The sequence below is a fragment of the Streptomyces sp. NPDC014676 genome (genome assembly GCF_043084105.1).
GTDB lineage: Bacteria > Actinomycetota > Actinomycetes > Streptomycetales > Streptomycetaceae > Streptomyces.
Map to the genome: position 1 here is coordinate 513,496 of NZ_JBIBZI010000004.1, position 57,189 is coordinate 570,684.

Below are 57,189 nucleotides of genomic sequence, written 5' to 3' on the forward strand. Positions count from 1 at the left end.
TGCCCTCGGCGAGCTGCCCGGCCACCGCGCGGCTGAGCTCCTCGGGGGAGAGCCGGCGGTGCGGAATGGCGGAGGCGTCCAGATAGGCCTGGATGCGGTCGTCGTCGAACCGGGGGCCGAGGCGGGAGGCCCGCATCGTGTCGCGGCCCGTGCGGGTGTGGGTCCGGGCGCGCGCCGGCCCTCGCTGGGCCAGCAGCGCGGCCCCGAGGGCACCGCCCGCGTCACCGGCCGCCGGCTGGACCCACAGTTCGTCGAAGATCCCGGCTTCGGCGAGCTTGCCGTTGGCGACGCAGTTGAGCGCCACCCCGCCCGCCAGGCACAGCCGGCTCTCCCGGGTGAGCCGGCGGGCCGTCCGCGCCAGCTTCAGCATGATTTCCTCGGTCACGGCCTGCACCGACGCGGCGAGGTCGAACTCCCGCTGGGTGAGCGGGCTTTCCGGCTCCCGGCGCGGACCGCCGAACAGTTCCTCGAAGCCGCGGCCCGTCATGACCTGCCCGTACTGGAACGCGAATCGACGCAGGTCGAGACGGAAGGAGCCGTCGTCCTTGATGTCGACCAGCCGCTCCCGGATCAGCGAGGCGTGGACGGGCCGCCCGTAGGGGGCGAGCCCCATGAGCTTGTACTCGCCGGAGTCGACCTTGAACCCGCAGAAATAGGTGAACGCCGAGTAGAGCATGCCGAGGGAGTGCGGGAAGGACAGCTCGGCGACCGGGACGACCTCCCCGGCCACGCCGTGCCAGATCGACGTGGTCGTCCACTCGCCCACCCCGTCGACGCACAGGACGGCCGCGGTCTCGTAGGGACTGGGCAGATAGGCGGACGCGGCGTGCGACTCGTGGTGCCCGAAGGCCCTGATCTCGGGGACGGGACCGGCGGACAGCGCGCCCAGCCGGTCCCGGACGGTGTCCGGCGCGCGCCGCTTCCAGCTCAGCCAGTCGGGCATCACGTCCCGGAACGAACTCCAGGAGCGCGGCGCCGTGCCGAGGTAAGTGGCGAGTACGCGACGGAACTTGAGGTCGGATCGCTCGTAGTACGCGACGGCGTCGAGGTCGCCGAGGGAGAGACCGGCCTCGTCCAGGCAGTAGCGGACGGCGAGTTCGGGGAAGGACGGGTCGTGGCGGCGTCGGCTGAACCGCTCCTCCTGAGCGGCGGCGACGATCCCGCCGCCGTCGACCACGGCAGCCGCGCTGTCGTGGTAGTACGCGGACAGACCCAGGACGGTGGTGACGGGGGCATCAGATGCCATGGACCGAGCTCCTCGGTGTCAGTGGGACGCGGGCGCGAGGCGCGCGAGGCGCGGGGTACGGCGTACGGTGCGCAGCGCGGCGTAGAGGCCGGCGGCCCGGCCGGTGGGCGGGTTGAGGGAGCGCTGGCCGACCCGGACGCGTTCCCACACCTCGGCCTCTCCACCGGGCCCGGGCCGTGCGGTCAGCTCGTTGAGATGGCTGTCGATCGCGTCGGCCGCCCACGCCGAATGACCGGTGGCCACGTTGTCGATCGTGTTGTGGAGATCGACGAACTGGGTGCTGAAACCGTGGTGCCGCAACGCCACCCGGGCATCGCGGTAACTCCCGCCGACCCCGGACAGCTCCATCGCGAGATTGAGCCCGAGGATTTCCGGCATGAACTCCTCCGGGAACCGGGAAACGCTCAGCCAGAACACCGGCATGGCGAAGGCCTCGTCGCGCAGTTGGGGCCAGGCGATGAACTCGGGCGAGGCGGTGGGCGGCAGATCGATCCCCATCTGGCGCAGCAACGCACGGTAGATACGGGGGTGGTTGAGCTCCAGCTCCCCGTTCCCCAGCTCGTCCCAGTAGGTACGGAACAGGAAGTGGCCGGTTCGGGACGCGGCGAGCCGGTAGTCCGTGAACCCCTGAAGCCAGCCACCGTCGATCATGATGAGCGGCGCCAACTGCAGCGTCGAGTCGATGAGTTCGGCACGGCTGGGCAGGGTCACCCGCTCCTTGTCGAAGCCCTCGGCATGCTGGTCGTGGGCCCGGGCCAGCCAGGGGCGCAGCCCGTTCTCCCGGTCCCAGCGCTCGGGCAGGGCCCCCTTCGCCGGCCGGTTGAGGGCATACCGGGAACGGGCCAGCCAGCGGGTCGCGTAGGCGTGCGCGAACGCGCGCAGACCGGGCGAGTCGGCACGGCTGAGGAGCAGGGGGTAGGCCTCGCGTGCAGCACGCGGGGTGAGGGCGGGGCGGCGGGCGGCTCCGGAGCCGCGCGGCGCGGGCCCCGGAGCCGCTACGGCCGCCCGAGCCGCCGCCCGCGCCGCTCCGTCCCGTCCGGGCCAGTCCGCCTGGGCCCGGTGCAGCCCGGCCTGACGGCTCACGGTGCCGGAAGTGTCCCCTGAGCCCACGGTGTCCGGTGCGTCGGGGTGCAGCACGGACCCCGGTTCGGGAAGCCGCCGGATCCACCGCCGCAGCAGGGCGAGTTCCTCCTCGGTGAAGATACGGAACATGGGCCCCTTGGGGCCGATGAGCCGGCCCAGCAGCGGACTGGACTCCGGCTTCCCGGGGCGGACGAGCCTGCTGCGGGCCAGCGCCGCGAGGAAGGGCGCGGGACCGGCGTCGACATCGTCGAACCACTCCGACAGCGGGCGTCCCTCCAGCCGGAAACCGGAGTGGTAGACCGCCGCCTGCCGGGCCCGGGTGTGGATCAGCCTCCAGACCCCGTAGTCGGGGTGCAGGGACAGCGCGGTCTCCTGACGCAGCCGCTCGCTCCAGTCCCGCACCTCGCCCAGCGCCCAGCGGAACCCCTCGATCAGCCCACCGGCCACCCCACCCGATCCCGCCACGACACGGTTCCCGGCCCCGACCGGCCGCGCCGGCAGGGCATCAGGCCCGGTGGCCGCCGCCAACTGCGCTCGTACGGCGGCCCAGGACAGTTCGTCTCCCGGTGCCCCGCCGGCGGTCCGGGCCGCGCCCAGGTCGAGCGTCCCGTACGTCTCGTCCCCCGCGTTCATGGCCCGCAGCGCGGCGGCGAGGGGCGGCAGCACACCGAGGTGGCGCAGGCACAGGTCGGCGCCGAGCAGCTGGCAGCGGTAGGTGTCGGGCAGCCGGCTCATCGTCAGCAGCAGGGCGGGCAGCCGGAAGCTGAATCCGTCGACGGACTCGCTGCCCGCGAGCAGCACACCGGGCAGCTCCTCCGCGACACCGTGGCGTCGCAGCAGCTCACGGAAGTCGCTGCCGCGGTCGGCCAGTGGCAGCCCGACGCCGACGTCCGCGGCGTACAGGGTCAGGGTCCGCAGGACGGGTTCCGTCTCCGAGTTGCCGGGGCCCGACAGCCATTGCAGCCAGGCCCCGGCACTCAGCGCGAACGGCGCGCAGTTGCGCAGCACCCGGCGGACGGTCTCGTCGCGGGCCTCCCCCTCACCAGGGATCACCGCGGCGAAGGCGTCGGTCTCCGCGGCGCCCCACCGGGCGGCTTCCGCGCACAGCGCGAGCAGTTCCCGTTCCGCGGTTTCGGGGTCGGAGGGGGCGTGGACATCGGTGGACGGAAGGTCCCGGCCGTCCTCCGGGGAGAGCGGATCGGGAGCGCCCGGAGACAGGGCGCGCAGGTACAGCGTGCGATAGCGGGAGGACATGACGCAGCGGCACCTTCTCTCAGAACATCGGGTAGATGGTGTTGTCCTTGCGGCGCCGGCGGCGGTTCCTGCGCTGCTTGAACAGGGCGGCGAGCTTGCGGAACACAGTGATCACCTCACAGGGGGAACGGGGGAGACCCCGAGGGAAGAGCGGGCGGAGCTCGCGCTCAGGCGAGGGCGAACTCGGCGCGCAGAATGTCGGCCACGACGCGCGAACCGTCGTCCGTGTGGTGCGTCTGGTCCACGAACAGCCACGCGTCCCGCTCCGGCGAAGCCCCCAGCGCCTCGTTGACGTCGAGGAAGGACACGCCGTGCTGCTTGCAGACGGCGGCGAGCCGCTGGGCGTAGGCGGCGTGCACGGACGGGTCGAGGATCTGCTGGAACAGGTTCCACATCTGCGCGCGCTGGCTGTAGTTCTCCTCGATGAGCAGCCGCTCCTGCTCGGTGAGGCGCTTGCCGCTCCACGCGGCCGTGGCCTGGAGGGCGAACAGCACCCGGGCCCCGGTGGGGGCGGCGAGTTCGACGAGCCGGGCGAGGGCGCGCCCGGTCGTGCGGGCGGCGATGTCGATCCGCTGCTCGGGATCGGCCAGCGACCGGTCCTCCTGCCGGGCTTCCCCGCCCAGCCGCCGGGCCGCCTGGGCCAGCCGCCCCTGTGCCCACCCGGGCTGCTTGCCGCCCTGCCCGAGCGCGGGCACGCCGAGCTGCCGGAAGAACTCGCCGGAGAAGAAGAACTGCCCGTATCCGCTGTCCGCGGCGGGCAGCCCGCCGACCACGAAGTCGTTGAGGCCTGAGTAGACGACGATGTCCCGTACGGCGGGCAGTTCACCCCGGTGCATCAGGAAGAGCAGGGTCTCCTGCGTGGAGTTGAAGGCGGGCGCGGCGAGGTTGAGCCAGGGCCGGGCCGCCGGCGCCTGGGAGAGCAGGGACGGAATGGTGTGCGCGTCGTCCGTCGCCCCGAGCCCGAAGGCGGGCGAGGCCCCCAGCATCAGGCTCACCGGACCGTCGGGCAGCTCGCCCTTGAGTGAGAACGCCCCCCGCGCCGAGACCGAGTGCCGGAAGCCTCCGGCGTCGGTGTTGATCACGGGGGAGCGGAAGCCGGGCCGGTTGAAGAACATGACGTACGGCGTCCAGCAGATGTCGCCGGTGGCGAACTCCTCGTAGTGGCGCATGTGCGGAGTCAGTCGTTTCTGCTGTTCCACTGGTTCCCCTCCGAGCAGACGGTGAGCCGTGACCGGCGGCCGGGCCCGGATCGCAGTCCGGCCCGGCCGCCCGGGGCTCAGCGACCGTGCTCGGGCCCGCTAGAGAGGTGCTCGAAGGTCGTCGGAGAAGTGGGGACGGTCACCGGGGGCGCGGCGGGAGGGCGCAGGGCGGGGACGCGGACGACGAGGACGAACCAGCCGTCGACGCTCTCGGTGCGCAGACTGCCGCCGACCTGTCCGGCGCGTGCCGCCATGTGATCGAGCCCGCTGCCCCCGTGCTGCGACTCGGACGCGACATGCGGCCCGCCGGTGGCGGCCGGCCCGCTCACCCCGTCGTTGGCCACGGTGAGTTCGAGTTGCCGCAGTTGTCCGTCGCACGTCGTCGCCAGGGTGATCCGGCACCGGGTGGCCCGGCTGTGCCGCAGCATGTTGGTGACCGCCTCACGCAGCACCATTGCGAGCACATTGCCGACCTGCGGTTCGATGTGCCGGAAGTCGCCCTCGGTCGTCATCTCGATGCCCGCCGAGTCGAGTATGCGCATGCTGAGTTCGACCTCGTCGAGCAGCCGCAGGGAACGCCTGCCGTGCACCACGGTGCGTACGTCGGCGAGGGCGGCGCGGGTGATCGCCAGTGATTCGGACAGTTCCTGGTGTGCCTGGGCGTCGTCCTTGCCGATCAGCCGGTTCGCCAGCTCGGTCTTCAGGATGATGGCGGACAGACTGTAGCTGAACAGGTCGTGCAGGTCCTGGGTGAACCGCACGCGTTCCCGGGACACCGCCACCCAGGCGGACTCCTCGCGCTTCCGGTGCAGTTCGGTGACGAGGTCGACCAGTCGGCTCAGCGCGGTGGTGATCAGACCGATGGAGGCGCAGGACAGCACCATGAAGGCGGCGGTGAAGAGGTCGTCCCCGGTGACCAGCGCGGTGACGAGGACCGTCACATTGATCGCGCCGAACAGGGCGTACGACAACTTGCGCCGCAGCAGCACCGTGCAGGCCCCGGCGAGAAAGCCGGCCAGGGCGCCGGACTGGTGGTCGAGGAACAGCACCGGGCTGAGGGAGAGCAGGGACTGGAGGGCCAGCGTCCAGGGGAAGCGCCGGTTGACGACCTGGAGGCGGCCGCGGGCCGAGGGCGAACAGTGCGCCATCTGCAGGGCGTAACAGCAGCTCACGACGGCGGAGGAGAGGGTGAGCTGCTGCGGAGTGTGCGAGACCTTGATCAGGTTTGCCACGCCGATGACGGCGAATCCGGCGAGGATGACCGACATGAGGGTCATGGCGTACTTCGGCGGCATCAACGCTGTGCACCAGCGCCCCGCTCCCTGGAAGGCGAGGGTCTGGATGACGCCGATGTGGCGGAGATCCCTCCGGGACGTGTCGGCAGGCCTACCGAGAGTGACGTCGCTAACACGTGAGGGGCCTCGCATTTCTGGTGTGAGGAGTGCGGTATGGACACGCCACTCACCTTTGCCCAGTCAGAGACATGACAAACGGAATTGGGTGCGGCTCTTGGCTTTTGCAAGGGTTTCGTAGCCGGTGATCGGCCCGACTGGAATGTGTTGTCCACTGGTTGGTCATCCTGATGGTGAGTGAGGTTCGACTGGAGGATCTGCTGCCGTAGCCGGCCGCGGTACAGGGCGGCAGCGGGAGGCCAGGGGTGATCCGCTGCGGATCGCGTCCGGCGCCCCAGCCGGGCCTCGGCCGCGACGATCCCGGCCTCACTCGCCGACGCGAACCCGAGCCGGCCTGTGTCGTCTTACGTTCACCCGAATGAGGTTCGGACACAACCAACCGTGATCCAGAGTGTGTTGCGTGAAGTTCGAGCCCTTGGTACGTGCCTGTGATCGACGGGGCCGGATGGGATGTCATGAGTGAGGAGCAGCGTTTATGCCACGTCAGCATGAACCTCCGGCCGACGAGGCGACGCCGGCCGTGGCCGTCCGCCGTGCGGTTTCCGTGCCCGCGCCGGGCAATGATCCCGGCGCGGATCTGAGACCGCGCAGCCCTGATCCCGTTCCTGCCTCTGCCTCTGCCTCCGCTGCCGAGCCGGCCGCCTCCGCTGCCGAGGAGGGGCAGCAGGAGCAGGAGCGGGAACAACAGCGGCAGCGGCAGGCCGCGGAGCCCGATGGAGCGGAAACCGAGGCCGCGGCCGGTGTGGTCGCGGCCGGGAACGGCGACGGCGCGAAAGCGGACGGGAACGCGAAAGCGGACGCGGACGAGACGGCACCGGGACGCCTGCGCGGGCCCATGGTGGCCGCGGCCGCCATCGTGGGGGCGGTGCTGATCTGCGTACCCCTGCTGGTGCTCGGCCTCACCCGTGAAGAGGACCGTACGGTCGAGACGGCTCCCGTCGGCGGAACGACGCTCGACCCCGGTACGTCCGACGACATCCCGGCCGCCGACTACCAGGCCGCGTCCCCGGCCTCCTCGGCGTCGCCGAGCGGAGCCACGTCCGCGTCCGGCTCCCCGGCCGAGCCCGAGCCCGAGCCCAAGTCCAAGGCCGAGCCTTCGCCGTCCCGTCCGGCCGGGGTGAAGGCCGCACCCTCGTCCGGCACCGGGAAGAAGGCCGACGGCGAGGCCGGGAAACCGAAGGCGGAGAATTCCCCCGCGATCACCGCCCGACAACTGGCCAACGCCCTCTCCACCCGCGTCAACGCGCAGCTGAAGAACGTCGCGACCGGCAAGTGCGCCGATCTGCCCTACTTCGAGAAGGGGTCGGTCGACGGCCCGGTGAGCCAGTACAACTGCCGGCCCACCACCCAGGACAACCAGCTCTGGGACCTGGAGGTGGCCGACGCGGACGGCGGGCCCGGCGGAGCGAGCCTCTTCGTCATCAGGAACCGCAAGGACGGGCTGTGCATGGACCTGCCCGACTACGGCAGTGTCGCGGCCGGGACCAAGGTCACCGAGTACCACTGCAGGCCGGCCGCGGACAACCAGCTCTGGTGGCTGGACCCGCGGTCGGGGGGTTACCGGATCCGCAACGCCGCGAGCGATCTGTGCATGAGCGTGGCCGGCGGCAGTGCCGCCGGGAACGACGCCAGGCTCCAGGTGGCGCGGTGCGGCTCGGGGACGGGCGAGCAGCGCTGGTCCGTCGTCTCCGTGGTCAAGCCCTCCTGAACGACATCACCGCCCGGCCTACGGCGGGAGTCCATGGCATGAACGGCTAGCATCGCGAACGCAGTCGTCGGCCGGGATGGTGAGGTGAGGACGTGGGGACGCCGAGGATCGCCGTCGCCGTGGTGACCATGGGGAACCGGCCCGCCGAGGTGGACGCGTTGCTGGAGTCCGTGGCGAAGCAGGACCTCCCGCCCGCGCGGATCGTCGTCGTGGGCAACGGCTGCCCGCTGCCCGAGTTCGCCCGGCGGCTGTCGCTCCCCGGCGAGGTCACCGTCGTGGAGCTGGAGGAGAACCTCGGCTGCCCCGGCGGGCGGAACGCGGCGATCGCGCGGCTGCGGGAGTTCGGGGACGTGGACGTCGTCGTCGAGCTGGACGACGACGGGCTGCTCATGGACGCCGATGTGCTGCGCCGCGTGGGGGAGTTGTACGCCGCCGACGAGCGGCTCGGGATCGTCGGCTTCCGGATCGCCGACGAGCTGGGGGAGACCCAGCAACGGCATGTGCCACGGGTCGGGAAGTCGGATCCGACGCGTGGCGGGTACGTCACCGGGTTCCTCGGCGGCGGGCACGCGCTGCGGATGGCGATGCTGGACGAGATCGGCGACTGGCCCGCCGCGTTCTTCTTCGCGCACGAGGAGACCGACCTCGCCTGGCGGGCCGTCGACGCCGGGTGGCGGATCCTCTACGCGCCCGAACTGCTGCTCCAGCACCCGAAGACCTCCCCCGCCCGGCACGCCATCTATTACCGGGTGAACGCCCGCAACCGGGTGTGGCTGGCCCGGCGGCGGCTTCCGCTCGTGCTCGTCCCCGTCCACCTCGGGGTGTGGATGCTGCTCACCCTGGCGCGGAACCGGTCGGCCAGCGGGCTGCGGGCCTGGTTCGGCGGGTTCGTGGAAGGGCTGCGGGAGCCGGCCGGGGAGCGGCGGGCCATGAGCTGGCGGACGGTGTGGCGGCTCACCCGGCTCGGACGGCCACCGGTCATCTGAACCGACGGGCACCACAACCAGGGGACCGCACCGGTTATTTGGCGTCCGCGTAGCACTCCACCACCGCCGTCGTGAACGGGAACCGCACCGGTGTCTCGCCGAAGGTCAGCCGGCCGGCCAGGTCCGCGGCCTCCCGGATCGCCGCCGCCACCGTCTCCGCCTCCTCCTCGGGGCAGTGCACGATCACCTCGTCGTGCTGGAAGAAGACCAGCTCGGCCGCCATGCCGTTCAAGGTCTGCCGCAGCGCGGCGAGCAGCAGCAGGGCCCAGTCGGCGGCGCTGCCCTGGACGACGAAGTTGCGGGCGAAGCGGCCCCGGGCGCGGGCGTCGGTCGAGGAGTGGCCCGGAACCCACGGGCGAGTGGCGGACTCCTGGTCCTCCTCGGCGACCGGGATGCCCGCCTCCTCCGCCGCGTCGTCCGTCGTCCGGGCGGCCGGCGGACAGGTGCGGCCCAGCCAGGTCCGTACGAGCCGGCCCTCCTCGCCCGCGCGGGCGGCCTCGTCGACGTAGGCCACCGCCCTGGGGAAGCGGCGGCGGAGCGCGGCGAGGTTCTTCAGGCCGTCGCCGGAGGTCTGGCCGTAGACCGCGCCGAGGACGGCGAGCTTGGCCTGGGCGCGGTCGCCGGAGAAGGCGCGGTCGGAGACCGACTGGTACAGGTCGCTCTCCCGTCCGGCCACCTCCATCAGTCCGGGGTCGCGGGAGATCGCCGCCAGTACGCGCGGCTCCATCTGGTCGGCGTCGGCGACGACGAGCCGCCAGCCGGGGTCGGCGACGGCCGCGCGGCGGATCACCTTGGGGATCTGCAGGGCGCCCCCGCCGTGGGTGACCCAGCGGCCGGTCACCGTCCCGCCCGCGAGGAACCCGGGCCGGAAGCGGCCGTCGCGCACCCAGTCCTGGAGCCAGGACCAGCCGTGGGCGACCCAGATCCGGTACAGCTTCTTGTACTCGATCAGGGGTTTGACGGCCGGGTGGTCGACGGACTCGATCTCCCAGCGGCGGGTCGAGGTGATCTTGATGCCGGCCCGCGAGAACGCCTTCACCACGTCGGCGGGGAGGTCCGGCCGGACCCGGTGGCCGAAGGCGGCGGACACCTCGTCGGCGAGCTCGGCGAGCCGGCGTGGCTCGCCGCCGCCCGCGTACCGCTCGCCGAGCAGGTCGTGCAGCACCGCGCGGTGCACGTCCGCCCGCCAGGGCAGTCCCGCGCGGTTCATCTCGGCGGCCACCAGCGTCCCCGCCGACTCGGCGGCCGTCAGCAGCCGCATCCGGTCCGGGTGCGCGGTCGCACCGGTCCGCCGCTGCTGCTCGGCGTAGACCGCGAGGAGGTCCGTCAGCGGCAGCCGGCCGCCCTGGAGTTCGAAGAGGGAGGACTGGGCGCCCGGTTCGGCATGGCGCTGCGGAGGGTCGGGCGGTACGGGGCCGCCGCGCAGCCGGGCCAGCGCCGCCGCCGCCGAACGGGGTTCCCCGTACCGCCCCTCGTGGCCGAGCAGGAGGGTCTCGGCGGCCTCGATGTCGTAGGCCCGCTCCACTCGCACCCCCGTGGCGAGCAGGCGCGGGTAGACCTCGGCGGTGGACCGCCACACCCACCGCGCGACACCGGGACGGCTCCGTACGGCCTCGGCGGGGTCCGCCTCCCGCAGCACCGGACCGGCGGGCAGCCCGTCCGGACCGAGGGGAGCGACGTCCACGCCACCGTCCTCGGCCGGAGCGAGTGCCCACCGGTCGGCCATGCCACGAGTGTGGCAGGGGGGTCTGACAAGGACCCTGTCGTGCGGGTTCAGCCCTCTTCCTGCTCGCCGCCCGTGTGCTGGATCTGGATCTGTGAGAGCGCCTCGGTGATCCACTCCTCGGTCCTCGCCTTGGTGACGCCGAGGCCGCTGAGGAGGCCCTCGCCGTTCTCGTGCTCCAGCAGGGCGAGCAGGATGTGCTCGGTGCCGATGTAGTTGTGGCCGAGGCGGAGGGCCTCGCGGAAGGTGAGTTCCAGGACCTTCTTGGCCGCCGGGCCGTACGGCACCATCTCGGGGGCGTCCTCGGCGGCCGGCGGGAGCGCCGCGCGGGCGGCCTCGGCGACCGCCTGCACGGTGACGCCCTGCTCGTTGATCGCCTTGACCGCCAGGCCCTGCGGTTCGGCCAGCAGGCCGAGGACCAGGTGCTCGGGCAGTCCTTCGGCGTTGCGCGCGGCCCGGGCCTCGTTGTGCGCGGCCATGACCGTGTTGCGGGCGCGGGGCGTGTAGCGGTTGAAGCCCTGGCTGGGGTCGAGGTCGTTGCCCTCCTTCGGCACGAAGCGTTTCTGGGCCGCCTGCCGGGTGACGCCCATGCTCTTGCCGATGTCCGTCCAGGAGGCGCCCGAACGCCGGGCCTGGTCCACGAAGTGGCCGATCAGGTGGTCGGCCACGTCGCCGAGGTGCTCTCCGGCGAGCACCGCGTCCTGGAGCTGTTCCAGGGGCTCCTCGTGAACCTTCTTGATGGCCGCGATGAGGTCGTCGAGACGCACGGATGACTTGATGGTCGGGTTCGTCGTCATGTGTCAACCGTAAGTTGACAGTCGGAGGGTGTCAACCCGAAGTTGACACTTCCGGGTGAATTCCCGGGACATGGCACGATCGGTCCGTGAGTACGTCCAGCACCGTCGACCGGGCCTTCCGGGCCGCCCTCTACGACACCGGCGACACCGCCCTCGACGCCGGCGCGTCCCTGCTCGCCGCCGATCCGGCGGCCGACACCGAACTCGCCCGGCGCGGCGAGGAGTTCGTGGCGACCGCCTGGCGGCGCGGCTGGCAGCCCGCCGACGTCGTACGGATCGTCCGGCGCGAGCTGGACGACGTCCACGTACGGCTCGTCTCCGCGCTGATCCGCACGCAGGCACCGCGCGACGACCGGCCGCGCGGGCCCCGCTGGAAGGCCCAGTTGGATGAGCTCGGAGTGGACGACGCCCCGCGCGGCGACCGTTTCTCGTACGCCGTGGCCGTCCTGGAGCTGTACCGCCTGCTGCTACGCCTGCCCGCCCTCGAACCCCTCGACGAGACGGCCGCCCCGGACCCGTCGGACCGGCGGCCGGAGTCCCGCGTGCTCGGCCGCATCCGCGCGCTGCTGGCCAAGGCGGAGGCGACGGGGTTCCCGGACGAGGCGGAGGCGCTCAGCGCCAAGGCGCAGGAGCTGATGGCGCGGCACAGCGTCGACGAGGCGCTGCTCGCCGCGCGGGAGCCCTCGGACCGGGCACCGGGTGCCTGCCGGATCGGGGTGGAGCCGCCGTACGAGCAGGCCAAGGCGGTGCTGCTGGACGCGGTCGCCGGCGCGAACCACTGCCGGGCCGTGTGGAACGAACCGCTCGGTTTCTCCACCGTGGTCGGCTTCGCCCCCGACCTGGAGGCGGTGGAACTCCTCTACACCTCATTGCTCGTCCAGGCCACCACGGCGATGACCAGGGCGGAGGCCGCGCAGCGCGCGGGCGGACGCAAGCGGACCAAGACCTTCCGGCAGTCCTTCCTCGCCGCCTACGCGCACCGCGTGGGGACACGTCTCGCGGCCGTCGCCGAGACCCAGGTGAGCGACGACCTGCTTCCGGTGCTCGCCTCCCGCGCGGTGGCGGTCACCGAGCGGACGGACCGCCTGTTCCCGGAGACGACGACGACCCGGCTGCGCGGGGTGAGCGACGCGGCGGGCTGGGAGGAGGGCGCCCGCGCGGCGGACGACGCACAGGTCAGGGCGCGCCCGCACCTCCCCTGAGCGCCGGGCGGGTCCGGCGGGGTGCGCCGCGGTCCGGCGGCGCCCCCGAAGGGGGGCGGGACCGTACCGAGGTGCGGCCACCGCCGCGACGGAGGCGCGGACGGCCGGCGGCGCGTCGCCGTGCTTCCGGCGGAGCGCTCAGTCCCCCGCCTGCTGGTAGGCGCTCACGGAGATCCTGTGGCCGGCCTGCCCGTCGGACGCGACCGGGCCGTACGTCCAGCGGAAGGCCCGGGTGCCGGAGAGGCCGACCCGCAGGCTCTCCGCGTCGAAGGCGCCGTCGCCGGGAGTGCCGCGTTCGTAGGTGAGGGTGAAGGACGCGGACTCGCCCTTGGCCAGGGTCAGCTTCTGGGCCGTGGCGCCCTCGGCCGGCGGTACCTCGACGGTGGGGGAACCACCGGCACCGGCCAGCCGCACCTCGGGGAAGCCGTCCAGGGTGCAGGTGGCGCTCTGGTTGGTGAAGCCGACGGGAACCTCACCGGTGTCCCCGGCGGCCGGCGCGATGCTCGCGGGCCCGACCTCCATGCTCACCGTGTCGACCGAGCAGGCGGCGCTCTCCCGCTTGCCGTCACCGCCCCCGTCGCCGCCCCCGGTGTCGCAGGCGGCCAGCAGGAGGAGAGCGGTGAGGGCGGCGGGGACGGCGAGCGGCGTGGTGCGCATGAGTGATCCTCTGGGGTTCGTGGAGGTGCCCACCGGTCATCATCACGCACCCACCACCGGTCCGCCCCGCGGACACCCCCTAGGAACCCAGCCCCTCCGTCGGCAGCCCCGTCGGGAGGGAGTCGCCCTCGGCCCTGGTGTACGTCTCGGTGCCGAGGGCGCCTTCCCAGGTGACCTTCAGAGAGTCCTCGCCGACGGAGTCGACGGTCCCGTTCGTCCGGTCCCCGGTGCCCTCGCCGCACTTCAGGCGGATCGAACGGGTCCCGGCCCGCTCCCGCGCGGTACCGCTGCACACGGTGCCGCCCGTGGCGAAGAGGGCGGCCTCCTCACCGTGGACCATCAGGACCACCGCCTTGCCGTCGGCCGTGGTGAGCCAGTTTCCCTCCAGCCCGCCCGCCGGTGCCGTGCTCGTGCCGGAGCCCCCGGTGCCGCCACCGGAGTCCGCGGTCGCCGTGGCGGACGGGGTGGAACCGGTCGCGGAGTCGTCCGGGTCGTCGGAGCCGTTCCCGCCGCACGCGGTCAGCGCGAGCGCACCGGCCAGCCCCACGGCCGCGACCGCGACCCGTGCGCGCCGGGAGCGCGGCCCGCGCGATGACGGCGATGCGGGCGAGTACGTCACCGAAGCCTCCGAAGTCACTGCGAACCCCCTGGCTGTGGCCGGCCCCGTCGGCCGGACGACCGCCGCCAGCTAACAGGACCCGCCCGGCACCCCACCAGCCTCCGTGACACACCTCGCACAGCATGCACACGACGGACGGGCGCACCGGCGTGCGGAGAAAGCGCGGAGCACACAAGGGAACACGAGGGAACAGAAAGGCCCCCGCGTGCGTCTCCTAGAAAGCGGGGTCCGGTAAAGCGTCCGCCGAAGCGGGCATGGCACGACCGTCGAGGCGGTAACCGCAGGAGCACCCCGCGTGCACGTGCATCTGCTCATGCATCAGCACATGAACAAAGCTATGATCCCGGTCAGTTGACCACTGCATCAATGGCCACACCAGCCAGTGCACCAGCGGGGAGCGACCTGTGGACCACGACGTGTACGACGGTGACGTGTACGACGGTGCCGACGCGCCCGGCGTGTACAACGGCATGGCGGCCACCGGGCTGGACGGTGTGGCCTGGCAGAAGAGCCGGCACAGCAACTCGCAGGGTTCCTGCGTGGAGTTCGCCCGGCTGCCCGGCGGAGAGGTGGCCGTGCGCAACTCCCGCTTCCCCGACGGACCCGCGCTCGTCTACACCCGCGCGGAGATCGAGGCCATGCTGCTGGGCGTGAAGGACGGCGAGTTCGACCACCTGGTCGCCGGCTGACCGGCCCGCCGGGGCGGACGACGTACCCCCGGTCCGCTCCGGAAGAGGCCGGAGTGGACCGGAGTGGCACAGGAGGCGCCAACGCGCGTAGAACCGCGGCGCCCACAAGCGCCGCGGTCCGTCAGGCGCCGGGACGGGAGCGGCCGGAGGGGCGCGGCAGCCGGAACAGCGCCCAGACCACCTTGCCGCCGAGCGCGCCGGCCATCGGGTGCCAGCCCCAGCCGTCGCTGAAGGACTCGACCAGGAACAGCCCCCGGCCCGACTCGGCGGAGAAGTCGTCCGACGCGCGGGCCACGGGGCTGTCGTCGCTGGGGTCGCGCACCGCGCACACCAGCCGCTCGGTCCACCGCATCAGATGCAGCCGTACCGGCGGCTCCGGCGCCGCCGGCCGCGGGGTGCCGGCCGGCAGGCCGTGCCGCAGGGCGTTGGTGACCAGCTCGGAGGCGACCAGGCACACGTCGTCGAAGCGGTCGCCCAGGTCCCACTGGTCGAGGGTCTCGCGGGTGAACCGCCGGGCCTCACGGACCGCTTCGTAGCGGGCGGGGAGGGCGCAGGAGGAGGCGTCGGACGCGGCCGCGGGGTTCAGCGGCGGAAGGCCCTGCCGTAACGGCTCGAGCATGGTCGATCCATTCGTCCCCATGCGAGGCACTCCCGGGAATTCGCGGTCGTAGCGAGGCTGCGGTGGTGCGGAGACCATGGTTTCGGATGCGTACAGCAGATGCAAGGGCAGATGCACGTGCAGGTGACCGAAATCCTCCCTGCCGTACTGGTTTGTTGGCCAATTTTTCCGTCATCCTCCTGTCGTCTTCCGGCTGTTCCCTTGTCTCCTCGTTGCTCCTTCCTTCTCCTCCCGTGTCCGTTCCGTGTTCCTTCCCGACCGGTGGCCTCGGCCGGATTCCGTTTCCGTAACCGCGCGAGTACTGCTCGAAGTGTTTTAGTGGCAGACTGCGGGCCCTGGAGACGTTGGGGAGGCTGGCGAACGTGAGCGCGGGAGAGCCGGGATCGGTGGTGCGGCGCATGCTGCTCGGATCACAACTGCGGCGACTGCGTGAGGCGCGGGGGATCACGCGCGAGGCGGCGGGCTATTCGATCCGCGCCTCCGAATCGAAGATCAGCCGGATGGAGTTGGGCCGGGTGAGCTTCAAGACCAGGGATGTCGAGGACCTGCTGACGCTGTACGGCATCACGGACGAGCAGGAGCGCCTGTCGCTGGTCTCCCTCGCCAAGGAGGCCAATGTGGCGGGCTGGTGGCACAGTTACTCGGACGTGCTGCCGAGCTGGTTCCCCACGTACGTGGGTCTGGAGGGCGCCGCCTCGCTGATCCGGGCGTACGAGGTGCAGTTCGTGCACGGCCTGCTGCAGACCGAGGAGTACGCCCGCGCGGTGGTGCGCCGCGGCATGAAGGGGGCGAGCGACGAGGACGTCGAGCGACGGGTGACGCTGCGCCTGGAGCGGCAGAAGTACCTGGTCGCGGAGAACGCCCCCGAGTTCCACGTCGTCCTCGACGAGGCCGCCCTGCGCCGGCCGTACGGCGACCGCGCGGTGATGCGAGGCCAGCTCCAGCACCTCATCGACGTCTCCGAGCGGCCCAACGTCCGGCTGCAGGTCATGCCGTTCAGCCTCGGCGGGCACTCCGGCGAGTCGGGCGCGTTCACCATCCTCAGCTTCCCCGAGTCCGACCTGTCGGACGTCGTGTACCTGGAGCAGCTCACCAGCGCGCTGTACCTCGACAAGCCCGAGGACGTGGCCCAGTACGAGAAGGCGCTCAAGGAGCTCCAGCACGACGCCCCGGGTCCGGCGGAGAGCAGGGACGTCCTGCGGGGACTGCTGCACATGTCCTGAGGTCACCCTCAACTCACATGAAACACAAGTACGATGACGTTCGATCAGGCCTCGCGGTCGATCAGTGCTCCACTGATGCAACGACGCGGCAAGGGATTGAGGGATCACATGTCGTCGTACTTCACCGACCTGGCTCAGCAGTACATCGACGGTGAGTGGCGCCCGGGCACCGGTTCCTGGGACATCATCGACTTCAATCCGTACGACGACGAGAAGCTCGCGTCGATCACGATAGCCACGGTCGACGAGGTCGATCAGGCGTACCGGGCGGCCGCCCGCGCGCAGAAGCAGTGGGCGGCGACCAATCCGTACGCCCGCCGCGCGGTGTTCGAGAAGGCGCTCGGGCTGGTCGAGGAGCGCGAGGAGGAGATCTCCGAGGCGATCGTCGCCGAACTCGGCGGCACCCGCCTGAAGGCCGCCTTCGAGCTGCACCTCGCCAAGGAGTTCCTGCGCGAGGCGGTTCATCTGGCGCTGGCCCCCGAGGGCCGGATCATCCCCTCGCCGGTCGACGGCAAGGAGAACCGCGTCTACCGCGTGCCCGTCGGCGTCGTGGGCGTGATCAGCCCGTTCAACTTCCCCTTCCTGCTCTCCCTGAAGTCGGTCGCCCCCGCGCTCGCGCTCGGCAACGGCGTGGTGCTCAAGCCGCACCAGAACACGCCGGTCGTCGGCGGCTCCCTGGTCGCCAAGATCTTCGAGGACGCGGGCCTGCCCGGCGGTCTGCTCAACGTCGTCATCACCGACATCGCGGAGATCGGCGACGCCTTCCTGGAGCACCCGGTCCCGAAGGTCATCTCCTTCACCGGCTCGGACGCGGTCGGCCGCCACGTGGCCACCGTCTGCGCCTCCCTCTTCAAGCGCTCGGTCCTCGAACTCGGCGGCAACAGCGCGCTGGTGGTCCTCGACGACGCCGACCTCGACTACGCCGTGGACGCGGCCGTCTTCAGCCGGTACGTCCACCAGGGCCAGGTCTGCATGGCCGCCAACCGTGTGCTGGTGGACCGTTCGGTGGCCGACGAGTTCACCGAGAAGTTCGTCGCCAAGGTCGGCTCCCTCAAGGCCGGCGACCCGCGCGACCCGGAGACGGTCATCGGCCCGCTGATCAACTCCCGCCAGGCGGACGCCGTGTCGGGGGTGGTCGAGCAGGCGCTCGCCGAGGGCGCCACCGCCCTGGTGCGCGGCAACCGCACCGACAACCTGGTCGAGCCGTCCGTCCTCACCGGCCTGCCCGCGGACTCGGCCCTGCTGCGGCAGGAGGTGTTCGGGCCCGTCGCCTTCCTCGTCCCGTTCGACGGCGAGGAGGAGGCCGTACGCATCGTCAACGACACCCCGTACGGACTGAGCGGCGCCGTGCACACCGGTGACATCGAGCGGGGGGTGAATTTCGCCAAGCGGATCGACACCGGCATGTTCCACGTGAACGACGGCACCGTGCACGACGAGCCGATCGTCCCCTTCGGCGGCGAGAAGCACTCGGGCGTCGGCCGGCTGAACGGCGACACCATGCTGGACGCCTTCACCACGGTGAAGTGGATCTCGGTGCAGCACGGCCGGAGCGGCTTCCCGTTCTGAGCGGGCGGGGCGGCCCCCGGGGCAGGCCCCCGGGGGTCCTAGGCTGGGCGCATGTCAGTGATCCGTCTCCTGGTGCTCGGCGCGGTGCGCCAGCACGGGCGGGCCCACGGGTACCAGGTGCGCAACGACCTGGAGTACTGGGGCGCGCACGAGTGGTCCAGCGCCAAGCCCGGCTCGATCTACCACGCGCTGAAGCAGATGGCGAAGCAGGGCCTGCTGCACGCGCACGAGATCGCGCCGTCCACGGCCGGCGGCCCGCCGCGCACGGAGTACGAGATCACCGAGCAGGGAACCGAGGAGTTCTTCCGGCTGCTGCGGGAGGCCCTGACCTCCTACGACCAGAAGCCGGACGTGCTGTCGGCGGGGCTCGGGCTCATGGTCGACCTGAAGCGCGAGGAGGCGCTCGCGCTCCTCGAACAGCGGATGCGTTCCATCGGGGAATGGCGCACGGCCGTCACCGAGTACTACACGCCCGAGGACGGTCCCGGCCGGCTCGGCCACATCGGGGAGATCATGGACTTCTGGGTCCACTCGGCCGACTTCGGTGCCGAATGGACCCGGGGGCTCATCGAGCGCATCAGGGGCGGCGCCTACACCTTCGCCGGTGAGGGCGAGCCGTTCGTCGGCGTCCTGGCCGAGGGGGAGGAGAACCCGTACGGGACGGGGGAGCGGCATCCCGGGGACGACCGTTAATCAAGTTTGACCAGAAGGAGGCGCGGGTATACCGTCCGGGCTGGTAGTCAAGTTTGACTAGCGAGGGAGTTTCTGTGTCCGACGCGGCGATCACCGTCGAGGAAGCACACAAGACATACAGGGGCGGCGGCAGTGGCCCCGCACTGGACGGGCTCGACCTGACGGTCGCGCGCGGCACGGTGCACGGGGTGCTCGGTCCGAACGGCGCGGGCAAGACCACCCTGGTGAGGATCCTGGCCACCCTGCTGCGGCCCGACGCGGGCCGGATCGAGGTGGCGGGACACGACGTCGTGCGCGAGGCGTACGCCGTACGGCTGCGCATCGGCCTGCTCGGCCAGCACGCGGCACTCGACGAGGAACTCGGCGGCCGGCAGAACCTGGAGCTGTTCGGCCGGCTGCACCACCTGGGTGCGCGACGCGCACGCGCGCGTGCCGGTGAACTGCTGGAGCGCTTCGATCTCTCCGGCACCGGACACAAGGCGGTCAAGCAGTACAGCGGCGGCATGCGCCGCCGGCTGGACCTCGCCGCCTCCCTGATCACCGAACCGGAGGTGCTCTTCCTGGACGAACCGACCACGGGCCTCGACCCGCGCGGCCGCGCGGAGGTGTGGGACTCCGTCCGCTCCCTGGTCGGCGGCGGTACGACGGTCCTGCTCACCACCCAGTACCTGGAGGAGGCCGACCAGCTCGCCGACCGCATCTCCCTGGTGGACGCCGGCCGGGTCGTCGCCGACGGCACGGCGGACGAGCTCAAGGCGGCCATCGGCGGCGACCGCATCGACGTCGTCCTGCGCGACGCCGGGCAGCTGGGCACGGCCGTCGCCCTGCTGCCCGTACCGAAGGACACGGTCACCGTGGACCCCGACCGGCGGCTGCTCAGCGCTCCCGTCACCGACCGCATGGCGGCCCTGGCCGGGGTCGTCCGCGCGCTGGAGGAGGCAGGCGTCGAGGCCGAGGACATCGCCCTGCGCAGGCCCACGCTCGACGAGGTGTTCCTGCGGCTGACCGGGCACGACGACCGAGTGAAGGAGGCCGCGTGACCACCACGACGTACGCCCTGACCGACTCCTGGACCATGACCCGCCGCGAACTCGCCCGCTGGGGGCGGCAACCGGTCGCGGTGGTGGTGAACCTGGTCTTCCCGGTGATGCTGCTGCTGATGTTCGGCTACCTGGTCGGCGGCGGCCGGGGCGTGAGCGGCGAGTACCTCGACTTCCTGGTGCCCGGCATGCTCGCGCTCACCATGGCCTTCGGCCTGGAGGGCACGATGGTCGCCGTCACCCAGGACCTCGACAAGGGCGTCATCGACCGCTTCCGCTCCATGCCCATGGCCAACGGCGCGGTCCTGGTGGGCCGTTCCGCCGCCGACATGCTCCAGTCGGTGCTCGGCCTGGCGATGCTCCTCGCCGTCGCCGCCGCGCTCGGCTGGCGCGCCCAGGGCGGCCCGGCGGGCTTCCTGGGCGCCGTGGGGCTGCTCCTGCTGTTCCGGTTCGCCATGCTGTGGATCGGCATCCACCTGGCGCTGGTCGCCGGGAAACCGGAACTGGTGCAGGCCGTGCAGATCCTGGTCTGGCCGGTCGGCTTCCTGTCCAACGCCTTCGCCACCCCCGCGTCCATGCCCGGCTGGCTGGGCACGGTCGTCCAGTGGAACCCCCTGTCCCACACCGCCACGGCCGTACGCGACCTGTTCGCAAGCCCCGGCGGCGAACCGGGCCACGTAGGGGCCGCCGTCGTCTGGCCGCTGGCGCTGCTGGCGGTGTTCTTCCCGCTGGCGGTGCGCCGGTTCTCGCGGCTCAGCCGCTAGGCGGTGTCCGACACATGCCCGCGGCGTCGCGGCGTCCGGCACGCACTCCCCCCGAGGGGGACCCCCGGCCGCGTTGCCGGAACACCCACGTGGCCCTCCCCCACTCCCGGCTTCGCTCGAGCGGGGGGACCCCCATCGAGGACGCTCCAGCGCCTTGCGATCGCACGCACCGGACGCCGCTCCTTCCCCCGCGCTCATGTGTCGGACACCGCCTAGTGGTGGAAGCCGGTGGCCGCGTTCCTGTCACGGGTGAGGGGACGCGGCTGCCGGCGCAGCTCCGGCAGCAGCCGGGCCAGGTCCTCGGCGAACACGTCCGCGAGATCCTCCGAGAAGCCGTTGCGGCACACCACGCGCAGGACGGAGAGGTCCTGGCGGTTCGCCGGGAAGGTGTACGCGGGCACCAGCCAGCCGTGCTCCCGCATCCGCCGGGACACGTCGAAGACGTCGTACGCCGTCACGTCGTCGGCGGTCGTGAACGCGAACACCGGGAGCTGGTCGCCCCGTGTGAGCAGCCGGAAGCCGCCGAGCGCCCCGATCCGTTCCGCGAGCCCCCGCGCGACGTCCCGCGTGGCCTGCTGCACCGCGCGGTAGCCCTCCCGGCCGAGCCGCAGGAACGTGTAGTACTGCGCCACGACCTGCGCGCCCGGCCGGGAGAAGTTCAGCGCGAAGGTCGGCATGTCGCCGCCCAGGTAGTTCACCCTGAAGACCAGCTCCTCGGGCAGCGCCTCCGCGTCCCGCCACAGCGCCCAGCCGACACCCGGGTACACCAGCCCGTACTTGTGCCCCGAGGTGTTGATGGACGCCACGCGCGGGAGACGGAAGTCCCACACCAGGTCCTCGTCGAGGAACGGTGCGACCATCGCACCGGACGCCCCGTCGACGTGCACGGGGATGTCGAGACCGGTGCGCTCCTGGAGCTCGTCCAGCGCGGCGCACAGGCCGGCGACCGGCTCGTACGACCCGTCGAAGGTGGAGCCCAGGACGCCGACGACCCCGATGGTGTTCTCGTCGCACAGCCCGGCGGCGGCCTCCGGGTCGAGGTGGAACCGCTCGCCCTCCATGGGCACCTGACGGGGCTCCACCTCCCAGAAGGTGCAGAACTTGTCCCAGCAGACCTGCACGTTGACGCCCATGACGAGGTTCGGCCGGGCACCCCGCGCGGGGCCTCGTTCGCTCCAGCGGCGCTTCAGCGCCATCCCGGCGAGCATGCACGCCTCGCTCGAACCGGTCGTCGAACAGCCCACGGCCGCCGCCGGATCGGGCGCGTGCCACAGGTCGGCGAGCATCGCCACACAGCGCCGCTCCAGCTCGGCGGTGCGCGGGTACTCGTCCTTGTCGATCATGTTCTTGTCCCGGCACTCCGCCATCAGACGGCCGGCCTCCGGCTCCATCCAGGTGGTGACGAAGGTGGCCAGGTTCAGCCGCGCGTTGCCGTCCAGCATCAGCTCGTCGTGCACGAGCTGGTACGCCGTCGAGGGCGCCATGGGCGTGTCGGGCAGCCGGTGCTTGGGCGGCGCCTCGGTCATGTCCCCGACCGGATTGGCCGGTCCCAGGAAGGGATTGACGGACACGGGGCGCTCGTCGTGCTGCGGGCCTCTGTGGAGCGGCACGGGGTCTCCTTGGTCTCGGGGGCGACGGGGGCGGGAGAGAAGGGGGGAAGGTCATCGCACGGCTGTCCCGTCCTCCCGCAGCTGCATCAGCGGGCGGCCCGTCACCAGCAGCCAGGCCGGCAGCGACGCGACGCACAGGAGGGCGAGGATCCCGGGGGAGGGGACCAGGACGGCGGCGACGAACAGGCTCACCCAGCCCTGCCGGGTGATGGCCAGCAGGATCCCCAGCACCCCCGCCGACACGCCCACCGCCGGCTGTACCCCGGGCACCAGGGCGTGCGCGCACAGCCCGAGCGCGGTGCCGACGAACACCGCGGGGAAGATCCGCCCGCCCCGGAAGCCGCAGGACGCGGCGACGAGCAGCGCGGCCAGCTTCACCGCCGTCATGGTGGCGAACCCGCCCGCCGACCAGCCGTCGGGATCGCGCGCCAGCTCCCCGATCTCGTCGAGCCCCTTGAACAGGGTCAGATGCCCGCCCAGTGCGGCCAGGGCGCCCAGCACCACGCCACCGGCCGGGAGCATCAGCATCGGGTGCCGCAGCCGCGCGAAGGCCCCGTGGACGTACGGGAAGGCGTACACGGCGCACATGCCGAGCACCGCGCCCGCCGGGGCCACCACGAGGGACGCCAGCAGGTCGCCCCAGCCGGGCCGCCCGAACGGCGGCAGACGGAGATCGAAACTCGGCCGCGACACCAGCGAGGTGGTGAGCGCACCGGCCCCGGCGGCGGCCAGCGGCGCGAAGAGGCTGTCCCACAGCCGTCCCTTGATCCGCTGCCCGGCCAGCGCCTCGGAGATGACCAGCGCGGCGGCGACCGGCGTGCCGAACAGCGCGCCGATCGTCCCGGCCTCCGCCAGCGCCACCCAGCCCCGCTCCGGGGCCCTGGGGAAGGCCCTGGTGCCCAGCAGGACCGCCAGCGAGACGTTCACGGCGATGATCGGGTTCTCGGGCCCCAGACTGGGCCCGCCGGCCAGCACGAACGCGGTCGCCAGCAGCAGCCCCGGCAGCGCCGCGGGCGGCAGTACGGGCGCGTCGAGACCGGTGGTCGCCGGATCGGGGCCCGCGTGGCCCGGTACCTTCCACACGACCAGTCCGACCGCGATCCCGGTGGCGACGAGCACCGCGAACATCCACGGCACGGAGTACCCGCCGACACCGAGGGCGTCCGGCAGGTCCTGCCAGAGCACGTCCTGCAGCCCCTCGGCCGCCGTGCTCACCCCCACCAGGATCAGGCTCGTCGCCACGCCCACGACCAGCGCGGGGACGACGGCCGGCAGCAGGGCGCGTGCCGGGGCGGCGGGGGGTGCCTGCTGCGAGCTGTCCTGGGCCACGCGCACACGATAAAGGGACAAGACGGGCAAATCGGTAACCGGCTTGCACCTCACGTGGCGTGAGGACCCAGGCTGGAGCGCGTACCGAGAAGGGAGCGGAAGTGAGCTACTCCGTGGGACAGGTGTCCGGCTTCGCCGGTGTCACCGTGCGCACCCTGCACCACTACGACGACATCGGCCTGCTCGTGCCCAGCGAGCGCAGCCACGCGGGGCACCGGCGCTACGGCGACGCCGACCTCGACCGGTTGCAGCAGATCCTGTTCTACCGCGAGCTCGGCTTCCCGCTCGACGAGGTCGCCGTCCTGCTCGACGACCCGGACGCGGACCCGCGCGCACACCTGCGCCGGCAGCACGAACTGCTGACCGCCCGGATCGAGAAGCTGAGGAAGATGGCGGCGGCCGTGGAAAACGCCATGGAGGCACGCAAGATGGGGATCAATCTCACGCCCGAGGAGAAGTTCGAGGTGTTCGGGGACAAGGACCCCGAGCAGTACGCCGAGGAGGCCGAGGAACGCTGGGGCGGCACCGAGGCGTACGCCGAGTCGCAGCGCCGCGTCGCCCGGTACACCAAGGAGGACTGGAAGCGCGTCCAGGCCGAGGTCGACGACTGGCAGGAGCGGTACACCGCCCTGGTGGCCGCCGGAGGGCAGCCGTCCGGGGAGGCGGCCATGGACCTGGCCGAGGAGCACCGCCGGCACGTCAGCAAGTGGTACTTCGAGGTGCCGTACGAGATGCACCGGTGCTTCGGGGAGATGTACGTCTCCGACGAGCGGTTCAAGGCCTACTACGACTCCATGCGGCCCGGCCTCGCCGAGCACCTCAAGGAGGCGATCCTCGCCAACGCCGCGCGGCACACCGCCTGAGCGTCGTGGTCCGGCTCACATCCGGGCCACGACCTGCGGGTTGTTTCCCGCACCACGGCTCACGGCTTTCTCCGGGACGGGTCACAGGGCATCCTGGGTACCCCCGCGGAACCTGGGTCCCGACGGCTGCGTTCATAATTTGGGCAGCCAGCCCAGCCCTTACCCCCCAGCTGCAGGAGCCACATCCCCGTGACCACGCTTGCGCTCGGCCCTGAGTGGCTGAGCCCGGACTACCTGATCGAGACCTTCAGCCTTCCCGGCATCCTGCTGATCGTCTTCGCGGAGTCCGGACTCTTCGCGTTCCTGCCCGGTGACTCCCTGCTGTTCACGGCGGGTCTCTTCGTGGCCGAGGGCAACTACATCAGCCAGCCGCTGTGGCTGGTGTGCACGCTGATCGTGATGGCCGCCGTCCTCGGCGACCAAGTCGGTTACATGATCGGCAAGTTCTTCGGACCCAAGCTGTTCAGCCGGCCGAACTCCAAGCTCTTCAAACAGGAGAACCTGGAGAAAGCGCACGAGTTCATGGAGAAGTACGGCCCCAAGGCGATCGTCCTGGCCCGCTTCGTCCCGATCGTGCGCACGTTCGCCCCCATCGTGGCGGGCGCCGGCCGCATGAAGTACCGCACGTTCCTCACGTACAACCTCATCGGCGGTGTCGCCTGGGGCTGCGGTGTCACCCTCGCGGGCTACTGGCTCGGGCAGATCGAGTTCATCAAGACCAACGTCGAGCCGATCCTCGTCCTGATCGTCCTCGTCTCCGTGGTGCCGATCATCATCGAGTACCTGCGCGAGCGCGGGAAGAAGAAGCGCGCCGCCGCCGAGACCCCGGCCGCCGCCCCGCAGTACCCCCAGAACCCCCAGCACCCGGTCATGGACGACGCCACGACCCAGCTGCGCCGCATCACCCCGCCCACCCCGCAGCAGCCCCGGCAGCAGCACTACGGCAACCAGGGCTATCCGCAGCAGCCGCAGCAGCCGTACGGCGATCAGGGGTACCCGCAGCAGCAGCCGCAGCAGCCGTACGGCGACGAGTACTACAACCAGCAGCAGCCTTACAACCGCGGCTACTGAACCGTCCTAAGGGGCGCGGGGAACTGCGCGAAAAGCCCCCACCGGCCCGCGGCCGCCAACGCACACGAGGCCCCGAGCCGGATGGCGCCGAGACCAAAACGGCGCCCGCGCTAAAACCCCCGCGTCCGCTTCGCCGCCCGGCGCTTCTCCGCGGACCCGATCCGCAGGAAGATCCGCGAGATCTCCGACCCGAGGTTCACCCCGATCGCGATGGCCATGGCCAGGGCCACGGCCTTCGTGAGGGACGTCAGCCCCGATTCGACCTCGTTCTGGGCGATGCCCAGCAGGCCGAAGTACGTGGCGGAACCGGGCAGCAGCGGTCCGATCGCCGCCGTGGTGTACGGCAGCGCGGACGCGAACCGGTACCGGGCCAGCAACTGCCCGAACAGGCCCACGAGACCCGCCGCCGCGGTCGTGGAGACCACCGGCGAGATGTCGCCCGTGTAGTGCATCGCGCCGTACACCACCCAGGCGACCCCGCCGTTCAGGGTCGCCATCAGCACGGTGGACCGTTCCTGCTGGAGCAGCACCGCGAAGGCCAGGGACAGCACCATCGACGCGGCGATCTGCCACAGCGGGTCGTCGGAGACGCCGAGCGCCGCGTCCGGGTTCAGCCTGGCGCCCAGCTGCACGCCGAAGTACAGCACCGTCAGCACCCCGGCCACGATGCCCACGAAGAAGTACAGGACCTCCAGCAGACGCGCGGACGCCGTGATGTAGAAGCCGGTCAGGCCGTCCTGCACGCCGGCCACCAGCGCCCGCCCGGGCAGCAGCGCGAACAGCCCACCGGTGATCACCGCGGACGCCTTCACGTCCGCGTGCGCCAGCGTCAGCGCCACCCCGATCGCGGCCGGCGGCATCGCGGCCACCGTGAACTGGTAGAACTCCGGCAGCCCGCGCCCCGCGCACAGCCAGGCCAGCCGGTCGCCGAGCATCGCGCCGACCGCGGCCGACACGAACACCAGGAAGCCGCCGCCGACGAGCACCGACGCCGCACCCGCGAGCAGTCCGCTCGCCACGGTCAGCGCCCAGCCGGGGTACGGGTGCCGGTTGCGGCGGATCTCCGCCAGCCGGCGGTAGGCCTCCTCCAGGGAGACGTGCGTCTCGTCGTCGCTGAGGTCGTCCACCAGCTGGTAGACGGCCGCCAGCCGGGTGTAGTCGGGGCTGCGGCGCCGCACCGTGCGCGACGCGGTCACCGGGTCGTCGACCAGGGAGGGCTGGTGGGAGATCGACAGCAGGGTGAACGTGACGTTGGGCTCGCAGCGGTCCAGGCCGTAGGAGCGGCACACGGCGAACATCGCCGCCTCCACGTCCTCGGCTCCCTCGCCGCCCGCCAGCAGCAGCTCGCCGATGCGCAGGGTCAGGTCGAGCACGCGCGGCACGGCCGGCCCGGTCTCGTCGTGCCGCTGCACCGGCTCCGGAGCCGGCCGCTCGGTCACCGGCATGCGCAGCATGGTGCGCATCCGGTCCTGCCACGGCACGTCCTTGGCCAGGCTGACCAGCGGGATCCCGCTCGCCGGGGTGAACGCGGCCGTCTGCTTCGCGCTGTAGGTGCTCGGCGTGCTGAACGCCGACCCCTCCGTCCCGTCCGAGGGCGGCGGGGGCACGTCCAGCCCGTCGGGAACGGCGAACTCGGAGGTCGTCTCGGACTCCGTACCGGTCGCCGGTACGGCCAGCCCTCGGGGAACGGCGAACTCGGACGTCGTCGACGATTCGGCCTCGGCCGGCGCCGCGACACCGGCGGGAGGCGTGAACGCGCTCCTCGCCTCGTCCGACTGCGGCTTGCGGTCCTCCGCGTCCGTCACCTGCTCCGCTCTCCCTTTACGACACCGTCCGTGAGACCGTCCGTAAGCCTGCCCCGTACAGCCTCAGTATGCGCACGCACGGCAAAACGGGCCGCACGCGTGCGTGCGGCCCGTTCCTGCGTCGCGCAGGCGGGAGGGCTCAGTGGCCGCCCGTCTCCTTGAAACGCTTGTAGGACCGCTCGATCTCCGCCTCGGCGTCCACCCGGCCGACCCAGTTGGCGCCCTCGACCGACTTGCCCGGCTCCAGGTCCTTGTAGACCTCGAAGAAGTGCTGGATCTCCAGGCGGTCGAACTCGGACACGTGGTGGATGTCCCGCAGGTGCTCCACGCGCGGGTCCGTCGACGGGACGCAGAGCAGCTTGTCGTCGCCGCCGGCCTCGTCCGTCATCCGGAACATGCCGATCGCGCGGCAGCGGATCAGGCAGCCCGGGAACGTCGGCTCGTCCAGGATGACCAGCGCGTCCAGCGGGTCGCCGTCCTCGCCGAGGGTGTTCTCGACGAAGCCGTAGTCGGTCGGGTAGGCGGTCGAGGTGAAGAGCCGACGGTCCAGGCGGATCCGACCCGTCTCGTGGTCCACCTCGTACTTGTTCCGCGAACCCTTCGGGATCTCGATCGTGACGTCGAACTCCACCGGACGCTCCTCCATGATCAGCACATAGTTCTGGTGATTAAGTGTCCCTCACGCAGGTGTGTGATCGCGAAAGGGGCTGGTGGTCGTGCCAGAGCTGAGGCCTTGGCGGGCCGCGGGACCGCATGTCGCGCGGATCGCGGACGCCGTACGGCCGCGTCTCGCCCGGGCCGCGGAGACCGTACGACCACGGCTGGCGCGCCTCGCCGCGGCCGTCGGGCCACGGTTCGCGCGGCCGGGCCGGCCGGAATCACCGCGGGTCCCGCGGCCGAAGACCTGGCAGTTCACCGCGACCGCCGCCACCGCCGGTCTGGCGCTGGCCGCGGGTGTGGCGACCGCCGCCGGTCCCTGGGACTCCTCGGGTCAGCGTACGGCCGAACGGGACCGGGCCGTGGCCCTGGAAGCCGCGCGTGGCACAGATCACGGCGGCACCCGCGCCCACGCCGGCACGCCGCCCCGCGGCCCCCAGGCCGTCCCGCCGGCCGTCTCCGTGCTCACCGGCCTCGGTGGCACCGCCACCACCGTGAGGTCGGCGCCCGGCGGCAAGGCCCTCGGCGCCGTCCTGGACCCGCTGCTGAAGAACCCGGCGCTCGGCCGCCACTCCGCCGCCGTGGTCGACGTGGCCACCGGTGAACGGCTCTACGGCACCGGCTCCGAAGACGCGCTCACTCCCGCCTCGACCACCAAGATCGCCACTGCCGTCGCCGCGCTCTCCGCGATGGGTGCCGACCACCGCCTCACCACCCGCGCGGTGTACGAACCCGACACCGGGGAGGTCGTCCTGGTCGGCGGCGGCGACCCCACGCTCACCGCGCGGAAGGACGCCGGGGGACTCGCGAGCCTGCGCGACCTCGCCGAGCGCACCGCCGCCGCCCTGGCCAGGCGCGGGGTGCGCGAGGTGACGCTGTCGTACGACACGACCCTCTACAAGGGCACCACGATCCACCCGATCGGGGTCAACCCGAACCTCGCGGCCGTCACCCCCCTGATGGCCGACGAGGCCCGCACCGACGGCTCCACCAGCGGACCGGCCCCGCGGGCCGCGGACCCGGCGGCCGACGCCGCGCGGACGTTCGGCGACCTGCTGAAGGAGCACGGCGTCAAGGCCACCCCTCCCGGCCCGTCGAAGGCGACCACCCGCGCCTCCACGCTCGCCACGGTCTCCTCGCCCCCGCTGGCCGCCCTCGTCGAGCGGATGCTGACCAACAGCGACAACGACCTCGCCGAGGCCCTCGCCCGCCACACCGCCCTGGCCACCGGCGGGAGCGCCGACTTCGCGGGCGCCGGCGCGGCGGTCACTACCCGTCTGAAGCACCTCGGGCTCCCTCTGAAGGGCGCGGACGTCAAGGACGGCAGCGGCCTCGACCGGCGCGACAAACTCACCGCCGGCCTCCTCACCGCCCTGCTCGTCAAGGCCGGCGACCCGGCCCACCCCGAGCTGCGCCCCGCCCTCACCGGCCTGCCCGTCGCCGGCTTCACCGGCACCCTCGCCGGCCGCTACACCGACGGCGCGGCCGGCGTCGTACGCGCCAAGACCGGCACGCTCACCGGCGTGAACACCCTGGCGGGCACGGTCGTCGACAAGGACGGCCGCCTCCTGGCCTTCGCCTTCCTGGCGAACAACACCACCGCCCCCACGGCAGCCCAGTCCGCCCTCGACGAGGCGGCCACAGCCCTGGCGGCATGCGGCTGCCGCTGATCCCAAAGGGGCGCGGGGAGCACAGGGGCGCGGGGAGCACAGGAGCGCGGGGAACTGCGCGAACGGGGGTCTGGGGGCGAAGCCCCCAGGGACGGGACGGGAAGGGGCGGCGGGGGCGAGAAACCAGGAGGCACGACGAACGCCCGCCCCCGGTTATCGCGGGCCACGGGCCCGATGACCCCCACACCCGGTCACCGCGGGCCCCGGCGCCGACGACCGCCCGCCCGGGCCCCCTCACCTCACCGTCCTGCCCGAAACCGGGCCACTCACGTACCGTTGACGCATGACGAGCATCGGTGGTGCTGCCTCTTCCGGGATGGTCGACTGGAACCTCGCGGTCGCGACCGCGACCCGCCTCATGCGGCCGGGCCCCGACGTGAGCCGCGACGAGGCCAGGGCCGTCGTCGCGGAACTGCGCCGGCACGCGAAAGCCTCGGAGGAACACGTCCGGGGCTTCACTCGTCTGGGCACCGAGGAGACCCACGACACTCCCCTCCTCGTCGTCGACCGCCCCGGCTGGGTCCGGGCCAACGTCGCCGGCTTCCGCGAACTGCTCAAACCCCTCCTCGACAAGATGCAGGAACGGCGCGGCACCAGCCCCGGCAACGCGGTCCTCGGCGCCGTCGGCGGCAAGGTCACCGGCGTGGAGCTGGGCATGCTGCTGTCCTTCCTCGCCTCCCGCGTCCTCGGCCAGTACGAGACCTTCGCCCCCGCCACCCGCGACCTCCCGGCCGGTGCGAACGGCGCCGGACGGCTGCTCCTCGTCGCCCCCAACATCGTCCACGTCGAACGCGAACTCGACGTCGAACCGCACGACTTCCGCCTGTGGGTGACCCTCCACGAGGAGACCCACCGCACCCAGTTCACCGCGGTGCCCTGGCTGCGCGACCACCTGGAGGGCGAGATCCAGTCGTTCCTGGGGGAGACCGACGTCGACCCCATGACCGTCCTGGAACGCGTCCGCGAGGCCGCCCAGTCGCTCGCCGGAGGCCGTCCCGAGGGCGAGGAGGGCGACGAGGGGCGCTCCCTCGTCGAGCTCGTGCAGACCCCCGCCCAGCGTGAGATCCTCGGCCGGCTCACCGCCGTGATGTCCCTGCTGGAGGGCCACGCCGACTTCGTGATGGACGGTGTCGGACCCGCCGTCGTGCCGAGCGTCGCCGAGATCCGCGAGAAGTTCCAGCAGCGCCGCGCCAAAGGCGCCTCCCGCCTGGACGTGGCCCTGCGCAAGCTGCTCGGCCTGGACGCCAAGCTCCGTCAGTACCGCGACGGCGAACGCTTCGTGCGCGCCGTCGTCGAGGAGGTCGGCATGGACGGCTTCAACCGGGTGTGGACCTCGCCCAACACGCTCCCCACCAAGGCGGAGATCGCCAAACCGGCGGACTGGATCACACGGGTGCACCGCAAACCGGAAGCCTGACCCCCGCGCACCGTCATGCACCGCACCCGGCCGACGGCAGACGGACGCCCCTTCAATCACCCGTCCGAGGGACCGTGAGTCCCGAGTAGGCGTGCAATGCTCGGGGAACGGCCCGGTTCTGTCACCATCTACACACTCTGAGTGACCGAACCTCGGGTTCACCCCCCGACAACTTCATGAAGGGAACCGGACATGGGTCCCCATCCTGCGGTCGCGGCGATACGCCTGGCGGTCCGCCGCGTCCTGACCGACATCCTCGACGACCACGGCCGAGCCCCCGGCCGCGCACCGCACGAGCGGCCGCCCTCCCCGCTCGTGCTCGTGGCCTGCTCCGGCGGCGCCGACTCCATGGCGCTCGCCTCCGCCCTCGCCTTCGAAGCACCCCGCCTCGGCGTCCGCGCCGGCGGTGTCACCGTCGACCACGGCCTCCAGGCCGGCTCCGACCTGCGCGCCGCCGAAGTCGCCTCCCGCCTGCGCGAACTCGGTCTCGACCCCGTCGAGTCCACCGCCGTCACCGTCGGCCGGGGCGGCGGACCCGAGGCCGCCGCCCGGGACGCCCGCTACGCCGCCCTGGACGCCGCCGCCGAACGGCACGGCGCCGCCGCCGTCCTGCTCGGCCACACCCGCGACGACCAGGCCGAGACCGTCCTGCTCGGCCTCGCCCGCGGTTCCGGCATCCGCTCCCTGTCCGGAATGGCCGCGGTCTCGGGGGCCGACGGCCGTTACCGGCGCCCCTTCCTCCAGCTCGACCGGCAGACCGCCCGCAAGGCCTGCATGGTCCAGTCCCTGCCCGTCTGGGACGACCCGCACAACGCCGACCCCGCCTACACCCGCTCCCGGCTCCGCCACGAGGGCCTGCCCGCCCTGGAGAAGGCCCTCGGCAAGGGCGTCGTCGAGGCCCTCGCCCGTACGGCCCAGCTCTCCCGCGACGACGCCGACGCCCTCGACGCCTGGGCCGGCCGGGTGGCGGCCGGCGTCCGCGACGCCGACGGCCGACTGGAGTGCGCCGCGCTGCACGACCTGCCGCCCGCCGTACGCCGCCGTGTGCTGCGCCGCGCCGCCATCGAGGCCGGCGCGCCGGCCGGTTCGCTGTTCGCCCGACACATCGAGGAAGTCGACCGGCTGATCACCGGCTGGCGCGGTCAGGGGGCCATCAATCTCCCCGGCCGGGTCGTGGCCCGCCGGCAGGGTGGCAGACTGGTGATTCGGCAGGGCTGATTCCGGACCCCACCGACCCGTACGAGTCGCGGGACGGACCGGACCGGCCGGTGGGACGACCGAAAGTGATGCGGGTGGACGCGAAAGACATGGGTGCCGACCTCGAGAAGGTACTCATCACCAAGGAAGAGATCGACGCCAAGCTGGCGGAGCTGGCCGCGAAGATCGACGCGGAGTACGCGGGCAAGGACCTGTTGATCGTCGGCGTGCTCAAGGGCGCGGTGATGGTGATGGCCGACCTCGCGCGGGCGCTGTCCACCCCCGTCACGATGGACTGGATGGCCGTGTCCTCGTACGGGGCGGGCACCCAGTCCTCCGGTGTGGTGCGGATCCTCAAGGACCTCGACACCGACATCAAGGGCCGGCACGTCCTGATCGTCGAGGACATCATCGACTCCGGACTGACCCTGTCCTGGCTGATCTCCAACCTCGGCTCGCGCGAGCCCGCCTCCCTCAAGGTGTGCACGCTGCTGCGCAAGCCCGATGCCGCCAAGGTCGCCATCGACGTGGAGTGGGTCGGCTTCGACATTCCCAACGAGTTCGTCGTCGGTTACGGCCTCGACTACGCCGAGAAGTACCGCAACCTCCCGTTCGTCGGTACGCTCGCGCCTCACGTCTACGGCGGCTGAACCCCGGGGCCGGGCCCGCCGTACGTGATCGGGAACCCCGGCGGGCTCCGCGGCGTTGGAGCATGCGTGGACGCGATTGCCGGCTGTCCCCCGCAGCTTCGGGGGACAAAGCTGGGGTACCGTCCGAAGAACAGCCTTTATCAAACTCACTATGGCAGGAGGGACGGGGCGGCACCGCTCCGTATGGATGGACGTGAAGCGATACTTCCGTGGGCCGGTCATGTGGATCGTGCTGGCCGTCCTCGCCGTGGTCGTGTTGATGCAGGTCGTCGGCTCGTCCGGCGGCTATAAGACAGTGGACACCGGCGAGGTCGTCCAGGCGATCAATGAGAACAAGGTCGAGTCGGCCAAGCTGACCACCGGCGACGAGCAGATCATCAAGGTCCAGCTCAAGGACGGCGTCGAGGTCAAGGACAGCTCGAAGATCCAGGCGAGCTACATCGGTGACCAGGGCGTCACCATCGCCAGCACGCTGCAGGACAAGTTCCAGAACAAGCAGATCCCGGACGGCTACACGGTCTCGCCGTCCAAGCAGAACGCGTTCGTGAGCATTCTGCTGTCCCTGCTGCCCTTCGTCCTCATCGTGGTCGTCTTCCTGTTCCTGATGAACCAGATGCAGGGCGGCGGCTCCCGCGTCATGCAGTTCGGCAAGTCCAAGGCGAAGCTCATCACCAAGGACACCCCGAAGACGACGTTCGCCGACGTCGCGGGATCGGACGAGGCGGTGGAGGAGCTCCACGAGATCAAGGAGTTCCTGCAGGAGCCGGCGAAGTTCCAGGCCGTCGGGGCGAAGATCCCCAAGGGCGTCCTGCTCTACGGCCCGCCCGGTACGGGCAAGACCCTGCTCGCGCGTGCCGTCGCGGGCGAGGCCGGTGTGCCGTTCTACTCGATCTCCGGTTCCGACTTCGTCGAGATGTTCGTCGGTGTCGGTGCCTCCCGGGTCCGTGACCTGTTCGAGCAGGCCAAGGCGAACGCTCCCGCGATCGTCTTCGTCGACGAGATCGACGCGGTCGGCCGTCACCGCGGCGCCGGCCTCGGCGGTGGTCACGACGAGCGCGAGCAGACCCTGAACCAGCTCCTCGTCGAGATGGACGGCTTCGACGTCAAGGGCGGCGTGATCCTCATCGCCGCGACGAACCGGCCCGACATCCTCGACCCGGCGCTGCTGCGGCCCGGCCGCTTCGACCGCCAGATCGCGGTCGACCGCCCGGACATGCAGGGCCGCCTCGAGATCCTCAAGGTGCACCAGAAGGGCAAGCCGGTCGCCCCGGACGTCGACCTGTCGGCCGTCGCCCGCCGCACCCCCGGCATGACCGGTGCCGACCTGGCCAACGTGCTCAACGAGGCCGCGCTGCTGACCGCGCGCAGCGATCAGAAGCTGATCGACAACAAGATGCTGGACGAGGCGATCGACCGTGTGGTCGCGGGCCCGCAGAAGCGGACCCGGATCATGTCGGACAAGGAGAAGAAGATCACCGCGTACCACGAGGGCGGACACGCCCTGGTGGCGGCGGCCTCCCCGAACTCCGACCCCGTCCACAAGATCACGATCCTTTCCAGGGGCCGTGCCCTCGGTTACACGATGGTGCTCCCGGACGAGGACAAGTACTCGACCACGCGCAACGAGATGCTGGACCAGCTCGCCTACATGCTGGGCGGCCGCGCGGCCGAGGAGCTCGTCTTCCACGACCCGACCACCGGTGCCGCCAACGACATCGAGAAGGCCACCGGTGTGGCCCGTGCGATGGTCACGCAGTACGGCATGACCGAGCGGCTCGGCGCCATCAAGTTCGGCGGCGACAACACCGAGCCGTTCCTCGGACGTGAGATGGCCCACCAGCGCGACTACTCGGAAGAGGTCGCCGCGCTGGTCGACGAAGAGGTCAAGAAGCTCATCGAGACCGCGCACAACGAGGCGTGGGAGATCCTCGTCGAGAACCGTGACGTCCTCGACAACCTGGTCCTGGCCCTCCTGGAGCGGGAGACGCTGGGCAAGGAGGAGATCGCCGAGATCTTCGCGCCGATCGTCAAGCGCCCGCCCAGGCCCGCCTGGACCGGCTCCTCCCGCCGTACGCCGTCCACCCGCCCGCCGGTCCTCTCCCCCAAGGAGCTGGCCCTGACGAACGGGGCGAACGGCGCGACGCCGGCCATCACCACCGCCAAGAGCACCGCGGCGGACCCCGTCCCGGCGCCGGAGCGGACCCCGGAGGAACGCCCCGAGAGCTGATCCCGAGGCTCCCGGTGGCCCCACCGGGCCCGGAATGGATGCCGCGCCCCCCTGGTTCTAGCCTGGGGGGCGCGGCACTTTGTGTACCCGCAGTTGAGACGCGTGCCCCTCACGCGTGAAGGCACAGGAACGAGGCACCCACATGACCGACCCCGTGACGCTGGACGGCATGACCCCCATCGGAGAGTTCGATGAGAAGCGGGCCGAGAACGCCGTACGCGAGCTCCTGATCGCGGTCGGTGAGGACCCGGACCGGGAAGGCCTGCTGGAGACTCCGGCGCGGGTGGCGCGGGCGTACCGGGAGATATTCGCGGGGCTGTGGCAGAAGCCCGAGGACGTGCTGACGACGACGTTCGACCTCGGTCACGACGAGATGGTGCTGGTCAAGGACATCGAGGTGTACTCGACCTGTGAGCACCATCTGGTGCCGTTCCGGGGCGTGGCGCACGTCGGGTACATCCCGGCCACCAGCGGGAAGATCACGGGACTGTCCAAGCTGGCGCGGTTGGTGGACGTCTATGCCCGCCGCCCGCAGGTGCAGGAACGACTCACCACGCAGATCGCGGACTCCCTGATGGAGATCCTGGAGCCGCGGGGGGTGATCGTGGTCGTGGAGTGCGAGCACATGTGCATGTCGATGCGGGGCATCCGCAAGCCCGGTGCGAAGACCCTCACCTCGGCCGTGCGCGGTCAGTTGCGGGACGCGGCGACGCGCAACGAGGCGATGAGTCTGATCATGGCGCGCTGACGCGCCGCGCGTCATGCGCCGACACAGGTGTGCCTGAGGGCGCGGGCCGGCGCGGGCGGGTCTGAGACTCCGTGTTGTCGCGGGTGGGCTTGAGGTTCCGGGCCGGCGCGGGTGCGTCCGGGGCTCCGGGCCGGCGTGGGCGCGTCTCAGGCCGCCGGTGCCGTGCCCGGGCCGTTCGTGTCGTCGTCCTCCGGGAGCTTGCAGACGCGCTCCAGGAAGATGGCCGCCGCTATGACGCCGATGCCCGCCAGGACCGAGAAGCCGGCGTAGATGGCCTGGTCACGGCGGGCGGGGATGTCCAGGGACTCCAGCAGGAAGACGCCCGTGCCGCCGTACATGCCGGCGACGAGCGCGGCCACCAGGGCGCTGGCCTGCCCGAACACGACCGCGCGGGCGGCCATCAGGGGGTCGACGCCCTTGGCGTCGGCCTGCCGCTCGCGCTGGGCCTTGAGGCGGGCGCGGAGGGACAGCGCGGTGGCCGCGAGGACCACCGCGATCAGGGCGAGGACGATGGGCGCGGCCACGGGCACGCTCGGAAGGGTGCCCAGGGAGTTCCAGAGGCGGGCGCCGGCCCAGGACAGGATCCCGGCCACGACGAAGACGCCTGCCAGCACCCTGATGCGCAGCTCTTTCACGGTGTCCCTTCGCGTTCCCCCGGACGGTGCCCCGGAATGTGGTCGTCTCGACCTTAACGGCTACTCGGGCAGCCGGAGTTCCAGGTCCGCGCGGGGTGTGACTCCTTCACGGGTGACCGCGCCGAGGAGATCGGCCACCGGGCCGCGGCCGGGCAGCTCCGCCTCGGGGTCGACGTCGTGCCAGGGGGCGAGCACGAAGGCGCGCTCGTGGGCGCGCGGGTGCGGGAGCGTGAGCCGCGGGTCGTCGGAGTGGAGATCCGCGTAGGAGACGATGTCCACGTCCAGGGTGCGCGGGCCCCAGCGCTCGTCCCGGACCCGGTGGAAGGCCTCCTCGACCGCGTGTGCCCGCTCCAGCAGGGAGGACGGGGGCAGGGTGGTCTTCAGCACCACGACCGCGTTGAAGTACGAGGGCTGGCTGCCGGGCTCGACGCCCCACGGCTCCGTCTCGTACACGGGGGAGACGGCCTTGACCCGGATGCCCGGGGTGTCCTCCAGTGCGTCGACGGCCCCCTGGAGGGTCTCCAGGCGGTTGCCCAGGTTGGCGCCGAGGGAGACCACGGCCCGCTTGGGGTTCTGCAGGGTGGTGTCGGCGGCGTCGACCCGCTCGACCACGGAGGCGGGGACGGGCTGGACGGTCGGGTCGGTGTGGCCCTGGGTGGACGGCCTGGTCATACGCGGCTCCGGGTGATGGTGACGGTCACGTCGTCGAAGGGCACGGTGATCGGCGCGTCCGGCTTGTGGACGCACACCTCGACCTCCCGCACCGCGTCGTGCTTCAGACAGACCTGGGCGATGTGCTCGGCGAGCGTCTCGATGAGGTTGAGCGGTTCGCCCTGGACGACCGCCACGACCTCCTCGGCCACGATGCCGTAGTGCACGGTCTTCGTCAGGTCGTCGTCGGCCGCGGCCGGCCGGGTGTCCAGGCCGAGGACGAGGTCCACGATGAAGGTCTGGCCCTCCTCGCGTTCCTTGGGGAACACACCGTGGTGCCCGCGGGCCTTCAGGCCGCGCAGCGCGACACGATCCACGCGAATCACTCCTGCAGTCGTCGGTCCGGCCGGTCGGTGCCTGTGCGGACGGCACACCGGCCCGCACTCGAATCTACCCGCGGGCACCGACAGCGCCGGTGGCCCGGGGGTGCGGGGGCGGGCCGGCGGCCGGGGATTTCACCGCCCGTTTCCCCTGGGGAAAGCGGGGGCTCACGGGGTGGTGGCCGTTCCTGCCCGCCCTGTCGTGATTCCCACCACTTCCGGTGGGGGGACGACGGGCCATGAGGTCCGTCTGTCCGTCTGTCCGTCTGTCCGTCTACCCGTTCAGGCCGGAGTGTCGTCGTCCTCGTCGTCCTCTTCCTCGGCGAGGACCGGGGAGGCGTGGTGGGACCAGAGCTTCCAGCCGGACGGGGTGCGCCGGAACACGTTGGTGGCGACGACGAGCTGGCCGACCAGGGGGCCGAGCTCCTCACCGGCCTCGGGGGCGGGGCCGCCGCTGAGGATGTTCTCGGTGCACGTCACCAGGGCGGTGTCGCCGGTGACGGAGACATGCGTGTCGGTGAGGAAGAACTGGATGTAGTCGGTGTTCGCCATGATCAGGGCGTACGACCTGAGCACCTCGCCGCGTCCGGTGAGCACGGGCCAGCCGGGGTGCACGCAGGAGACCACTCCGGTGTCCGCGGGGTCGTGGTACGACTCGTCGACGCCGAGGTCGCCGGGGGTCAGCCAGAGCGACGCGACCTCTTCGAAGTCGCCCCTTTCGAGCGCCTCGTAGAAGGCGGTGTTGGCGGCCTCGACGTGTTCGACGTCGGTGTGGGGTGCGCTCACCGGGCTCCTTCTGCGCCGTGCGCGCCGGGTTCGGGGGGTGTGGTGTACGCCGTGCGCGCCCGCGCTATGGCGCGGGTGACCCGTACGGCGTCCGCGGTGGCGCGTACCTCGTGCACGCGGACCGCCCAGGCGCCGGCCTGCGCGGCGAGGGCGGAGACGGCGGCGGTGGCCGCGTCGCGCTCCCGCGCGGGCGGTGCCGCGCCGTCCGGACCGGCCAGGACACGGCCGAGGAACCGCTTGCGGGAGGCGGCGACGAGCACCGGGTGGCCGAGGGCCAGGACGCGGTCGAGGCGGGCGAGGAGGGCCAGGTCGTGGTCGGCGCCCTTGGAGAAGCCGAGACCGGGGTCGACGATCACACGGTCGGCGGCGATCCCGCCTTCCAGAACGGCCTCCACGCGCGCGTGGAGTTCCTCGGCGACCTCCGTGACCACGTCGGCGTACACACCCTCGATGTTGCCGCCCTCCAGGAAGCCGCGCCAGTGCATGACGACGAAGGGGGCGCCGGCGGCGGCGACGACGGGGATCATGGCCGGATCGGCGAGTCCGCCGCTGACGTCGTTGACCAGGGCGGCGCCGGCCGCGAGGGACTGTTCGGCGACGGAGGCGCGCATGGTGTCGACGGAGACGGTGACGCCCTCGGCGGCGAGGCCGCGGACCACGGGTATGACGCGCCTGAGCTCCTCGGCCTCGTCGACGCGGGTGGCGCCGGGCCGGGTGGACTCGCCGCCGACGTCGACCAGGTCGGCGCCCTGGGCCACCAGGTCGAGGCCGTGCTTGACGGCGGTCGTCGTGTCGAACCAGCGGCCGCCGTCGGAGAAGGAGTCGGGGGTGACGTTCACGACTCCCATGACCGCGCAGCGGTCCCAGTGAGGAAGGCCCGCGACCTGGCGGCGTCCGCTGTGGTTGCTCATATGTTCAGCGTAGGCCCGTGAGGGGCCGGGGTACGCCTCGGGCCGGGCGGGGCGTCCGGGGCCCGCGGGGTGCCGTGGAGGCTGTTCGGCGCCCCGGCGACGGTGTACGGACGGCTGTCCGGCGCCCCGGCGACGGCGTACGGACGGCTGTCCGGCGAGGCGGTCGGGATGCGCGGAGTTCACCGGGCGGAGTTCGGCGGGCGGTTCACGGGGCAATAAACGATCTTGATAATTGGGCAATACGTCTATTCACGTGTCATGCGCGTTCCCTGATGCCCTGTGAAATCCTCGGCGTGGCTTTGTTTTTACGGGGCGGAGCACCATCATTCGCCTACGCGCGGTAAGTTTCTGGCCATGCCACGTGGACGTCACCGTCATTCCCCGCCTCTGCACAGGATGCTGCCCCCGTCGGCGATCGCAGGCGTGTCCGTCGTCTGCGCCCTGGGGTCCTGGGTGTTCACGCAACCGATGGTGCTTCGTGTCCTGGCCGCGGCCGCCGCGGTCACGGCGATCGCCGGCGCCGTCGTCATGCGGAACTGGGACGCTCAGGCGGGCAAACGCGTCGCCGAGCTCACGCGCGCGCGTGCGAGCGATGAATGGCGTTTCGAGGAGCGGGTCGCCGAACTGGAGTCCGACCTCGAGGAGTCGCGCGAGCTGCGGGCGAAACTGGAGCAGCGGTTGCGCGCCAAGCGCGCGGAACTCGCCGGGCTGCGCAACGAGCACGCGGCTCTGCTGCGGCGGTACGCCGCGTCGGAGGTCGACCGGGCGAGCGTCCTGGAGGAACGCCGGGTGCTCGAGATAGAGGCCGCGGTTCCGGCCCGCGCGCTGCCGGCGGGGCCGTCGGCGGCACCCGGTGACGCGGAGGTGCCGGAGCAGGCGGAGTCCGGGACGGTGGAGCGGGACGAGGCCGTCACCGAGGAGACGCCGGCGGCTCCGTCCGTCTTCTCGCCGGAGGGATCGAAGCTGTTCCTGCGCGCCGGCGCGGCACTGGCGCGGCTCGCCGCGGACGCGGACGCCGTGGAGGACGGCGCCGGCACGGACGTACGGACCGACGAGACGTCCGGGCAGGCCGACGACGACGCCCGGACCGGTGACACGCCGGAGGACGACGGTTCCCCGAAGGGTGACGACGCCAGCGAGGGTCCCGAGGACGACGGTTCCCCGAAGGGTGACGACGCCTCCGGGGGCCCCGAGGACGACGGCCCCGAGCCCACGAAGCGGTCCGAGCGGGACCAGGAGCAGGAGGACGAGGCCGAGACCGAGGGCCGGTCCGGGGCGGTCGACGAGCACGAGCGTACGACCGTCGACTCCCCCGCACCGGCCGCTCCTCCGGCCCAGTCCGTGCGGCAGCCCTCCGGGCACTTCACCGTGCCGACGGCGGTGGCGGTCGTGCCGCCGACCGCACCGGTACGGCGGCCGGTGTCCGAGGGCGGCTTCGACTTCTTCGGGACGAAGAAGGACACGGACGACGCCGCCCTGGACACCGTGCAGAACGAGGACCTCGCCGACGTCGTCGGCCAGGAGGCGCTCGCGCTGCACAAGGCGGAGGCCGAGGCGCGGTTCAAGCCCGCCGACGAGGAGGCGCGCGGCACCGGCCAGGTCATCGACCTGACGGCACACGACGAGACGGAGCACATCGACGTCGAGGGCCTGCGCAGCGCGGTCTCCTGACCCGCCGCACCGGCCGGACGGGCCCCGCGGACGAGGAGGGGAGCGATCCTCCGGGCAGAACGGCGCATACGCGGTGCGCCGCCTGGAGAATCGCTCCCCTCGGTGTTCGGTGACGGGATCCGCCCACGGCATCCGGTGTACGCGGGGCCCGTCCGGCGTTCCGGTGCGCCCGGGCGGGCGATGCGGCACCCACGCGTAGGGCGGCCGCTCCCGTCCTCCGCGCGCCGCTCGTCCCAGCGGTTCCGGCAAGCCCGCTCCGCCCCTGTGCGTCGCCGGTCCCGGCAGCCCCGGCAGGCGTTTCGCCGCCGGTGCGGGTTCAGGCCATCCAGCGGTCCGGGCGGGCGTCCCTGCGGCCGGTGCGGGAGCGTTCCGCCTGGGAGCGCAGGAGGGCCGCCGCCTCCGTGGCGTCCCTCAGGCGGGCCGTCACCGACTTGTTCGCGCCGGTGTCCACGTGGACGTCCGCGACCCCCCGGGCCCGCCGCCAGGGGCCCTGGGCCAGCCGCACGCTCTGCACCTTGGCGTGCGGCACCAGGGACAGGCTGCGGCGCAGCAGCCCGTGGCGGGTGGCGAACACCGCGTCGGTGACGGCGAGTCCGTAACCCCGCCACCACAACGGAACGCACCACCGCGCGCGGCGCGGCGGCCGGGAGAGCGCCTCGCGCGGGGGCACGCTCACCCCGGGCAGCACCCGCGCGACGACCGACTCGGCGAGCTCGCGCGGAGCGACCGGCAGCAGCAGGGAGTTGGACGAACCCGCCACGTCCAGTTCCACCCGCACCCAGCCCCGTCGTCGCCACAGCAGCGGCTCGACCAGCCGTACGGTCTGCACGCGCCCCGGCGGCACCGTCTCGTGCGCCCGGTCCAGCAGCCCGTGGTCGATGCGCAGCCCGTCGGGCGACTCGCCCAGCGTCCAGTCGTACTCGGCGACGAACCGGCCCACACTGCTCGCGCCCGCGGCGCCGAACAGCGGCACGGCCGCGGCGAGCACCGTCCACAGGCTGTGGGTGGCCGTCCACAGCAGCGGCACCACGACGGCGGCGACGAGGAGCCAGCCCCAGGTCGCCCCGGTCAGCAGCAGGGAGACGGCGAGGACGCCCGGCGGCACCCGCAGCATCTCCCGGGACGGTGCCTCGCCCACCTCGTGCGCGGTCTCCGGCGCGAAACCCGCCGCCCGCGCGAGGAGTTCCGCGCGTAGCGCACGCGCCTCGCCGGCGCCCAGGAAGGCGAGTTCGTCCTTCTTGTCGGTGCCTATGACGTCGAGTCTGAGCTTCGCCACGCCCGCCACCCGCGCGAGCAGCGGCTGGGTGACGTCGATGGCCTGGATCCGTTCGAGGCGGATGTGCGCGGTGCGCCGGAACAGCAGCCCGGTGCGGATGCGCAGCTCGCTCTCGGTCACCGCGAAGTGGGTGAACCACCAGGTCAGAAAGCCGTAGAGGGCGGCGGCCGGGATGAGTGCGGCGAGACCGATCAGCAGGTGCGTCGTCGTCAGCCGGGTCAGCTGGCGCTGCGCCTGGTCGGGGTCGTGCAGCGCCCACCCGATCAGCACCGCGACGGGCGCCCACGCCCGCCTGAGCGGGGTGACGGGGTGCAGCCGCCTCTCGGTCACGGGCGGCCGGTCGCGTACGTCCCCGTGGACGCCGGGGGCCGTCACAGCCCCGCCGATCGGGCCTCGCCGAGCTCGGTGAGCCGGTCGCGCAGCCGCTCCGCCTCGGCCGGGTCGAGGCCGGGGATGGTGGCGTCGGTCGCCGCGGCGGCCGTGTGGAGCTGCACGCTGGCCAGCCCGAAGTGCCGTTCGACGGGCCCGGAGGTGACCTCGACCAGTTGCATCCGCCCGTACGGCACGACCGTCTCCTCGCGCCACAGCACGCCCCGGCTGATCAGCAGGTCGTCGGCGCGCTCCGCGTACCGCCAGGAACGCCAGTTCCGCTCCAGCAGCACCCAGCCCCAGATCAGCAGGGCCAGCGGCAGCAGCGCGAAGGCGGCCCAGCCGGGCCCGGCCAGCATCCCCGGCACCAGCCCGGTGGCCAGGGTCAGCAGCCCCAGCCACACCACCAGCAGCAGCCGCCGCATCCGCAGCAGTCCCGGGGGCAGCGCGATCCACGCCGGCTCCCCGCCGTCCGAGGCCGCCGGCCCGCCCGTTCCCGCTGTCCCCGTGTCGTGCGGGCTCCCCGTCTCCATGGGCCCAGCGTACGTAGGGGAGACTGTGTTCATGACTCCTACGACGGAGACCATGGTCGGTATCGGCGGCGCGGCGGAGAGCACCGACATGGTGCTCAACATCGGGCCCCAGCACCCGTCCACGCACGGCGTGCTGCGGCTGAAGCTCGTCCTGGACGGCGAGCGCATCGTCCGCGCGGAGCCCGTGATCGGCTATATGCACCGGGGCGCGGAGAAGCTGTTCGAGGCCCGCGACTACCGCCAGATCATCATGCTGGCCAACCGCCACGACTGGCTGTCGGCGTTCTCCAACGAGCTGGGCGTGGTCCTCGGCGTGGAGCGGATGCTCGGCATGGAGGTTCCCGAGCGCGCGGTGTGGCTGCGCACGCTGCTCGCGGAGCTGAACCGGGTGCTCAACCACCTGATGTTCCTCGGCTCCTATCCGCTGGAGCTGGGCGGCATCACCCCGATCTTCTACGCCTTCCGGGAGCGCGAGGAGCTCCAGCACGTCATGGAGGAGGTCTCCGGCGGGCGCATGCACTACATGTTCAACCGCGTGGGCGGCCTCAAGGAGGACCTCCCCGCCGGATGGACCACGCGTGCGCGCGGCGCCGTCGCCGACGTCCGCTCCCGCATGGACCGCTTCGACGACCTGGTGCTCGGCAACGAGATCTTCCGCGGCCGCACGCGCGGCGTCGGCGTGCTGTCGCCCCGGGCGGTGCACGCGTACGGGGTGAGCGGGCCGATCGCCCGCGCGTCCGGCGTCGACTTCGACCTGCGCCGCGACGAGCCGTACCTCGCCTACGGCGAACTGGGTGACGTCCTGAAGGTGGTGACCCGTGAGGAGGGGGACTGCCTCGCCCGCTTCGAGTGCCTCCTGGAGCAGACCCACAACGCCCTCGACCTCGCCGACGCCTGCCTCGACCGGCTCGCCGAGCTGCCCCCCGGCCCGGTCAACCAGCGGCTCCCGAAGGTGCTCAAGGCGCCCGAGGGGCACACGTACGCGTGGACCGAGAACCCGCTCGGCATCAACGGCTACTACCTGGTCAGCAAGGGCGAGAAGACCCCGTACCGGCTGAAGCTGCGCTCGGCGTCGTACAACAACATCCAGGCGCTCGCCGAGCTGCTGCCGGGGACGCTGGTCGCGGACATGGTGGCGATCCTCGGGTCACTGTTCTTCGTCGTCGGAGACATCGACAAGTAGGTCCCCTGAGGCGAACAGGTCCCCCGCGATCCCCACCGGCTGCACCAGCCACCCGAAGTCGCCGAGTCCGCCCGGCGCGGTGAGTTCGGCGGCCTCGCCGGCGCCCGCGAGGGCGCGTACGTACCCGGCCGGGTCGGTGGACGCCAGCGTGAGCGGGGGGCGTGCGCCGCTGACGCCCAGGGCGCGCAGGGCGTCCCGCTGGGTCAGCAGGCGCGTGCCGGGGAGCGCGCGGGCCGCGGCGCACGCGTCCAGGGCGACGTGCGTGGTGAGGTCGCACGTCCCGTCCGGCACGGGCGTCGTCTCCCGCCCCTCCCGGAACGCGGTGAGCGTCCCGAACGGCGGTCGCGCGGTGGCCGTGTGCGCGTAGTCCACGGCGACGGCGAGCCCCTGCGCGAGCGTGCCGACGGCCGACGCCCAGGCCCGGTCCCGCGGCAGCCCGATCTCCGCGCGGAGTCCCTCTTCGGCCCCCAGTGGCCACCACCGCGCCAGCCACTCGGCCGCCGCACCCGCGACCGGCTCCCCGAGCCGCTCCGTCCCGTCCTCCCGCACCAGCACCAGCCGCGGTACGCCCGACGGGTCCACCTCGGCGACGTCCACGGGCACGTTGTCCAGCCACTCGTTGGCGAAGAGCAGTCCCGTGATCCCCTCCGGGGGCTCGGCCCGCCACTCGATCCGGTGATCCAGCCCGGCCGGCCGCCCGGCGAGCTCGACGGCGTACGCGCGCACGCGCGGCGCCACGCCGGCGGGCAGCGCGGCGAGGACACCGCTGACCAGTTCGCCCCGCCCGGCCGCCATGTCCACGAAGTCGAGCACCGCCGGCCGCCCCAGCGCCTCGTCGACCCGGCACAGCAGCCGCGCCACCGCGCGGGCGAACAGCGGTGAGGCGTGCACGGACGTACGGAAGTGCCCGGCCGGGCCCGCGCCGGGCCCGCGGTAGAAGCCGCCAGGACCGTACAGGGCGTCCTGGGCCGCCTCCCGCCAGCCCCGCGGGCCCCGCCGGCCGCCCTCCGCCTCACCTGCCGTCGCCGTCGTCACCGGCCCAGGTTAAGCGCGCCGACATGCCCGGCCTCCACCTTGCGGAGTACGCGTGCCGACCGGGGATCGGCCCTCCGGTTGACCCCTGCACGCATTTCGCTTCCCTACGCTGGGTTACGTGCAGCGCCTCTATGACTTCCTCCGCAGACACCCGACGTGGGTCGACGGCTTCTGGGCCGTGGTCCTGTTCGGGATTTCGGTGATCGGCGGAGCGACCGTGGAGGAGTCCCGGGGGACGGACCTGCCCGCCCTCACGGTGCCGGTCGTGCTGCTGCTGTCGCTGGTCGTCGCGCTGCGCCGCCGGATGCCCGAGCGGATGCTGGTCCTCGCCCTCGCCGTGGGCCTGGGGCAGCTGATCGCGGACGTGGCGACGATGCCCGCCGACTTCGCCCTGCTGATGATCGTCTACACGGTCGCGGCGGTCGGGGCGCGCTGGTCCTCCCGTCTCGCGCTCTCCGCGGCCCTGGTCGCGGCCCCGCTGGCGCAGCTGCGCTGGCCCAACCACGAGGCGGGCACGGCGGAGAACATCGCCATAACGATCTTCCAGGCGGTGCCGTTCGCCCTCGCCTGGGTGCTCGGCGACTCCATCCGCACCCGCCGTGCGTACTTCGCGCAACTGGAGGAGCGGGCCGCCCGGCTGGAGAAGGAGCGCGAGGCACAGGCCAAGGTCGCGGTCGCCGCCGAACGCGCCCGGATCGCCCGCGAGCTGCACGACGTCGTCGCGCACAACGTGTCGGTGATGGTGGTGCAGGCCGACGGCGCCGCCTACGTCCTCGACGCCGCCCCCGACCAGGCCAAGAAGGCCCTGGAGACGATCTCCTCCACCGGCCGCCAGGCCCTCGCCGAGATGCGCCGCCTGCTGGGCGTGCTGCGCACCGGCGAGCACCAGGAGGCCGGGGAGTACGTGCCGCAGCCCGACGTGCGGCAGATAGAGGACCTCGTCGAGCAGTGCCGGGGGTCGGGACTGCCGGTGGACTTCAAGGTCGAGGGCACTCCGCGCCCGCTGCCCAGCGGCGTCGAGCTCACCGCGTACCGCATCGTGCAGGAGGCGCTCACCAACACCCGCAAGCACGGGGGCTCCGACGTGGGCGCCAGCGTGCGCCTGGTGTACTTCGACGACGGTCTCGGCCTCCTCGTGGAGGACGACGGCAAGGGCGCCCCGCACGAGCTGTACGAGGAGGGCGGCTTCGACGGGCAGGGGCACGGCTTGATCGGCATGCGCGAGCGGGTCGGCATGGTCGGCGGCACCCTGGACGCGGGCCCGCGCCCCGGCGGAGGATTCCGCATCAGTGCGCTGCTGCCGCTCAAACCCGCGCATTGACGCCCGCGCACGCCCCCGTTGACACCTGTCACACCCCCCCGCGACGACTTGACGACCGAATGGAAGAGGCCCCGATGACGATCCGCGTGATGCTCGTCGACGACCAGGTGCTGCTGCGCACCGGATTCCGGATGGTGCTCGCCGCCCAGCCGGACATGGACGTCGTGGCGGAGGCGGGCAACGGGGTCGAGGCCCTGGAGGTGCTGCGGTCCACCGCCGTCGACGTGGTGCTGATGGACGTCCGCATGCCCAAGCTCGACGGCGTGGAGACGACCCGCCGGATCTGCGCGGACACCGACCCGCCGAAGGTGCTGATCCTCACCACCTTCGACCTCGACGAGTACGCCTTCTCCGGACTGAAGGCGGGCGCGTCCGGCTTCATGCTCAAGGACGTGCCGCCGGGCGAACTGCTCGCCGCCATCCGCGCGGTGCACAGCGGCGACGCCGTGGTCGCCCCGTCCACCACCCGCCGGCTCCTGGACCGGTTCGCGCCGATGCTGCCCAGCACGGACCGGCAGCCCGAGCACAAGCAGCTAGAGCGTCTCACCGAGCGCGAGCGGGAGGTCATGGTGCTGGTCGCGCAGGGCCTGTCCAACGGCGAGATCGCGGCCCGGCTTGTGCTCTCCGAGGCCACCGTGAAGACCCACGTGGGCCGCATCCTGACCAAGCTGGGCCTGCGCGACCGCGTACAGGTCGTCGTCCTCGCCTACGAGACGGGTCTGGTACGGGCCGGCGGACACGGCTGAACGGACGGCCGCGGACCCGGCTGCGGCAGGCGGGCGTGGGCGTCCACCACATCCGCTTCGGCCGACGGGCCCGGTACCCGCCGTCAGCGCAGGATCCCCTCCAGGAAATCGCTGCCGAGCCGGGCCACCACCGTCACGTCCAGCTGGTGCAGCACGTACCGCCCACGGCGGCGGGTGGTGATCAGGCCGGCCTTCTTCAGCACGCCCAGGTGCCGGGATATCTCCGGCGCCGTCATGCCGTGCACCTGGACCAGCTCGCCGGTGGTGTACGCGCTGCGGGCGAGGTGGCGGCACATGCGCATGCGGACCGGGTGGGACAGCGCGGTCATCCGCAGGGCCAGCTGCTCGACCGTCGGCGGGGCGGCCGGCTCGGCGGAGCCGACCGGGTAGTGCAGCACCGGCTGCCAGCCGTACCGGTGCAGCACCATCAGGTGCGGCCGGCCGAGACCGGTCGGGATCAGCAGCAGCCCGCCGTCGCCCGTGGCCGTACGCCCCTCGCCCAGCTTGTCGACGGTGATCCGCCCGGCGGCCTCGTCGAGCGTCACCGCGGGCGACACCGCCGCCAGCGCCTCGGCCAGTCCCTTGTGCCGGAGCAGGTCGGTCTTCAGGCGGGTGTCCGCGGCGAGCTGATGCCGCAGCCGGGACCACGCCTCGGCGAAGAACGCCTCGTCGCAGTCCCGCAGGAACCGCCGCAGCCAGTCCCTGATCCGCGGCGGATCGGCGAGCAGCCGCTCGGTGAACTCCGTCTGGCGCGGCCCCCGCGCGGCGGCCAGCTCCAGCGAGCGGCGCCGCAGTTCTCCGTCGGTGAGCGGGCCCGCGCCCGGAGCGCCGTAGGGGAGCGCGCAGGTGAACTCCAGGGCGGCGTCCACGAACTGCTCGTCCGACAGCTTGTCCAGCAGGTCCAGTTCCTCGTCGAGGGTGCCGCCCGGGAGCGTCGCGCGGCCCGGCAGGCCGGCGCTCGGCAGGAACAGGTCCGAGAACGTCGTGCGCCACAGGAAGTCGGCCTCGCACATCCGGTCCGCGAGATGCGGGTCCAGCCGCGCGGTCACGCCCGTCACCCAGCCCTGGAGTCCCGGGTGGTGCCCCGGCTCGGACAGCGCGTGCAGCGCCATGCCGAGCTCGGCCAAGGGCGAGGGCACGACGGCGATCCTCTCCGGCCGGAGGCCCGCGATGTCGATGCTCACGCTCATGCACACATGGTGCACCTTGTCCGCGCCGGGCCTGAGCGCGAGGCGTTTTCGCCCCCGCCGCCCCTTCCCGTCCCGAAACTGGGGCTCCGCCCCAGACCCCGCTCCTCAAACGCCGGAGGGGCTAAATCTCAGCGCCCCGGGATGGGACGGGAAGGGGCGGCGGGAGCGAGGAAACCCTCAGGCTGCCCGCAGCAGCCGCCGCGCGAACTCCTCCGCCGCCTCCCGCACGTCCCCGGCGCTCCACTCCAGGCCGTCGGACCGCACGTACACCTCCGTGGCGGCCACCCCCGGCCCCTTCGGACCCCAGTGGTCGGCGAAGAGCATCGCCCCCGTCTCCTCCGCCGCCGCGATCGCCGCCTCGGCGACCACATCCGCCTCGTACGGCAGCCACACCTGGAAGTCGTGGGTGTGCGGGACCTCGGGGTGGACGCGGAACCAGGGCATCCCCCCTGCCTCCAGGCCCTCGCGCAGCGCGGCGGCCACCACGCGCGCGTGCCGGACGTACTCCGGCAGCCGGGGCAGCTCCCGGTCCAGGCCGATCAGCGCCGACAGCGCGGTCGGGAACTGCTGGAACACGTTGCCCCCGTACCGGTGCCGCCAGGCCTTCGCCTCCTCCACCAGCGTCGTGGGACCGGCGAGGGCCGCGCCGCCGAACGCGCCGAGGGACTTGTAGAACGACACGTAGACGCTGTCCGCGAGGCCCGCGATCTCCTCCAGCGGCCGGCCGAAGTGCTCGGCGCACTCCCACAGCCGGGCCCCGTCGACGTGCACGACCGCCTCGCGTTCCCGCGCGGCGTCCACGACCTCGGTCAGCTCCTCCCACGTGGGCAGCACGAAACCGGCGTCCCTGAGCGGCAGCTCCAGCATCAGCGCCCCGAAGGGCTCCTCGAAGTCGCGCACCTCTTCGGCGGTGGGCAGCCGCGGCTCGCTCGTCACCCGCACCGGCCGCAACCCGCTGACCTGGCTGAACGCGTTCCGTTCATGCACCTCGGGGTGGCTGAGCGGATGCAGCGCGACCGCGGGGTCGCCGGTGCGGCCGGCCCAGCAGCGCAGCGCCACCTGCTGGGCCATCGTGCCGGTCGGGAAGAACGCGGCGGCCTCGGTGCCGAGCAGACCGGCGACCCGCTTCTCCAGGGCCTCGACGACACCGTTGCCGTAGACGTCGGACATCTCGTCGAGGTCGTACACGCTCCCCGCGTCCTCCAGCAGCGCCAGCCGCTCCCGGAGCGGGGCGACGAAGCCGAGGCGCGCGAGCACGCGCGGGGCACCGCGCCAGGCGGCGATCCGCCGTTCGCGCAACGTCGGCCGCGACGCGCCGTCCGCCTCCGGGCCGGACTCCCGCCCGTCCCGCACCCTCGTGGTGTCACTCGTGCCGTCCGTATCACTCATACGCGCGATCATCCCGCGCCCCGCCCGCGCGGGCACCCCCCCATGTCCGTACGCGCAGGCCCGTACGCACGGGGGCCCACGCCGCACGCGCGCGTGCCGCACCGTTTCCGCACGCGCGTGTGTCACGACAGCGGACGGAAACCCACAGCCTGTGGACAACCGGCCGCCCCCGGAACCGATCGCGTTAACATGACGAGAAATCGTCCGGTACCCCGAGCGGACTGGAACGGGAAGGCCGCCGTCGCGTGAACACAACCCCACAGCCAGATCCCCGAGGCCGCCCCGCGCGGCTCACCGTCGGCGTCGTCGGCGCCGGACGCGTGGGCCCCGCCCTGGCCGCGTCCCTCCAGCTCGCCGGACACCGCCCGGTGGCCGTCTCCGCCGTCTCCGACGCCTCCCGCAGGCGCGCCGAGCGGATGCTCCCCGACGTGCCGGTGGTGCCGCCCGCCGAGGTCCTCCAGCGGTCCGAGCTGGTCCTGCTGACCGTCCCGGACGACGCCCTGCCCGAGCTGGTCTCCGGGCTCGCCGACACCGGCGCGGTCCGGCCGGGCCAGCTGCTGGCGCACACCTCCGGGCGGTACGGCGCGAAGGTCCTCGACCCCGCCCGGCGGGCCGGCGCGCTGCCGCTCGCCCTGCATCCCGCGATGACGTTCACCGGCACCCCCGTCGACGTGCAGCGCCTCGCCGGGTGCTCCTTCGGCGTCACCGCCCCCGAGGAGCTGCGGCTGGCCGCCGAGGCCCTCGTCGTCGAGATGGGCGGCGAGCCGGAATGGATCGCCGAGGAGAACCGCCCGCTCTACCACGCGGCCCTCGCCCTGGGCGCCAACCACCTGGTCACGCTGGTCGCCCAGTCCCTGGAACTGCTGCGCACCGCCGGTGTCGAGGCCCCCGACCGGATGCTCGGCCCGCTGCTCGGCGCCGCCCTGGACAACGCCCTGCGCTCCGGCGACGCGGCCCTCACCGGCCCGGTCGCGCGCGGCGACGCGGGCACGGTCGCCGCGCACGTCACCGAGTTGCGCCGGCACGCCCCGGGGGCCGTCGCCGGCTACCTGGCGATGGCCCGCGCGACCGCCGACCGGGCCCTCGCCCACGGCCTGCTGAAACCGGAACTCGCCGAGGACCTCCTCGGAGTGCTCGCCGACGGCCCCGGCGGAACCGCCGGGGCCGACGGCACCGGAAGCGCCCCGGGGGAGGACCGATGAGCGACACGCCCCGGCACCCCGCCCACCCCACCCCCGCGACGACGCGCGCGTCCCGGAACGGAGTCACCCGATGACCGCCACCCTGCTGCGCACCGCCGCCGGACTGCACGCACGCGCGCGTACCGGCCGCCGTGCCGTCGTGATGACCATGGGGGCCCTGCACGAGGGCCACGCCACGTTGATCCGCACCGCGCGGGGGATCGCCGGCCCCGACGGCGAGGTCGTGGTCACCGTCTTCGTCAACCCGCTGCAGTTCGGCGCGGGCGAGGACCTGGACCGCTACCCGCGCACCCTGGACGCCGACATCGAGCTCGCCGGTCAGGCGGGCGCCGACGCCGTCTTCGCCCCGTCCGTGGACGAGGTCTACCCGGGCGGCGAACCCCAGGTCCGCGTCACGGCCGGCCCCATGGGCGAACGCCTGGAGGGCGCCGCCCGCCCCGGCCACTTCGACGGCATGCTCACCGTCGTCGCCAAACTGCTCCACCTCACCCGCCCCGACGTCGCGCTGTACGGCCAGAAGGACGCCCAGCAGCTCGCCCTGATCCGCCGCATGGTGCGGGACCTGAACTTCGGCGTCGAGATCGTCGGCGTGCCCACCGTCCGCGAGGAGGACGGGCTCGCCCTGTCCAGCCGCAACCGCTACCTCTCGCCCGCCGAGCGGCGCACCGCGCTCGCCCTGTCCCAGGCCCTGTTCGCGGGCCGCGACCGGCACGCCGCCCAGCAGGCGCTGCGCGCGCGGGCGAGTGAGGTGCCCGCCACGCGCGCGCGTGCCGAGGCGCTCAGCGCCATGGGGGAGTCCCGCGCGGCGGCCGACGCGCACGCCGTCGCCACGACCGCCGGCGGCCCGGCGGCCGTCCGCGCCGCCGCCCGCCTGGTCCTCGACGAGGCCGCCCGCCTCACGCCGCCCCTCGACCTGGACTACCTGGCCCTGGTCGACCCGTCCGACTTCACCGAGATCGGCGACGACTTCACCGGAGAGGCCGTCCTCGCCGTGGCCGCCCGCGTGGGCGCCACCCGCCTGATCGACAACCTCCCCCTCACCTTCGGAACCTTCGGAGCCGCCTCGTGACCAGCACAGGCATACGCCCGCCCGTCGCCCACCACCCCCGCACGGGAGCCCTCGGAGAGCGCCCCCGTCTGCACGCGCCCGCGCCCGGATGGTCCATCGACGCGGACGTCGTGGTCGTCGGCTCCGGCGTCGCCGGCCTCACCGCCGCCCTGCGCTGCGAGGCCGCCGGCCTGACGACGGTGGTCGTCACCAAGGCCCGCCTCGACGACGGCTCCACCCGCTGGGCCCAGGGCGGCATCGCCGCGGCCCTCGGCGAGGGCGACACCCCCGAGCAGCACCTGGACGACACCCTGGTCGCCGGCGCGGGCCTGTGCGACGAGGAGGCGGTCCGCATCCTCGTCACCGAGGGCCCCGACGCCGTACGCCGCCTCATCGAGACCGGCGCGCACTTCGACGAGTCGGCCGACGGCGACCTGGAACTCACCCGCGAGGGCGGCCACCACCGCCGCCGCATCGCCCACGCGGGCGGCGACGCCACCGGCGCGGAGATCTCCCGCGCCCTCGTCGAGGCGGTCCGCGCACGCGGGATGCGCACCATCGAGAACGCCCTCGTCCTCGACCTCCTCACCGACGCCGACGGCCGCACCGCCGGCGTCACCCTGCACGTCATGGGGGAGGGCCAGCACGACGGCGTGGGCGCCGTCCACGCGCCCGCCGTGGTCCTGGCGACCGGCGGCATGGGCCAGGTCTTCTCCGCGACCACGAACCCCGCCGTCTCCACGGGCGACGGCGTGGCCCTCGCCCTGCGCGCGGGCGCCGAGGTGAGCGACCTCGAATTCGTCCAGTTCCACCCCACGGTCCTCTTCCTCGGCCCGGACGCGGAAGGCCAGCAGCCGCTCGTCTCCGAGGCGGTACGCGGCGAGGGCGCCCACCTGGTGGACGCCGACGGCGTGCGCTTCATGCGGGGGCAGCACGAACTGGCCGAACTCGCCCCGCGCGACATCGTCGCCAAGGGCATCATGCGCCGCATGCGGGAGCGGGACACCGAGCACATGTACCTCGACGCCCGCCACTTCGGCGCCGAGATGTGGGAACACCGCTTCCCCACGATCCTCGCCGCCTGCCGCGCGCACGGCATCGACCCGGTCACCGAGCCCGTTCCGGTCGCCCCGGCCGCCCACTACGCCTCCGGCGGCGTCCGCACCGACTCCCACGGCCGCACCACCGTGCCCGGCCTGTACGCGTGCGGCGAGGTCGCCTGCACCGGCGTGCACGGCGCCAACCGCCTCGCCTCCAACTCCCTCCTCGAGGGCCTGGTCTACGCCGAGCGCATCGCCGCCGACATCGCGCGCGCCGGAAACACCCTCCACGCGCGCGTGCCGCAACCGCTCCCCGTCACGGAGCGCCCCGCCCACCCCCTCCTCCCCCCGGAGGCCCGCTTCACCATCCAGCGGATCATGAGCCGGGGAGCGGGCGTCCTGCGCTCCGAGGCGTCGCTCTCCGAGGCCGCCGACCGGCTCCACCACCTGCACGCCGAAGCGCGCGACGCCCTCGACGAGAACGGCAAGACCGCCGAGCCCGGCGTCGACACCTGGGAGGCCACCAACCTCCTGTGCGTGGCCCGCGTCCTGGTCGCCGCCGCGCAGCGGCGCGAGGAGACCCGCGGCTGCCACTGGCGCGAGGACCGTCCCGAGCGCGACGACACGGCCTGGCGCCGCCACATCGTCGTACGGCTGAATCCGGACCGATCGCTGGCGGTGCACTCCACCGACACCACAGACTTCCCCCCGACCCTCACCCAGGCCCAGGAGCAGTGACAGCAGTGACCACCCCCGACCTTCCCCTCGTCCCCTCCGGCGGCTGTGGCGACGGCTGCGCCTGCGGCGCCGACGAGGAGACCTACCTGGAGTGCGGCCTCGACCCCGCGCTCGCCCAGCTCCTGGCCGACGCCGGCCTCGATCCCGTCGAGGTCGAGGACATCGCCAACGTCGCCCTCCAGGAGGACCTGGCCCACGGCGTGGACGTGACGACGGTCGCGACCATCCCGGAGGACGCCGTCGCCACCGCCGACTTCACCGCGCGGGAGGCGGGCACGGTGGCGGGCCTCAGGGTCGCCGAGGCCGTCATGTCGGTCGTCTGCACGGAGGAGTTCGAGGTCGAACGCCACGTGGAGGACGGTGACCGCGTGGAGGCGGGCCAGAAGCTCCTCTCGATCACCACCCGCACGCGCGACATCCTCACGGCGGAACGCAGCGCCCTGAACCTCCTGTGCCGCCTGTCGGGCATCGCGACCGCCACGCGCGCGTGGGCGGACGTCCTCGAAGGCACCAAGGCGAAGGTCCGCGACACCCGCAAGACCACGCCCGGCCTGCGCAGCCTGGAGAAGTTCGCCGTGCGTTGCGGCGGCGGCGTCAACCACCGCATGTCCCTCTCGGACGCGGCCCTGGTCAAGGACAACCACGTGGTGGCCGCCGGCGGTGTCGCCGAGGCCTTCAACGCGGTCCGCGAGCGCTTCCCCGACGTCCCGATCGAGGTCGAGGTCGACACCCTGCACCAGCTCCGCGAGGTCCTGGACGCCGGCGCCGACCTGATCCTGCTGGACAACTTCACACCCGGCGAGTGCGCGGAGGCGGTGGCCCTCGTCGACGGCCGCGCCGCCCTGGAGGCCTCGGGCCGCCTCACCCTCACCAACGCCAAGGCCTACGCCGACACGGGCGTCGACTACCTGGCCGTGGGAGCCCTCACCCACTCCTCGCCGATCCTGGACATCGGCCTCGACCTGCGAGCGGCGGAGTAGGACCGGTCATGCTGCTGACGATCGACGTGGGCAACACCCACACCGTCCTGGGCCTCTTCGACGGCGACGACATCGTCGAACACTGGCGCATCTCCACGGACGCGCGCCGTACGGCCGACGAACTCGCGGTCCTCCTCCAGGGCCTGATGGGCATGCACCCGCTGCTGGGTGACGACCTGGGCGACGGCATCGACGGCATCGCGATCTGCGCGACGGTCCCGTCCGTCCTGCACGAGTTGCGCGAGGTCACCCGCCGCTACTACGGGGACGTCCCGGCGGTGCTGGTCGAGCCGGGCGTGAAGACGGGCGTGCCGATCCTCACCGACAACCCCAAGGAGGTCGGCGCGGACCGCATCATCAACGCGGTCGCGGCGGTCGACCTCTACGGCGGTCCGGCGATCGTCGTCGACTTCGGCACGGCGACGACGTTCGACGCGGTCTCCGCGCGGGGGGAGTACGTCGGCGGGGTCATCGCCCCCGGCATCGAGATCTCCGTCGAGGCGCTCGGCGTCCGCGGCGCGCAGCTGCGGAAGATCGAGGTGGCGCGTCCGCGCAGTGTGATCGGCAAGAACACGGTCGAGGCGATGCAGTCCGGCATCATCTACGGATTCGCCGGTCAGGTCGACGGTGTGGTCGACCGGATGGCCCGCGAGCTGGCGGACGATCCCGAGGACGTGACGGTCATCGCGACGGGTGGGCTGGCGCCGATGGTGCTGGGCGAGAGCTCGGTCATCGACGAGCACGAGCCGTGGCTGACGCTGATCGGTCTGCGCCTGGTGTACGAACGCAACGTGTCACGTCTGTGACGCGCGCGGGTGCCCGCGCGGCGGCCCGGTGCCGTACGGGGTGCACCTCGCTGTGGTGGGCCGGCGCTGGGTTCGTGCGCCCGGTGCCGTACGGGGTGCGCTGCGTCGCTGTGGGCCGGGAGGTGTTCGCGCGGCCCGGCGCTCACGGGGTGCCTCCCGCAGAGGGGGTACCCCCAGCCCACCCGTGCCGCCCCAGCGGCACGACCGCCCGCGGAGGGCGGCGGGGCAGCGGGGCAGTGACAGCGGTTGCCCGCGGGAGCGGCGGGGCGGTGTCCCGCCGCTCCCGGGTGGGCGGTGTCCCGCCCACCCGGGTGGCACCCCACGCCACACCTGCCCCATACGCGATGTTTGTCTGATTAGCGCGTATCGTCGCAGCATGCCCACGCCCTACGGACCCCGCGGCGGCATGGCGTTCGGCGCGGAGGAACTGCGCGTGCTCCGTCGCGCTCTCGCCCTCGCCCTGTGCCCCACCCCCGCCTCGGCCGACGACCTCCAGGACTGCCTCCGCCTCGTCACGGACCTCGACGAGGCGACGCGGGAAAGTGCCCGGCTGCGCGCCTTCCTCCTGGCCGACCTCGGCCGCTACCGCGCGGCTCTCCCCGGCACCGCCGCCGGCTACCTCACGCTCCTGGAGGAGGCGCTGGGCGCCGGATACCGCCCCCACTCCGACGACCTGGCCGCCCTCCGGGCCCTGCGCGGCAACCCCACCGCCGCCACCCTCCTGCGCCACTGCCGGCGCACCTTCCTCCTGGCCCTCCCCGGAGGCCGCGCGGCCACCGAGGACCCGCAGAAGAAACAGGACCCGTCCCGGAAGCCGGCCGCTCCCCGCCCCGCCCCGAACCCCACTCCCACCCCCACTCCCACCCCCGCGCCCGGCCCCGCCCGCCCCATCCCCACCCCCGGCGAGGTCTTCCCCAGGCGCAAACCCACCCCGCCCCCACCGGACCAGCACCTGGCCGCCGGCTGACGGTCCCCGCTGCCCTACCCTGGACCCATGGACTACGTCTCCGCGCTCCTCCCCCCGGCCGTCATGGCCGTTTTCTTCATCGGCGTGATCCGGGTGATCGTGAAGACCCAGGGCGGCGCCAACAAGACCAAGGAGGACGCCGTGGTCGACGCGGCCCTCGCGCGGGTGCAGGGCTCACCGCCCGCCCCCAAGGCCGAGGCCTGACCGGCCCGACTCCAGCAGCCCCCGGCGTACGACCCAAGGTCGTACGCCCTTTTTGTTCATGTTTGTCAACGATCATGCCTGTCCGGCACGCCATCACCGGGATCCACCACTATTGTTCTGAGTTGTGCCTCGCCCATTGGGAGAACTCGAAGACGCGGTCATGACGCGGGTGTGGAAGTGGAACCGCCCGGTGACCGTTCGGGAAGTCCTGGAAGATCTTCAGAAGGAACGGTCCATCGCGTACACCACGGTGATGACCGTTTTGGACAATCTCCATCAGAAGGGCTGGGTGCGCCGAGAGGCGGAAGGCAGGGCCTATCGATATGAGGCGGTCTCCACTCGCGCCGCCTACGCCGCCGCGCTGATGAACGAGGCGTGGTCGCAGAGCGACAACGCCGCCG

General features: G+C 72.5%; 52 protein-coding genes (2 of these 52 cut by a window edge). 29 read left to right on the forward strand and 23 right to left on the reverse strand.

The genetic code is table 11. The features are described from left to right. From ACF1DX_RS14995 to ACF1DX_RS15010, 4 genes are all read right to left on the reverse strand, one after another. Positions 1 to 1,246: the 5' portion of a carbamoyltransferase gene (locus ACF1DX_RS14995; RefSeq protein WP_391791577.1), read on the reverse strand. It extends 653 nt beyond the left edge of the window; 1,246 of the gene's 1,899 nt are visible here — the first part of the coding sequence; it begins with the start codon at positions 1,244 to 1,246; its stop codon lies off the left edge, out of view. A gap of 18 nt (positions 1,247 to 1,264) precedes the next feature. Next, entirely contained in the window at positions 1,265 to 3,583 is a 2,319-nt protein-coding gene (locus tag ACF1DX_RS15000; RefSeq protein ID WP_391791578.1) for an iron-containing redox enzyme family protein, read from the reverse strand. A 167-nt stretch (positions 3,584 to 3,750) separates the two neighbouring features. Next, the gene (locus ACF1DX_RS15005; RefSeq protein WP_391791579.1) at positions 3,751 to 4,782 is read right to left on the reverse strand and encodes an IopA; all 1,032 of its coding nucleotides are present in this window, start codon (positions 4,780 to 4,782) and stop codon (positions 3,751 to 3,753) included. 77 nt (positions 4,783 to 4,859) lie between these two features. After that, positions 4,860 to 6,077 (reverse strand): sensor histidine kinase, encoded by a 1,218-nt coding sequence (locus tag ACF1DX_RS15010; RefSeq protein WP_391791580.1) that lies wholly within the window; start codon positions 6,075 to 6,077, stop codon positions 4,860 to 4,862. A 592-nt stretch (positions 6,078 to 6,669) separates the two neighbouring features. Between ACF1DX_RS15010 and ACF1DX_RS15015 the strand changes: the two genes are divergently transcribed. After that, positions 6,670 to 7,902 carry an RICIN domain-containing protein gene (locus ACF1DX_RS15015; RefSeq protein ID WP_391791581.1) on the forward strand — a complete coding sequence of 411 codons (1,233 nt, stop codon included), beginning with the start codon at positions 6,670 to 6,672 and terminating at the stop codon, positions 7,900 to 7,902. 92 nt (positions 7,903 to 7,994) lie between these two features. Beyond that, a complete protein-coding gene (locus tag ACF1DX_RS15020) occupies positions 7,995 to 8,888 on the forward strand; it encodes a glycosyltransferase family 2 protein (RefSeq protein WP_391791582.1) in 894 nt (297 codons plus the stop codon). Positions 8,889 to 8,922: 34 nt separating this feature from the next. On the opposite strand, the gene ACF1DX_RS15025 is transcribed toward ACF1DX_RS15020, so the two are convergent. Both ACF1DX_RS15025 and ACF1DX_RS15030 read right to left on the reverse strand, forming a co-directional pair. Next, on the reverse strand, positions 8,923 to 10,614 hold the full coding sequence (locus tag ACF1DX_RS15025; RefSeq protein WP_391791583.1) for a bifunctional 3'-5' exonuclease/DNA polymerase: 1,692 nt from the start codon (positions 10,612 to 10,614) through the stop codon (positions 8,923 to 8,925). A 47-nt stretch (positions 10,615 to 10,661) separates the two neighbouring features. Continuing rightward, positions 10,662 to 11,408, reverse strand: coding sequence for a Clp protease N-terminal domain-containing protein (locus tag ACF1DX_RS15030; protein WP_391791584.1), 747 nt, complete (start codon positions 11,406 to 11,408; stop codon positions 10,662 to 10,664). A gap of 86 nt (positions 11,409 to 11,494) precedes the next feature. Here ACF1DX_RS15030 and ACF1DX_RS15035 point away from each other — a divergent pair, with 86 nt between their 5' ends. Next, a complete protein-coding gene (locus ACF1DX_RS15035; protein WP_391791585.1) occupies positions 11,495 to 12,610 on the forward strand; it encodes a DUF2786 domain-containing protein in 1,116 nt (371 codons plus the stop codon). Between the two features lie 138 nt (positions 12,611 to 12,748). Here the strand turns inward: ACF1DX_RS15035 and ACF1DX_RS15040 are convergent, their stop codons facing one another. Then, a complete protein-coding gene (locus ACF1DX_RS15040; RefSeq protein ID WP_391791586.1) occupies positions 12,749 to 13,267 on the reverse strand; it encodes a DUF4232 domain-containing protein in 519 nt (172 codons plus the stop codon). 79 nt (positions 13,268 to 13,346) lie between these two features. Then, positions 13,347 to 13,904 carry a hypothetical protein gene (locus ACF1DX_RS15045; protein WP_391791587.1) on the reverse strand — a complete coding sequence of 186 codons (558 nt, stop codon included), beginning with the start codon at positions 13,902 to 13,904 and terminating at the stop codon, positions 13,347 to 13,349. Between the two features lie 386 nt (positions 13,905 to 14,290). Here ACF1DX_RS15045 and ACF1DX_RS15050 point away from each other — a divergent pair, with 386 nt between their 5' ends. Then, positions 14,291 to 14,575, forward strand: a complete 285-nt coding sequence (locus ACF1DX_RS15050) for a DUF397 domain-containing protein (protein ID WP_030863328.1) — start codon at positions 14,291 to 14,293, stop codon at positions 14,573 to 14,575. A 121-nt stretch (positions 14,576 to 14,696) separates the two neighbouring features. Here the strand turns inward: ACF1DX_RS15050 and ACF1DX_RS15055 are convergent, their stop codons facing one another. Next, positions 14,697 to 15,194: an ATP-binding protein gene (locus ACF1DX_RS15055; protein ID WP_391791588.1), complete on the reverse strand. Its 498-nt coding sequence runs from the start codon at positions 15,192 to 15,194 to the stop codon at positions 14,697 to 14,699. 398 nt (positions 15,195 to 15,592) lie between these two features. Between ACF1DX_RS15055 and ACF1DX_RS15060 the strand changes: the two genes are divergently transcribed. The 5 genes from ACF1DX_RS15060 to ACF1DX_RS15080 all read left to right on the forward strand — a co-directional run bounded on the left by ACF1DX_RS15060 (position 15,593) and on the right by ACF1DX_RS15080 (position 20,483). Then, positions 15,593 to 16,417 carry a helix-turn-helix domain-containing protein gene (locus ACF1DX_RS15060; protein WP_391791672.1) on the forward strand — a complete coding sequence of 275 codons (825 nt, stop codon included), beginning with the start codon at positions 15,593 to 15,595 and terminating at the stop codon, positions 16,415 to 16,417. A gap of 108 nt (positions 16,418 to 16,525) precedes the next feature. Beyond that, positions 16,526 to 17,986: an aldehyde dehydrogenase family protein gene (locus tag ACF1DX_RS15065; protein ID WP_391791589.1), complete on the forward strand. Its 1,461-nt coding sequence runs from the start codon at positions 16,526 to 16,528 to the stop codon at positions 17,984 to 17,986. Positions 17,987 to 18,037: 51 nt separating this feature from the next. Beyond that, positions 18,038 to 18,679 (forward strand): helix-turn-helix transcriptional regulator, encoded by a 642-nt coding sequence (locus ACF1DX_RS15070; protein WP_391791590.1) that lies wholly within the window; start codon positions 18,038 to 18,040, stop codon positions 18,677 to 18,679. Positions 18,680 to 18,753: 74 nt separating this feature from the next. After that, a complete protein-coding gene (locus tag ACF1DX_RS15075; protein WP_391791591.1) occupies positions 18,754 to 19,719 on the forward strand; it encodes an ATP-binding cassette domain-containing protein in 966 nt (321 codons plus the stop codon). A gap of 35 nt (positions 19,720 to 19,754) precedes the next feature. Further along, positions 19,755 to 20,483 (forward strand): ABC transporter permease, encoded by a 729-nt coding sequence (locus ACF1DX_RS15080; RefSeq protein ID WP_391791673.1) that lies wholly within the window; start codon positions 19,755 to 19,757, stop codon positions 20,481 to 20,483. Positions 20,484 to 20,695: 212 nt separating this feature from the next. On the opposite strand, the gene ACF1DX_RS15085 is transcribed toward ACF1DX_RS15080, so the two are convergent. Both ACF1DX_RS15085 and ACF1DX_RS15090 read right to left on the reverse strand, forming a co-directional pair. Continuing rightward, a complete protein-coding gene (locus ACF1DX_RS15085) occupies positions 20,696 to 22,093 on the reverse strand; it encodes a glutamate decarboxylase (RefSeq protein WP_391791592.1) in 1,398 nt (465 codons plus the stop codon). A 51-nt stretch (positions 22,094 to 22,144) separates the two neighbouring features. Then, complete coding sequence (locus ACF1DX_RS15090; RefSeq protein WP_391791593.1) at positions 22,145 to 23,422, reverse strand: ion channel protein; 1,278 nt, start codon at positions 23,420 to 23,422, stop codon at positions 22,145 to 22,147. Between the two features lie 101 nt (positions 23,423 to 23,523). On the opposite strand from ACF1DX_RS15090, the gene ACF1DX_RS15095 reads away from it, so the two are divergent. After that, the gene (locus ACF1DX_RS15095) at positions 23,524 to 24,285 is read left to right on the forward strand and encodes a MerR family transcriptional regulator (RefSeq protein ID WP_391791594.1); all 762 of its coding nucleotides are present in this window, start codon (positions 23,524 to 23,526) and stop codon (positions 24,283 to 24,285) included. 189 nt (positions 24,286 to 24,474) lie between these two features. Beyond that, entirely contained in the window at positions 24,475 to 25,356 is an 882-nt protein-coding gene (locus ACF1DX_RS15100) for a DedA family protein (RefSeq protein ID WP_391791595.1), read from the forward strand. A 110-nt stretch (positions 25,357 to 25,466) separates the two neighbouring features. On the opposite strand, the gene ACF1DX_RS15105 is transcribed toward ACF1DX_RS15100, so the two are convergent. Both ACF1DX_RS15105 and ACF1DX_RS15110 read right to left on the reverse strand, forming a co-directional pair. Continuing rightward, positions 25,467 to 27,161, reverse strand: coding sequence for a threonine/serine exporter family protein (locus ACF1DX_RS15105; RefSeq protein ID WP_391791596.1), 1,695 nt, complete (start codon positions 27,159 to 27,161; stop codon positions 25,467 to 25,469). A 139-nt stretch (positions 27,162 to 27,300) separates the two neighbouring features. After that, positions 27,301 to 27,792 carry an inorganic diphosphatase gene (locus tag ACF1DX_RS15110; protein ID WP_030828087.1) on the reverse strand — a complete coding sequence of 164 codons (492 nt, stop codon included), beginning with the start codon at positions 27,790 to 27,792 and terminating at the stop codon, positions 27,301 to 27,303. A gap of 79 nt (positions 27,793 to 27,871) precedes the next feature. Between ACF1DX_RS15110 and dacB the strand changes: the two genes are divergently transcribed. The 6 genes from dacB (at position 27,872) to folE (ending at position 35,727) form a co-directional block, all read left to right on the forward strand. Further along, the gene (gene dacB, locus ACF1DX_RS15115; protein ID WP_391791597.1) at positions 27,872 to 29,488 is read left to right on the forward strand and encodes a D-alanyl-D-alanine carboxypeptidase/D-alanyl-D-alanine-endopeptidase; all 1,617 of its coding nucleotides are present in this window, start codon (positions 27,872 to 27,874) and stop codon (positions 29,486 to 29,488) included. Positions 29,489 to 29,771: 283 nt separating this feature from the next. Beyond that, positions 29,772 to 30,905 (forward strand): zinc-dependent metalloprotease, encoded by a 1,134-nt coding sequence (locus tag ACF1DX_RS15120; RefSeq protein WP_391791598.1) that lies wholly within the window; start codon positions 29,772 to 29,774, stop codon positions 30,903 to 30,905. Positions 30,906 to 31,097: 192 nt separating this feature from the next. Beyond that, positions 31,098 to 32,123, forward strand: a complete 1,026-nt coding sequence (tilS, locus tag ACF1DX_RS15125) for a tRNA lysidine(34) synthetase TilS (RefSeq protein ID WP_391791599.1) — start codon at positions 31,098 to 31,100, stop codon at positions 32,121 to 32,123. Between the two features lie 68 nt (positions 32,124 to 32,191). Beyond that, positions 32,192 to 32,752 carry a hypoxanthine phosphoribosyltransferase gene (hpt, locus tag ACF1DX_RS15130; RefSeq protein WP_030863364.1) on the forward strand — a complete coding sequence of 187 codons (561 nt, stop codon included), beginning with the start codon at positions 32,192 to 32,194 and terminating at the stop codon, positions 32,750 to 32,752. 187 nt (positions 32,753 to 32,939) lie between these two features. Next, positions 32,940 to 34,979 (forward strand): ATP-dependent zinc metalloprotease FtsH, encoded by a 2,040-nt coding sequence (ftsH, locus tag ACF1DX_RS15135; RefSeq protein WP_391791600.1) that lies wholly within the window; start codon positions 32,940 to 32,942, stop codon positions 34,977 to 34,979. A gap of 142 nt (positions 34,980 to 35,121) precedes the next feature. After that, the gene (gene folE, locus ACF1DX_RS15140) at positions 35,122 to 35,727 is read left to right on the forward strand and encodes a GTP cyclohydrolase I FolE (RefSeq protein WP_391791601.1); all 606 of its coding nucleotides are present in this window, start codon (positions 35,122 to 35,124) and stop codon (positions 35,725 to 35,727) included. 146 nt (positions 35,728 to 35,873) lie between these two features. Here the strand turns inward: folE and ACF1DX_RS15145 are convergent, their stop codons facing one another. The 5 genes from ACF1DX_RS15145 to folP form a co-directional block, all read right to left on the reverse strand. After that, positions 35,874 to 36,362, reverse strand: coding sequence for a DUF3180 domain-containing protein (locus ACF1DX_RS15145; protein WP_391791602.1), 489 nt, complete (start codon positions 36,360 to 36,362; stop codon positions 35,874 to 35,876). A gap of 60 nt (positions 36,363 to 36,422) precedes the next feature. Further along, complete coding sequence (gene folK, locus ACF1DX_RS15150) at positions 36,423 to 37,034, reverse strand: 2-amino-4-hydroxy-6-hydroxymethyldihydropteridine diphosphokinase (protein WP_030863374.1); 612 nt, start codon at positions 37,032 to 37,034, stop codon at positions 36,423 to 36,425. Continuing rightward, complete coding sequence (folB, locus tag ACF1DX_RS15155; protein WP_391791603.1) at positions 37,031 to 37,390, reverse strand: dihydroneopterin aldolase; 360 nt, start codon at positions 37,388 to 37,390, stop codon at positions 37,031 to 37,033. The genes folK and folB overlap by 4 nt, the downstream gene beginning before the upstream one ends. A 285-nt stretch (positions 37,391 to 37,675) precedes the next feature. Beyond that, positions 37,676 to 38,179: a nuclear transport factor 2 family protein gene (locus ACF1DX_RS15160; protein WP_217128848.1), complete on the reverse strand. Its 504-nt coding sequence runs from the start codon at positions 38,177 to 38,179 to the stop codon at positions 37,676 to 37,678. Next, the gene (gene folP / locus ACF1DX_RS15165) at positions 38,176 to 39,090 is read right to left on the reverse strand and encodes a dihydropteroate synthase (protein WP_391791604.1); all 915 of its coding nucleotides are present in this window, start codon (positions 39,088 to 39,090) and stop codon (positions 38,176 to 38,178) included. Before folP ends, ACF1DX_RS15160 begins: the two co-directional genes overlap by 4 nt. Before the next feature lie 396 nt (positions 39,091 to 39,486). On the opposite strand from folP, the gene ACF1DX_RS15170 reads away from it, so the two are divergent. Continuing rightward, positions 39,487 to 40,761: a hypothetical protein gene (locus ACF1DX_RS15170; RefSeq protein WP_391791674.1), complete on the forward strand. Its 1,275-nt coding sequence runs from the start codon at positions 39,487 to 39,489 to the stop codon at positions 40,759 to 40,761. A gap of 316 nt (positions 40,762 to 41,077) precedes the next feature. Here ACF1DX_RS15170 and ACF1DX_RS15175 read toward each other — a convergent pair whose 3' ends face one another. Both ACF1DX_RS15175 and ACF1DX_RS15180 read right to left on the reverse strand, forming a co-directional pair. Continuing rightward, the gene (locus ACF1DX_RS15175; protein ID WP_391791605.1) at positions 41,078 to 42,412 is read right to left on the reverse strand and encodes a PH domain-containing protein; all 1,335 of its coding nucleotides are present in this window, start codon (positions 42,410 to 42,412) and stop codon (positions 41,078 to 41,080) included. Beyond that, positions 42,409 to 42,939, reverse strand: a complete 531-nt coding sequence (locus ACF1DX_RS15180; protein WP_391791606.1) for a PH domain-containing protein — start codon at positions 42,937 to 42,939, stop codon at positions 42,409 to 42,411. Before ACF1DX_RS15180 ends, ACF1DX_RS15175 begins: the two co-directional genes overlap by 4 nt. A gap of 31 nt (positions 42,940 to 42,970) precedes the next feature. Between ACF1DX_RS15180 and ACF1DX_RS15185 the strand changes: the two genes are divergently transcribed. Continuing rightward, positions 42,971 to 44,122, forward strand: coding sequence for an NADH-quinone oxidoreductase subunit D (locus ACF1DX_RS15185; RefSeq protein ID WP_391791607.1), 1,152 nt, complete (start codon positions 42,971 to 42,973; stop codon positions 44,120 to 44,122). Here the strand turns inward: ACF1DX_RS15185 and ACF1DX_RS15190 are convergent. Beyond that, positions 44,087 to 45,157 (reverse strand): SAM-dependent methyltransferase, encoded by a 1,071-nt coding sequence (locus tag ACF1DX_RS15190; RefSeq protein ID WP_391791608.1) that lies wholly within the window; start codon positions 45,155 to 45,157, stop codon positions 44,087 to 44,089. The genes ACF1DX_RS15185 and ACF1DX_RS15190 overlap by 36 nt on opposite strands. A 118-nt stretch (positions 45,158 to 45,275) precedes the next feature. Between ACF1DX_RS15190 and ACF1DX_RS15195 the strand changes: the two genes are divergently transcribed. Both ACF1DX_RS15195 and ACF1DX_RS15200 read left to right on the forward strand, forming a co-directional pair. After that, complete coding sequence (locus tag ACF1DX_RS15195; protein ID WP_391791609.1) at positions 45,276 to 46,478, forward strand: sensor histidine kinase; 1,203 nt, start codon at positions 45,276 to 45,278, stop codon at positions 46,476 to 46,478. A 74-nt stretch (positions 46,479 to 46,552) separates the two neighbouring features. After that, positions 46,553 to 47,224, forward strand: coding sequence for a response regulator (locus ACF1DX_RS15200; protein WP_391791610.1), 672 nt, complete (start codon positions 46,553 to 46,555; stop codon positions 47,222 to 47,224). Between the two features lie 83 nt (positions 47,225 to 47,307). On the opposite strand, the gene ACF1DX_RS15205 is transcribed toward ACF1DX_RS15200, so the two are convergent. Further along, positions 47,308 to 48,414: a DUF5937 family protein gene (locus tag ACF1DX_RS15205; protein WP_391791611.1), complete on the reverse strand. Its 1,107-nt coding sequence runs from the start codon at positions 48,412 to 48,414 to the stop codon at positions 47,308 to 47,310. A 177-nt stretch (positions 48,415 to 48,591) separates the two neighbouring features. Next, positions 48,592 to 49,815, reverse strand: coding sequence for a threonine aldolase family protein (locus ACF1DX_RS15210; RefSeq protein WP_391791612.1), 1,224 nt, complete (start codon positions 49,813 to 49,815; stop codon positions 48,592 to 48,594). Between the two features lie 233 nt (positions 49,816 to 50,048). Here ACF1DX_RS15210 and ACF1DX_RS15215 point away from each other — a divergent pair, with 233 nt between their 5' ends. From ACF1DX_RS15215 to ACF1DX_RS15250, 8 genes are all read left to right on the forward strand, one after another. Continuing rightward, entirely contained in the window at positions 50,049 to 51,005 is a 957-nt protein-coding gene (locus ACF1DX_RS15215) for a Rossmann-like and DUF2520 domain-containing protein (RefSeq protein ID WP_391791613.1), read from the forward strand. A gap of 70 nt (positions 51,006 to 51,075) precedes the next feature. Next, a complete protein-coding gene (gene panC / locus ACF1DX_RS15220; protein WP_391791614.1) occupies positions 51,076 to 52,074 on the forward strand; it encodes a pantoate--beta-alanine ligase in 999 nt (332 codons plus the stop codon). Positions 52,075 to 52,085: 11 nt separating this feature from the next. Beyond that, positions 52,086 to 53,831: an L-aspartate oxidase gene (locus ACF1DX_RS15225; protein WP_391791675.1), complete on the forward strand. Its 1,746-nt coding sequence runs from the start codon at positions 52,086 to 52,088 to the stop codon at positions 53,829 to 53,831. A gap of 5 nt (positions 53,832 to 53,836) precedes the next feature. Continuing rightward, complete coding sequence (gene nadC / locus ACF1DX_RS15230; RefSeq protein WP_391791676.1) at positions 53,837 to 54,811, forward strand: carboxylating nicotinate-nucleotide diphosphorylase; 975 nt, start codon at positions 53,837 to 53,839, stop codon at positions 54,809 to 54,811. A gap of 8 nt (positions 54,812 to 54,819) precedes the next feature. Beyond that, entirely contained in the window at positions 54,820 to 55,617 is a 798-nt protein-coding gene (locus ACF1DX_RS15235; protein WP_391791615.1) for a type III pantothenate kinase, read from the forward strand. Positions 55,618 to 55,993: 376 nt separating this feature from the next. Beyond that, positions 55,994 to 56,584: a hypothetical protein gene (locus tag ACF1DX_RS15240; RefSeq protein WP_391791616.1), complete on the forward strand. Its 591-nt coding sequence runs from the start codon at positions 55,994 to 55,996 to the stop codon at positions 56,582 to 56,584. Between the two features lie 27 nt (positions 56,585 to 56,611). Continuing rightward, the gene (locus ACF1DX_RS15245; RefSeq protein WP_391791617.1) at positions 56,612 to 56,788 is read left to right on the forward strand and encodes a hypothetical protein; all 177 of its coding nucleotides are present in this window, start codon (positions 56,612 to 56,614) and stop codon (positions 56,786 to 56,788) included. 160 nt (positions 56,789 to 56,948) lie between these two features. Next, positions 56,949 to 57,189 carry the 5' portion of a BlaI/MecI/CopY family transcriptional regulator gene (locus ACF1DX_RS15250; RefSeq protein WP_030835991.1) on the forward strand. It continues 137 nt past the right edge of the window, so only the first 241 of its 378 coding nucleotides appear in the window; it begins with the start codon at positions 56,949 to 56,951; its stop codon lies off the right edge, out of view.

Coding starts and splice junctions, on each gene's coding strand:
- ACF1DX_RS15000 (WP_391791578.1), bottom strand. CDS start 3,583: ATGTCCTCCCGCTATCGCACGCTGTACCTGCGCGCCCTGTCTCCGGGC.
- ACF1DX_RS15010 (WP_391791580.1), bottom strand. CDS start 6,077: ATGCCGCCGAAGTACGCCATGACCCTCATGTCGGTCATCCTCGCCGGA.
- ACF1DX_RS15015 (WP_391791581.1), top strand. CDS start 6,670: ATGCCACGTCAGCATGAACCTCCGGCCGACGAGGCGACGCCGGCCGTG.
- ACF1DX_RS15025 (WP_391791583.1), bottom strand. CDS start 10,614: ATGGCCGACCGGTGGGCACTCGCTCCGGCCGAGGACGGTGGCGTGGAC.
- ACF1DX_RS15030 (WP_391791584.1), bottom strand. CDS start 11,408: ATGACGACGAACCCGACCATCAAGTCATCCGTGCGTCTCGACGACCTC.
- ACF1DX_RS15040 (WP_391791586.1), bottom strand. CDS start 13,267: ATGCGCACCACGCCGCTCGCCGTCCCCGCCGCCCTCACCGCTCTCCTC.
- ACF1DX_RS15055 (WP_391791588.1), bottom strand. CDS start 15,194: ATGCTCGAGCCGTTACGGCAGGGCCTTCCGCCGCTGAACCCCGCGGCC.
- ACF1DX_RS15060 (WP_391791672.1), top strand. CDS start 15,593: ATGCTGCTCGGATCACAACTGCGGCGACTGCGTGAGGCGCGGGGGATC.
- ACF1DX_RS15065 (WP_391791589.1), top strand. CDS start 16,526: ATGTCGTCGTACTTCACCGACCTGGCTCAGCAGTACATCGACGGTGAG.
- ACF1DX_RS15070 (WP_391791590.1), top strand. CDS start 18,038: ATGTCAGTGATCCGTCTCCTGGTGCTCGGCGCGGTGCGCCAGCACGGG.
- ACF1DX_RS15080 (WP_391791673.1), top strand. CDS start 19,755: ATGACCCGCCGCGAACTCGCCCGCTGGGGGCGGCAACCGGTCGCGGTG.
- ACF1DX_RS15120 (WP_391791598.1), top strand. CDS start 29,772: ATGACGAGCATCGGTGGTGCTGCCTCTTCCGGGATGGTCGACTGGAAC.
- tilS (WP_391791599.1), top strand. CDS start 31,098: ATGGGTCCCCATCCTGCGGTCGCGGCGATACGCCTGGCGGTCCGCCGC.
- hpt (WP_030863364.1), top strand. CDS start 32,192: ATGCGGGTGGACGCGAAAGACATGGGTGCCGACCTCGAGAAGGTACTC.
- ftsH (WP_391791600.1), top strand. CDS start 32,940: ATGGACGTGAAGCGATACTTCCGTGGGCCGGTCATGTGGATCGTGCTG.
- folE (WP_391791601.1), top strand. CDS start 35,122: ATGACCGACCCCGTGACGCTGGACGGCATGACCCCCATCGGAGAGTTC.
- folK (WP_030863374.1), bottom strand. CDS start 37,034: ATGACCAGGCCGTCCACCCAGGGCCACACCGACCCGACCGTCCAGCCC.
- folP (WP_391791604.1), bottom strand. CDS start 39,090: ATGAGCAACCACAGCGGACGCCGCCAGGTCGCGGGCCTTCCTCACTGG.
- ACF1DX_RS15170 (WP_391791674.1), top strand. CDS start 39,487: ATGCTGCCCCCGTCGGCGATCGCAGGCGTGTCCGTCGTCTGCGCCCTG.
- ACF1DX_RS15180 (WP_391791606.1), bottom strand. CDS start 42,939: ATGGAGACGGGGAGCCCGCACGACACGGGGACAGCGGGAACGGGCGGG.
- ACF1DX_RS15185 (WP_391791607.1), top strand. CDS start 42,971: ATGACTCCTACGACGGAGACCATGGTCGGTATCGGCGGCGCGGCGGAG.
- ACF1DX_RS15200 (WP_391791610.1), top strand. CDS start 46,553: ATGACGATCCGCGTGATGCTCGTCGACGACCAGGTGCTGCTGCGCACC.
- ACF1DX_RS15205 (WP_391791611.1), bottom strand. CDS start 48,414: ATGAGCGTGAGCATCGACATCGCGGGCCTCCGGCCGGAGAGGATCGCC.
- ACF1DX_RS15210 (WP_391791612.1), bottom strand. CDS start 49,815: ATGATCGCGCGTATGAGTGATACGGACGGCACGAGTGACACCACGAGG.
- panC (WP_391791614.1), top strand. CDS start 51,076: ATGACCGCCACCCTGCTGCGCACCGCCGCCGGACTGCACGCACGCGCG.
- ACF1DX_RS15235 (WP_391791615.1), top strand. CDS start 54,820: ATGCTGCTGACGATCGACGTGGGCAACACCCACACCGTCCTGGGCCTC.
- ACF1DX_RS15240 (WP_391791616.1), top strand. CDS start 55,994: ATGCCCACGCCCTACGGACCCCGCGGCGGCATGGCGTTCGGCGCGGAG.
- ACF1DX_RS15245 (WP_391791617.1), top strand. CDS start 56,612: ATGGACTACGTCTCCGCGCTCCTCCCCCCGGCCGTCATGGCCGTTTTC.